55 protein-coding genes and 2 tRNA genes (2 of these 57 only partly in view) are annotated in these 57671 nt (G+C 65.1%); 45 read left to right on the top strand and 12 right to left on the bottom strand.

The window, feature by feature from the left end; translation table 11 throughout:
• Positions 1 to 1139, bottom strand: partial view of a bifunctional 3'-5' exonuclease/DNA polymerase gene (locus tag J1M81_RS08680; RefSeq protein WP_032387212.1) — the 5' portion only. It extends 433 nt beyond the left edge of the window; only the first 1139 of its 1572 coding nucleotides appear in the window; it begins with the start codon at positions 1137 to 1139; the stop codon falls past the left edge of the window.
• Positions 1140 to 1379: 240 nt separating this feature from the next.
• On the opposite strand from J1M81_RS08680, the gene J1M81_RS08675 reads away from it, so the two are divergent.
• Both J1M81_RS08675 and J1M81_RS08670 read left to right on the top strand, forming a co-directional pair.
• Positions 1380 to 1451 (top strand) — tRNA-Gln (locus tag J1M81_RS08675).
• A gap of 99 nt (positions 1452 to 1550) precedes the next feature.
• A tRNA-Glu gene (locus J1M81_RS08670) sits at positions 1551 to 1623 on the top strand.
• Positions 1624 to 1714: 91 nt separating this feature from the next.
• Here the strand turns inward: J1M81_RS08670 and J1M81_RS08665 are convergent.
• A complete protein-coding gene (locus tag J1M81_RS08665) occupies positions 1715 to 1882 on the bottom strand; it encodes a DUF5302 domain-containing protein (RefSeq protein WP_157889886.1) in 168 nt (55 codons plus the stop codon).
• A gap of 121 nt (positions 1883 to 2003) precedes the next feature.
• Positions 2004 to 2732 (bottom strand): IclR family transcriptional regulator, encoded by a 729-nt coding sequence (locus J1M81_RS08660; RefSeq protein WP_032366378.1) that lies wholly within the window; start codon positions 2730 to 2732, stop codon positions 2004 to 2006.
• Positions 2733 to 2877: 145 nt separating this feature from the next.
• Between J1M81_RS08660 and leuC the strand changes: the two genes are divergently transcribed.
• From leuC to J1M81_RS08645, 3 genes are all read left to right on the top strand, one after another.
• The gene (gene leuC / locus J1M81_RS08655) at positions 2878 to 4332 is read left to right on the top strand and encodes a 3-isopropylmalate dehydratase large subunit (protein WP_032366379.1); all 1455 of its coding nucleotides are present in this window, start codon (positions 2878 to 2880) and stop codon (positions 4330 to 4332) included.
• A 47-nt stretch (positions 4333 to 4379) separates the two neighbouring features.
• Positions 4380 to 4997 (top strand): 3-isopropylmalate dehydratase small subunit, encoded by a 618-nt coding sequence (gene leuD / locus J1M81_RS08650; protein ID WP_032366380.1) that lies wholly within the window; start codon positions 4380 to 4382, stop codon positions 4995 to 4997.
• Between the two features lie 149 nt (positions 4998 to 5146).
• Positions 5147 to 5842 (top strand): HU family DNA-binding protein, encoded by a 696-nt coding sequence (locus J1M81_RS08645; RefSeq protein WP_027496655.1) that lies wholly within the window; start codon positions 5147 to 5149, stop codon positions 5840 to 5842.
• 120 nt (positions 5843 to 5962) lie between these two features.
• Here the strand turns inward: J1M81_RS08645 and J1M81_RS08640 are convergent, their stop codons facing one another.
• The 3 genes from J1M81_RS08640 to cofC all read right to left on the bottom strand — a co-directional run bounded on the left by J1M81_RS08640 (position 5963) and on the right by cofC (position 10003).
• Complete coding sequence (locus J1M81_RS08640) at positions 5963 to 6898, bottom strand: NUDIX hydrolase (protein WP_206497935.1); 936 nt, start codon at positions 6896 to 6898, stop codon at positions 5963 to 5965.
• Positions 6898 to 9018: an RNA degradosome polyphosphate kinase gene (locus J1M81_RS08635; protein ID WP_228139401.1), complete on the bottom strand. Its 2121-nt coding sequence runs from the start codon at positions 9016 to 9018 to the stop codon at positions 6898 to 6900. The genes J1M81_RS08640 and J1M81_RS08635 overlap by 1 nt, the downstream gene beginning before the upstream one ends.
• A 187-nt stretch (positions 9019 to 9205) precedes the next feature.
• Positions 9206 to 10003 (bottom strand): 2-phospho-L-lactate guanylyltransferase, encoded by a 798-nt coding sequence (cofC, locus tag J1M81_RS08630; RefSeq protein ID WP_206498047.1) that lies wholly within the window; start codon positions 10001 to 10003, stop codon positions 9206 to 9208.
• Between the two features lie 101 nt (positions 10004 to 10104).
• Here cofC and J1M81_RS08625 point away from each other — a divergent pair, with 101 nt between their 5' ends.
• A complete protein-coding gene (locus J1M81_RS08625; protein WP_027496659.1) occupies positions 10105 to 11103 on the top strand; it encodes an NAD(P)H-dependent glycerol-3-phosphate dehydrogenase in 999 nt (332 codons plus the stop codon).
• A gap of 73 nt (positions 11104 to 11176) precedes the next feature.
• Positions 11177 to 12283: a D-alanine--D-alanine ligase family protein gene (locus tag J1M81_RS08620; protein WP_032366382.1), complete on the top strand. Its 1107-nt coding sequence runs from the start codon at positions 11177 to 11179 to the stop codon at positions 12281 to 12283.
• A 7-nt stretch (positions 12284 to 12290) separates the two neighbouring features.
• Here the strand turns inward: J1M81_RS08620 and J1M81_RS08615 are convergent, their stop codons facing one another.
• Positions 12291 to 12923 (bottom strand): DUF3515 domain-containing protein, encoded by a 633-nt coding sequence (locus J1M81_RS08615; RefSeq protein WP_206497932.1) that lies wholly within the window; start codon positions 12921 to 12923, stop codon positions 12291 to 12293.
• 3 nt (positions 12924 to 12926) lie between these two features.
• Positions 12927 to 13175, bottom strand: a complete 249-nt coding sequence (locus tag J1M81_RS08610) for an Lrp/AsnC ligand binding domain-containing protein (protein WP_032370776.1) — start codon at positions 13173 to 13175, stop codon at positions 12927 to 12929.
• 140 nt (positions 13176 to 13315) lie between these two features.
• Here J1M81_RS08610 and J1M81_RS08605 point away from each other — a divergent pair, with 140 nt between their 5' ends.
• The 3 genes from J1M81_RS08605 to J1M81_RS08595 are packed head-to-tail and all read left to right on the top strand — an operon-like array spanning position 13316 to position 15620.
• Complete coding sequence (locus J1M81_RS08605) at positions 13316 to 14368, top strand: thiamine-phosphate kinase (RefSeq protein WP_371828196.1); 1053 nt, start codon at positions 13316 to 13318, stop codon at positions 14366 to 14368.
• 38 nt (positions 14369 to 14406) lie between these two features.
• Positions 14407 to 14931, top strand: a complete 525-nt coding sequence (locus J1M81_RS08600; protein ID WP_032366386.1) for a gamma carbonic anhydrase family protein — start codon at positions 14407 to 14409, stop codon at positions 14929 to 14931.
• Positions 14928 to 15620 (top strand): uracil-DNA glycosylase, encoded by a 693-nt coding sequence (locus tag J1M81_RS08595; RefSeq protein WP_206497931.1) that lies wholly within the window; start codon positions 14928 to 14930, stop codon positions 15618 to 15620. The genes J1M81_RS08600 and J1M81_RS08595 overlap by 4 nt, the downstream gene beginning before the upstream one ends.
• Before the next feature lie 5 nt (positions 15621 to 15625).
• Here J1M81_RS08595 and J1M81_RS08590 read toward each other — a convergent pair whose 3' ends face one another.
• Complete coding sequence (locus tag J1M81_RS08590) at positions 15626 to 16420, bottom strand: enoyl-CoA hydratase/isomerase family protein (RefSeq protein ID WP_032366585.1); 795 nt, start codon at positions 16418 to 16420, stop codon at positions 15626 to 15628.
• A 145-nt stretch (positions 16421 to 16565) separates the two neighbouring features.
• Positions 16566 to 16757 carry a 50S ribosomal protein L28 gene (gene rpmB / locus J1M81_RS08585; protein ID WP_008717389.1) on the bottom strand — a complete coding sequence of 64 codons (192 nt, stop codon included), beginning with the start codon at positions 16755 to 16757 and terminating at the stop codon, positions 16566 to 16568.
• A gap of 283 nt (positions 16758 to 17040) precedes the next feature.
• Between rpmB and J1M81_RS08580 the strand changes: the two genes are divergently transcribed.
• The 14 genes from J1M81_RS08580 to smc all read left to right on the top strand — a co-directional run bounded on the left by J1M81_RS08580 (position 17041) and on the right by smc (position 34596).
• Positions 17041 to 18708, top strand: a complete 1668-nt coding sequence (locus tag J1M81_RS08580) for a DAK2 domain-containing protein (RefSeq protein ID WP_206497930.1) — start codon at positions 17041 to 17043, stop codon at positions 18706 to 18708.
• A gap of 14 nt (positions 18709 to 18722) precedes the next feature.
• Positions 18723 to 21002: an ATP-dependent DNA helicase RecG gene (recG, locus tag J1M81_RS08575; RefSeq protein WP_206497929.1), complete on the top strand. Its 2280-nt coding sequence runs from the start codon at positions 18723 to 18725 to the stop codon at positions 21000 to 21002.
• Positions 21003 to 21112: 110 nt separating this feature from the next.
• Positions 21113 to 24529 carry a pyruvate carboxylase gene (locus J1M81_RS08570; RefSeq protein ID WP_032383422.1) on the top strand — a complete coding sequence of 1139 codons (3417 nt, stop codon included), beginning with the start codon at positions 21113 to 21115 and terminating at the stop codon, positions 24527 to 24529.
• Entirely contained in the window at positions 24526 to 25098 is a 573-nt protein-coding gene (gene rsmD / locus J1M81_RS08565; RefSeq protein ID WP_027496669.1) for a 16S rRNA (guanine(966)-N(2))-methyltransferase RsmD, read from the top strand. Before J1M81_RS08570 ends, rsmD begins: the two co-directional genes overlap by 4 nt.
• A 94-nt stretch (positions 25099 to 25192) precedes the next feature.
• Positions 25193 to 25681 (top strand): pantetheine-phosphate adenylyltransferase, encoded by a 489-nt coding sequence (gene coaD / locus J1M81_RS08560; RefSeq protein ID WP_027496670.1) that lies wholly within the window; start codon positions 25193 to 25195, stop codon positions 25679 to 25681.
• 185 nt (positions 25682 to 25866) lie between these two features.
• Positions 25867 to 26658 carry a DivIVA domain-containing protein gene (locus tag J1M81_RS08555; protein ID WP_045841865.1) on the top strand — a complete coding sequence of 264 codons (792 nt, stop codon included), beginning with the start codon at positions 25867 to 25869 and terminating at the stop codon, positions 26656 to 26658.
• 91 nt (positions 26659 to 26749) lie between these two features.
• A complete protein-coding gene (locus J1M81_RS08550; RefSeq protein WP_027496671.1) occupies positions 26750 to 27358 on the top strand; it encodes a DUF177 domain-containing protein in 609 nt (202 codons plus the stop codon).
• On the top strand, positions 27359 to 27541 hold the full coding sequence (rpmF, locus tag J1M81_RS08545; RefSeq protein ID WP_032397784.1) for a 50S ribosomal protein L32: 183 nt from the start codon (positions 27359 to 27361) through the stop codon (positions 27539 to 27541).
• Positions 27542 to 27567: 26 nt separating this feature from the next.
• Positions 27568 to 28350 (top strand): ribonuclease III, encoded by a 783-nt coding sequence (gene rnc / locus J1M81_RS08540; protein ID WP_027496672.1) that lies wholly within the window; start codon positions 27568 to 27570, stop codon positions 28348 to 28350.
• Entirely contained in the window at positions 28350 to 29216 is an 867-nt protein-coding gene (gene mutM / locus J1M81_RS08535; protein ID WP_206497928.1) for a bifunctional DNA-formamidopyrimidine glycosylase/DNA-(apurinic or apyrimidinic site) lyase, read from the top strand. Before rnc ends, mutM begins: the two co-directional genes overlap by 1 nt.
• 49 nt (positions 29217 to 29265) lie before the next feature.
• A complete protein-coding gene (locus J1M81_RS08530) occupies positions 29266 to 29694 on the top strand; it encodes an OsmC family protein (RefSeq protein WP_027496674.1) in 429 nt (142 codons plus the stop codon).
• Entirely contained in the window at positions 29694 to 30590 is an 897-nt protein-coding gene (locus J1M81_RS08525) for an SMP-30/gluconolactonase/LRE family protein (RefSeq protein WP_057474107.1), read from the top strand. Before J1M81_RS08530 ends, J1M81_RS08525 begins: the two co-directional genes overlap by 1 nt.
• Complete coding sequence (locus J1M81_RS08520) at positions 30587 to 30862, top strand: acylphosphatase (protein WP_027496676.1); 276 nt, start codon at positions 30587 to 30589, stop codon at positions 30860 to 30862. The genes J1M81_RS08525 and J1M81_RS08520 overlap by 4 nt, the downstream gene beginning before the upstream one ends.
• A 59-nt stretch (positions 30863 to 30921) precedes the next feature.
• A complete protein-coding gene (smc, locus tag J1M81_RS08515) occupies positions 30922 to 34596 on the top strand; it encodes a chromosome segregation protein SMC (RefSeq protein WP_206497927.1) in 3675 nt (1224 codons plus the stop codon).
• A 7-nt stretch (positions 34597 to 34603) separates the two neighbouring features.
• On the opposite strand, the gene J1M81_RS08510 is transcribed toward smc, so the two are convergent.
• Positions 34604 to 35236, bottom strand: a complete 633-nt coding sequence (locus tag J1M81_RS08510) for an MSMEG_1061 family FMN-dependent PPOX-type flavoprotein (protein WP_032366587.1) — start codon at positions 35234 to 35236, stop codon at positions 34604 to 34606.
• 97 nt (positions 35237 to 35333) lie between these two features.
• Here J1M81_RS08510 and ftsY point away from each other — a divergent pair, with 97 nt between their 5' ends.
• From ftsY to trmD, 12 genes are all read left to right on the top strand, one after another.
• Complete coding sequence (ftsY, locus tag J1M81_RS08505) at positions 35334 to 36710, top strand: signal recognition particle-docking protein FtsY (RefSeq protein ID WP_027496679.1); 1377 nt, start codon at positions 35334 to 35336, stop codon at positions 36708 to 36710.
• A 186-nt stretch (positions 36711 to 36896) separates the two neighbouring features.
• Complete coding sequence (locus J1M81_RS08500) at positions 36897 to 38201, top strand: ammonium transporter (protein WP_370878683.1); 1305 nt, start codon at positions 36897 to 36899, stop codon at positions 38199 to 38201.
• Positions 38202 to 38273: 72 nt separating this feature from the next.
• A complete protein-coding gene (locus J1M81_RS08495) occupies positions 38274 to 38612 on the top strand; it encodes a P-II family nitrogen regulator (protein ID WP_019664269.1) in 339 nt (112 codons plus the stop codon).
• Positions 38602 to 41133 (top strand): [protein-PII] uridylyltransferase, encoded by a 2532-nt coding sequence (locus J1M81_RS08490; protein ID WP_206497926.1) that lies wholly within the window; start codon positions 38602 to 38604, stop codon positions 41131 to 41133. Before J1M81_RS08495 ends, J1M81_RS08490 begins: the two co-directional genes overlap by 11 nt.
• 202 nt (positions 41134 to 41335) lie before the next feature.
• A complete protein-coding gene (locus J1M81_RS08485) occupies positions 41336 to 42295 on the top strand; it encodes a M23 family metallopeptidase (protein WP_032387222.1) in 960 nt (319 codons plus the stop codon).
• 153 nt (positions 42296 to 42448) lie between these two features.
• Positions 42449 to 44008, top strand: a complete 1560-nt coding sequence (ffh, locus tag J1M81_RS08480; RefSeq protein ID WP_032366589.1) for a signal recognition particle protein — start codon at positions 42449 to 42451, stop codon at positions 44006 to 44008.
• An 11-nt stretch (positions 44009 to 44019) separates the two neighbouring features.
• Positions 44020 to 45138 (top strand): amidohydrolase family protein, encoded by a 1119-nt coding sequence (locus J1M81_RS08475; protein WP_027496684.1) that lies wholly within the window; start codon positions 44020 to 44022, stop codon positions 45136 to 45138.
• On the top strand, positions 45131 to 46006 hold the full coding sequence (locus tag J1M81_RS08470; RefSeq protein ID WP_080731228.1) for a CPBP family intramembrane glutamic endopeptidase: 876 nt from the start codon (positions 45131 to 45133) through the stop codon (positions 46004 to 46006). The genes J1M81_RS08475 and J1M81_RS08470 overlap by 8 nt, the downstream gene beginning before the upstream one ends.
• Before the next feature lie 171 nt (positions 46007 to 46177).
• A complete protein-coding gene (gene rpsP, locus J1M81_RS08465; RefSeq protein WP_027496686.1) occupies positions 46178 to 46657 on the top strand; it encodes a 30S ribosomal protein S16 in 480 nt (159 codons plus the stop codon).
• Complete coding sequence (locus tag J1M81_RS08460) at positions 46654 to 46896, top strand: RNA-binding protein (protein WP_027496687.1); 243 nt, start codon at positions 46654 to 46656, stop codon at positions 46894 to 46896. The genes rpsP and J1M81_RS08460 overlap by 4 nt, the downstream gene beginning before the upstream one ends.
• A gap of 15 nt (positions 46897 to 46911) precedes the next feature.
• Entirely contained in the window at positions 46912 to 47451 is a 540-nt protein-coding gene (rimM, locus tag J1M81_RS08455; protein WP_206497925.1) for a ribosome maturation factor RimM, read from the top strand.
• Between the two features lie 3 nt (positions 47452 to 47454).
• On the top strand, positions 47455 to 48135 hold the full coding sequence (trmD, locus tag J1M81_RS08450) for a tRNA (guanosine(37)-N1)-methyltransferase TrmD (protein WP_206497924.1): 681 nt from the start codon (positions 47455 to 47457) through the stop codon (positions 48133 to 48135).
• Between the two features lie 5 nt (positions 48136 to 48140).
• On the opposite strand, the gene J1M81_RS08445 is transcribed toward trmD, so the two are convergent.
• Complete coding sequence (locus tag J1M81_RS08445; RefSeq protein WP_052057248.1) at positions 48141 to 49097, bottom strand: serine hydrolase; 957 nt, start codon at positions 49095 to 49097, stop codon at positions 48141 to 48143.
• A 68-nt stretch (positions 49098 to 49165) separates the two neighbouring features.
• On the opposite strand from J1M81_RS08445, the gene J1M81_RS08440 reads away from it, so the two are divergent.
• The 9 genes from J1M81_RS08440 to J1M81_RS08400 form a co-directional block, all read left to right on the top strand.
• Positions 49166 to 51517: a Tex family protein gene (locus J1M81_RS08440; protein ID WP_032370789.1), complete on the top strand. Its 2352-nt coding sequence runs from the start codon at positions 49166 to 49168 to the stop codon at positions 51515 to 51517.
• Between the two features lie 107 nt (positions 51518 to 51624).
• A complete protein-coding gene (locus tag J1M81_RS08435; protein ID WP_370878684.1) occupies positions 51625 to 52488 on the top strand; it encodes a hypothetical protein in 864 nt (287 codons plus the stop codon).
• Between the two features lie 133 nt (positions 52489 to 52621).
• Positions 52622 to 52963, top strand: a complete 342-nt coding sequence (gene rplS, locus J1M81_RS08430) for a 50S ribosomal protein L19 (RefSeq protein WP_027496692.1) — start codon at positions 52622 to 52624, stop codon at positions 52961 to 52963.
• Between the two features lie 184 nt (positions 52964 to 53147).
• A complete protein-coding gene (gene lepB / locus J1M81_RS08425) occupies positions 53148 to 53939 on the top strand; it encodes a signal peptidase I (protein ID WP_027496693.1) in 792 nt (263 codons plus the stop codon).
• Positions 53936 to 54697 carry a ribonuclease HII gene (locus J1M81_RS08420; protein WP_080729283.1) on the top strand — a complete coding sequence of 254 codons (762 nt, stop codon included), beginning with the start codon at positions 53936 to 53938 and terminating at the stop codon, positions 54695 to 54697. The genes lepB and J1M81_RS08420 overlap by 4 nt, the downstream gene beginning before the upstream one ends.
• A gap of 37 nt (positions 54698 to 54734) precedes the next feature.
• Positions 54735 to 55040 (top strand): DUF2469 domain-containing protein, encoded by a 306-nt coding sequence (locus J1M81_RS08415; RefSeq protein WP_008717288.1) that lies wholly within the window; start codon positions 54735 to 54737, stop codon positions 55038 to 55040.
• Positions 55041 to 55437: 397 nt separating this feature from the next.
• Positions 55438 to 55782: an Lsr2 family protein gene (locus J1M81_RS08410; RefSeq protein WP_027496695.1), complete on the top strand. Its 345-nt coding sequence runs from the start codon at positions 55438 to 55440 to the stop codon at positions 55780 to 55782.
• 351 nt (positions 55783 to 56133) lie between these two features.
• Positions 56134 to 56490, top strand: coding sequence for a YraN family protein (locus J1M81_RS08405; protein ID WP_206497923.1), 357 nt, complete (start codon positions 56134 to 56136; stop codon positions 56488 to 56490).
• A protein-coding gene (locus tag J1M81_RS08400; protein WP_032391538.1) for a YifB family Mg chelatase-like AAA ATPase crosses the window boundary here: on the top strand, positions 56490 to 57671 show its 5' portion. 324 nt of this gene lie beyond the right edge of the window; only the first 1182 of its 1506 coding nucleotides appear in the window; its start codon is at positions 56490 to 56492; its stop codon lies beyond the right edge, outside the window. Before J1M81_RS08405 ends, J1M81_RS08400 begins: the two co-directional genes overlap by 1 nt.

Raw genomic sequence — 57671 nt, 5'->3', positions numbered from 1 at the left:
GCGTCGGGGAATCTGGCGCGTAGGCGGGTCAGCAACGCACGAGCCTCACCCGACGTCGCGCCGTACAGCACTCCGAGAACAGCGACCTTGGCGTGCGCACGATCACCGTCGAACGACTCGGCGGCGACGGGGGCGTAGAGATCCGCTGTTCCCGCAGCGGCGACCATGCGAGGGTCACCCGACATCGCGGCGAGAATGCGGGGCTCGAGCTGGCCGGCGTCGGCGGCGACGAAGGTGTACCCCGAGTCGGCGATCACGCTGGCGCGCAGCGGTTTCGGGATCTGCAGACCCCCACCGCCCCGGCTCGCCCAGCGGCCGGAGACGACGGCCCCCGGCACGTAGACCGGCCGGAAACGATCTCCGCGAACCCACGCGTCCAGCCACGTCCACCCGTTGGTGCTGTGCAGTTTCGACAGATCTCGGTGGCTAAGCAACAGCGGCACCGCAGGATGGTCGATGTCTCGGATCACGTGTGCTCGAGTGGATGTGAGCTCGATACCGGCGCGCGCGAACGCGGCGACCACCTCTGCGGGTGAACCGGGGTTCACGCGGCGCCCGAACACCGACGAGATCTCGTTCTCGAGCTTCACCAACGCAGGAGGAGTCGATCCGTCGACCGGCCTCGCACCGAGGGTCGCGTCGAGGTGCCGCCGATGCGCAGCGGCCGAGAACGGCAATCCGTCGAAGGTCATCTCCGCCGCGGCCAGACCTCCGGCCGACTCGGCGGCCGCCAACAGCTGCAGCCCCCGATCGTCACCGATCTCCTCGATCTGACGGCGGTAGTGGGCGAGCACTGCCACCGGATCGGCATGCGGGTCGGCGTCGAACAATCCGGGTCGCAGGTCTGCGGGTGTGGACGGTGTCGTGGTGCGCCCCGTTCGCATCGCCAGAATGGCACCGACGAGGGCGAGATCGTGGCAGCGCCGGACCCGCACCCCTGCGTCGAGCAGTCGCGGGTAGATGCGGCTCGTGTCCTCCCACACCCAGCGGGGAGCGTGCTCTCGCTCGACAGCGGCCACGGAGCCCACCAGATCGTCGGTCACCTCCTCGGCAGGGGAACTGCCGCCGGACGGGGAGCCGTCCTCCTCGAGGCGGATCAGCACGGCCCGGTTGCCCTGGGGAACGAGCAGCACCTTCATCGGCGTCTGCGAAGTTCGAGAACGCTCACGAAACAGGAGTCTGCTGCATGCTCTGCGGCCGACGATGCGCGGGTTCTGCGTTCACGCGATGGTGTCCGAGCGGGCCTCGCGGGCGGTCGAGGGCGGTTATCAGGGCTCTGAGCAGCCGATTTGGAGAATGGGTAGTGACCTTTGATAGTCTCTATCCCGGCTCGAAACGCAGTGCACATCGATCGGATGCGTACTTCGATTCAAGTCCATTGGGGTATGGTGTAATTGGCAACACAGCGGTTTCTGGTACCGCCATTCTAGGTTCGAGTCCTGGTACCCCAGCGAGCAGGTGAGTGGCGATTTTGCCGCCGATGCCGAGGCAGTTAAGCTACCTCAGCATCACGTGTTCGATACAGCGTCAACAATGCAGGTGAAGTTCCTGGCCCCGTCGTCTAGCGGCCTAGGACGCCGCCCTCTCAAGGCGGTAGCGCGGGTTCGAATCCCGTCGGGGCTACGAAGACAGAACCCCCTCGATCTCCGGATCGAGGGGGTTCTGTCGTTTCGGTGTGACCGTCGTTGCTGTCGTGCGGTGGTGTCGCTTCGCGTCAGACGCTCTTGCGGCGGAACATCTTTTGGTGATCGGCCGGACCGTGGACATTGTTCACCTTGGGGCCACCGTCCTTGTGGTCGACGGAATTGTGCGACTTGCTGTTCTTCTGTTCGAGAACCTCGCGGAACTTCTTCTTCAACTCTTCGCTGCCGGATTCTGACATGGGGCACTCCTTGCAGTCGGCGACCGGCCGGGTGGGCCGTTCGAGACGAACGTACTCCACTTCTGCGGCCTCTTCGGCCGGTTTTTGGTGGGGTGCCGCTCGATCGGCCTCGGTTCGGCGCTCAGAGGCGCTTGTGCAGCGCGTCGGCGGCGGCGAGCAGGTCTGCCGCCCAGCGTGCGCCCGGCTTGCGTCCGATGCGGTCGATCGGGCCGGACACCGAGATCGCCGCCACGACAGTGTCGTTGCTGTCGCGAACGGGAGCCGAGACGCTCGCGACCCCCGGCTCACGTTCACCTGCGCTCTGCGCCCACCCTCGCCTGCGGATCTCCAGCAGCACCCGTTCGCCGAATTCGGCGTCCGGCAGCACTGTGCGTTGAGTCTGCGAATCTGCCCACGCCAGAAGAACTTTCGCACCGGAGCCGGCTGTCATGGGTAGCCGGGCCCCGACGAGCACGGTATCTCGGAGACCGGTCGGGGGCTCCATGGATGCGACACAGACGCGAACGGTCCCCTCGCGGCGGTAGATCTGCACGCTCTCTCCGGTGATTTCGCGAAGCCGAGGCAGTACCGATGCTGCGGCGTCGAGCAGCGCATCCGACGCGCTCGCCGCCAATTCCCCCAGCCCCGGACCGGTGCGCCACAATCCGTCGGAATCGCGCACGAGGAGGCGGTGGGTTTCGAGTCCGACCGCGAGCCGATGCGCAGTGGCGCGGGGGAGCGCTGTGCGGGCACACAGGTCGTTGAGAGTGCAGGGTGTCTCGGCCACTGCATGCAACACGGCCATGGCCTTGTCGAGGACACCGATACCGCTCGATTTGTCGACGGCGCCGCTCAGGCTATGCTGTCTCATAGAACGATATTAGCCTCCCGAATGCTGAGATTGCACAACCGCGAGAAGTCCAGCGTGCCGCGGGGGACGATGTCGAGACGATCACGCGAGGTGGACCAGCCCGTCCGCCGGCGCGACGACAGGGAAGACGAGGTCTGCGACAGCGATGTCCGAAACGACGAAATCCGATGCGTCCGTAGCACAAGCGCCGAAGACGCTGGCGGAGAAGGTGTGGGACCAACATGTGGTCGTCCCCGGTGGGGGAGAAGGCGGTGCACGTGAGCCGGATCTGATCTACATCGATCTGCACCTCGTACACGAGGTCACCAGCCCCCAGGCATTCGACGGTCTGCGTTTGGCCGGCCGCGAGCTTCGTCGCCCGGACCTGACGATCGCAACGGAGGACCACAACGTCCCGACGGCCGACATCTTCGCGCCGATCGCCGATCTCGTCTCACGCACCCAGGTCGATACTCTGCGCCGCAACTGCGAGGAATTCGGAGTTCGGTTGTACCCGATGGGAGATCTCGATCAGGGCATCGTCCACATCATCGGCCCGCAGCTCGGTCTGACCCAGCCGGGTATGACCATCGTGTGCGGAGACAGCCACACCTCGACGCACGGTGCATTCGGTTCGATCGCAATGGGAATCGGCACCAGCGAGGTCGAGCATGTGATGGCCACCCAGACTCTGTCTCTGCGACCGTTCAAGACCATGGCCATCACCGTCGACGGAGAACTGGCTCCCGGTGTGACGAGCAAGGATCTGATTCTCGCGGTGATCGCCAAGATCGGCACCGGCGGCGGTCAGGGATACGTGCTCGAATATCGCGGTGAGGCCATCCGCAAGTTGTCGATGGAAGCCCGAATGACCATCTGCAACATGTCGATCGAGGCCGGGGCGCGCGCGGGCATGATCGCACCCGACGAGATCACGTACGAATACCTGAAGGGACGGCCGCATGCGCCCCAGGGGGCGGAGTGGGATGCGGCGGTGGCCGCCTGGAACGAACTGGCAACCGACCCGGATGCGGTGTTCGACAACGAGGTACACATCGATGCGAGCACTCTGACGCCGTTCGTCACCTGGGGAACGAACCCGGGTCAAGGTGCTCCGTTGGGAGATGCCGTGCCCGATCCCGAGGCAATGCTCGACGAAGGCGAGCGCGTATCGGCCCAGAAGGCCTTGCAGTACATGGGTCTCGAAGCCGGTACACCGATCCGCGAGATCTCCGTCGACACCGTGTTCGTCGGCTCCTGCACCAACGGCCGCATCGAGGATCTGCGTGCGGTGGCGTCCGTCCTCGAGGGCCGCCGCGTCGCAGACGGCGTGCGAATGCTGGTGGTACCCGGGTCGATGCGGGTGCGCGCGCAGGCCGAAGAGGAAGGACTCGGTGAGATCTTCACCGCAGCAGGGGCCGAGTGGCGGCAGGCCGGCTGCTCGATGTGTCTGGGAATGAACCCCGATCAGCTCACCTCGGGAGAGCGTTCGGCATCCACGTCCAACCGCAATTTCGAGGGGCGTCAGGGCAAGGGTGGTCGCACTCACCTCGTGTCGCCTCTGGTTGCGGCGGCCACTGCAGTTCGCGGAACCCTGTCCTCTCCGGCGGATCTCGCGTAGCAGCGAGCCCTCCGACCGGATCGATCGAACTCACAGGAGAAATTTCGATGGAAGCTTTCACTCGACACAAAGGCATCGGCGTTCCGCTCCGGCGGTCCAATGTCGACACCGACCAGATCATTCCGGCGGTCTATCTCAAGCGCGTGACTCGCACCGGATTCGAGGACGGATTGTTCGCCGGTTGGCGGTCCGATCCGAACTTCATCTTGAACCTCGCGCCCTACGACCGCGGATCGGTTCTCGTGGCCGGGCCGGACTTCGGCACGGGATCGTCACGCGAGCACGCTGTCTGGGCGCTGTCGGACTTCGGTTTCAGGGTCGTCATCGCATCCAGATTCGCCGATATCTTCCGCGGAAACATGGGCAAGGCCGGGTTGGTGGCGGCCGAGGTGGAGCAATCGGACGTCGAATTGCTGTGGAAAGCCTTAGAAGAACAGCCCGGTCTGGAGCTCGTCGTGGACCTCGTCGACAAGACGGTCACGGCTGGAACCTTGGTGGTGCGCTTCGCGATTGACGACTACACGCGGTGGCGTCTGCTGGAGGGTCTGGACGACATCGGACTGACATTACGCCAGGTAGAGGCCATTACGGAGTACGAAAAGTCAAGGCCTTCATACAAACCCCTCACCCTTCCGGCAAGGATCGAGGAGCCTTCGAAAAGCTGACGGACGGGGGGTCCGACACGCTTTGCGGCCGTGAAGCATTCCGCGACACCGAAATGAAAATTGGCGTGGCGCATAGACTCTTGACGACTTGGGGTTTACCGTTGTAGTAGTCGGTCCGACGATGGGCCACAATATAGCGGAGGAAATCCATGAACAAGGCAGAGCTGATTGACGCCCTGACCGAGAAGTTGGGGTCTGACAGGCGGAGCGCCACAGAGGCTGTCGAGAACATCGTCGACACCATCGTGCGCGCGGTCCACCGCGGCGAAAGTGTCACGATCACGGGCTTCGGCGTGTTCGAGCAGCGTCGTCGCGCGGCGCGTGTCGCCCGTAACCCCCGCACCGGTGAGACCGTTCGCGTCAAGCCGACCAACGTACCGGCATTCCGTCCGGGCGCGCAGTTCAAGGCCGTCATCGCCGGTGGACAGAAGCTGCCCGCAACCGGACCTGCCGTCAAGCGCGGTTCGGCAGCAGCTCCGGCCAAGAAGACTGCGGCAGCGAAGAAGACCGCCGCCAAGAAGGCAGCGGTGAAGACGACCGCCCGCAAGGCCACCACCGCGGCAGCCAAGAAGGCGGCTCCGGCGAAGACTGCCGCCAAGAAGGCAGCTCCCGCAAAGACCGCCGCCAAGAAGGCAGCTCCCGCAAAGACAACCGCACGCAAGACCACGACGGCTGCTGCCAAGAAGGCTCCGGCCAAGACGACCGCACGCAAGGCCGCAACCACTACGGCCCCTGCCAAGAAGGCTCCGGCCAAGACAGCGGCCAAGAAGACCGTCGCCAAGAAGGCCCCCGCCAAGAAGGCTCCGGCCAAGAAGGCACCCGCGAAGCGCGCTGCAAAGAAGTAGCGCTCGACCGGCACCGGTCATCCAGGACCGGGCCGTTCTCGCACTCCACAGAAGGCCCCGACCGAAATTTCGGTCGGGGCCTTCTGCCGTGTTCGTGATCCGAGGATCCTCGGATGCGACTCAGTCGTCGGCGACCAGGTTCGGTAGCGGGCTGGCGATGTGGTCGGCCGCGACGAGCCGACCGTCGTGGCGCGAGAGCACCCACACGCTCCCTTTTCGATTTCTGTTGGCAGGCAACGTGATGCCGTCCTTGTCGGCCCACCATCGCATGAGATCGGGGATCACCTTGCCTTGGCTGCAGATCACCGGTGTGCTCATGGACTCGGCGATGTCGCGAGCCCGGTGGCGGCCTTTTCGGGGGTCCTCGGCGTACCCCTCCTCGGACAGCAGATGCTCCGGTTCGACCTGCACGCCCAGTGATTCGGCAAACGGCGCGACCGTCTGTTCGCACCGGACGCGGTCGGCCGCATACACCGAGTCACCGCCGAACGCGCCCAGCAGTGAGACGAGTGCCTCGGCCTGACGTCTACCGGTCTTGTCGAGTGGGCGATCGGCGTCGTTGCCCTTGTATCGCGACCGCGAGCCGGCACTGCCGTGCCGGACCAGCAGCACGGTGGACGTAGCGGCCGGCTTGGCGACGAATCGTCGAAGAATCTTGTGGTCCATGGGATAGGAGAGTTCGCCGCCGATCTTGTCGGGTGCGATCCAACGGAGTTCGTCCACTTCGTCGTTCGGGACGAATTCTCCGCCGGTTGCCTCGGCAGCCCAGTAGAGCACCTTCTTCATGCGACGGTGGCCGGGAATCGGGTAGGTGACGTAGGACAGCGACCGTCCGAGAGTCGAGTCGAAGCCCGTCTCCTCCTTGACTTCTCGGACAGCCGCGTCGACCGCTGTCTCCCCGGGATCGAGCTTTCCCTTGGGAAAAGACCAGTCGTCGTACTTCGGCCTGTGTACCAGAGCTACTTCCACCACCGAGTCGTTCTCCGGCGATCGTCGCCACAGAACCGATCCGGCCGCGAAGATGTTGGCGCGGGGGGAGCCATTGGAAGTGCCCATCAGGACGCCTGATTCCTCCGGCTGCGCATCAATTCCACCTGGTGTTCTCGGACACTTTCGCCTTGCGCAGGCGACGCGACCCAGCCACCGTCTGGCCCCAGTTCCCAGCAGCGGGTGGTGGGGTCGAGAGCCGAGTCGAAGATGTCACCGAGTTGCTTGGTCAGCTTCGGATCCTTGACCTGGGCCATCACTTCCACTCGCCGGTCGAGGTTTCGGTGCATCATGTCGGCGCTGCCGATCCAGAATTCGTCGGCACCCTGGAAATGCAGAACCCGTGAGTGTTCGAGGAACCTGCCGAGAATGGACCGAACTTCGATGTTCTCCGACAGGCCCGGTACGCCCGGCTTGAGCGCGCAGATCCCGCGTACGACCACCTTGACGGGGACCCCGGCGACCGATGCGCGGTACAGCGCGTCGATCACCTGCTCGTCGACAAGAGCGTTGGCCTTGAGGCGAATTCCGGCTGCGCGGCCCGCCTTGAGGTGCTCGACTTCTGCTTCGATGCGCTCGACGATGCCGCGTCGCACGCCGTACGGGGCCACGAGGAGATTGCGGTACTTGGACTTTCGCGAGTATCCGGTGAGCGAGTTGAACAGGTCGGTGAGGTCCGCACCGATTTCGGGCGACGACGTGAGCAACCCGACGTCCTCGTAGATACGCGCCGTCTTCGGGTTGTAGTTGCCCGTGCCGATATGGCAGTACCGGCGGATGACCGATCCTTCTCGGCGGACGACGAGGCAGGTCTTGCAGTGAGTCTTCAACCCGACGAGGCCGTAGACCACGTGCACCCCGGCCTTTTCGAGCTTGCGTGCCCACTCGATGTTCGCCTGCTCGTCGAATCGTGCCTTGATCTCGACGAGGGCTACCACCTGCTTGCCGGCCCCGGCCGCGTCGACGAGTGCGTTGACGATCGGCGAGTCACCCGAGGTGCGGTACAGAGTTTGCTTGATCGCGAGGACCTGCGGATCGGCCGCAGCCTGTTCGATGAAGCGCTGCACGCTGGTGGAGAACGAGTCGTACGGGTGATGCACCAGAACGTCGCCGTCGCGAAGCGTCGAGAACACGCTCTTCGGGGTTTCGCGCTCACCGAACGCCGGATGTGTTGCCGGGACGAAGGGAGCGTCCTTGAGATTGGGGCGGTCGACGCTGTAGACCTGCCACAGGCACGACAGATCGAGCAGACCGGGAACCTGAATGACGTCGCCCGGATCGACGTCGAGTTCGCGTAGCAACAGTTCGAGCATGTGCTCGGTCATGTCGTCGGCGATCTCGAGGCGGACGGGAGAACCGAAACGCCTACGCGCCAGCTCTCGTTCGAGTGCCTGCAAAAGATCCTCGTCGCGGTCCTCTTCGACCTCGAAATCGGCGTTGCGAGTAATGCGGAACGCGTGGCTCTCGACCACCTCCATGCCGGGGAACAACACGTCGAGGTGCGCCGAGATCAATTCCTCCATCGACAGGAAGGCGTCGATGCGATGGCTCCCCTCACCGCGCTTGACGCGCACGAATCGGTCGACGTTGTCGGGTACCTTCACACGGGCGAAGTGCTCGCCGGTTGTGGAGTAATCCTTCACCGTCACAGCGAGATTCAGGCTCAGGCCGCTGATGTACGGGAAGGGATGCGCCGGGTCGACGGCCAGCGGGGTGAGGACCGGGAAGACCTGTTCGGTGAAATAGTCGGACAGACGCGCACGCTCGTCGCTGTCGAGATCGGACCACCGGATGATTGCGATGCCCTCGGCCGTGAGCTCGGGCAGGATCGAATCGAGCAGTACTCGGGCGTGTTTGAGAGCGAGCTCCTGAGTGCGCTGCCCGATGACCGCGAGCTGCTCGCGCGGGGTCATGCCATCGGCCGATCGAACCGACAGTCCGGTCTCGTCGCGGCGTTTGAGCCCTGCGACACGAACCATGTAGAACTCGTCCAGGTTGGACGCGTAGATGGCCAGGAACTTGGCACGCTCGAGTAGCGGCAGGGACGAGTCCTCTGCGAGCGCGAGAACGCGGGAGTTGAAATCCAGCCAGCTCAATTCCCGGTTCAGGTACCGATTTTCGGGAAGCACCATGGCAGCATCCACCGATTCCGGAGTGGCGGCAGGAAGGGCGGAGGGAATGCTCGGCATCGTTGCGGTCACCGGGGCACTCCACACCGGCTCCGCACCGTTGCTGTCCCCACCGTTGCTCTCCGCGGTCTCGATCGCCGGATCTTCGGTCGCTGGCTGCGCGTCGTCTGTGCTCACAGCACGATCATCCCCCATACCCGCCGTCGGTGAAACTCCGATGACCGAACTTGTTCGCACGTTCACCGAATCACGCGGTGGTTGCGGATTCCTCGTCGCTCCAACCGAGTGAGCGGAGTACGGCTGTCGTCTCCGGTCCGACCCCGAGTCGATGAGCCAGACGTACGTCGTCGACGGTGTCGACGTCGAGTCGAAGTCCCGGCCACGTGCCGTCCAGTGGTCGCGCTCCCGACAAGGTGTGGCGGCGAGCGGAATCCGATCCGAACAGCGGCGCGAGCTCGTCGGCAGAATTCTTCAGGATCAGCGCTGCGGTTCCGGTGCCGTGATGGTCGACCACGACCGACCTGCCGCCGGAGACTGCCGTCGCATACGCCTGCGCGAGTTCGGCGGGACGCAGCGCAGGCAGATCCGCTTGCAGCGCAACGATGTCGACCCGATCGGCCGGGGCCGCGCCGGGGTTCCCGTGGCGATCGCGTGGTGCGTGATCGACTCGCAGTGCGGCCGCAGCAGCGGAGAATGCGGCATTGAGACGGGCTTCGGGATCTCGAGCGCCGGAAGCCGACGGTTCGTCCAGCACCCGGGCACCGATTTGTCGCGCGGTGTCGGCGACGACCGGATCGGGTGTGACGACGGTGACCGAATCGACCACCGACACCGAACCGGCCGCGGTGACCGTGTCGACGAACATGGCGAGCACCAATCGGGTCCGGTCGGCCCCGGAGAACTCGGACGCCAGACGGGACTTCGCCGCTGTCAGGTCCTTGACCGCGATGACGACTCCGACCGCGCGGCGCAGCGCATCGGACGGCCGACCCTCGCGGTCGTCGTCGCTGCTTCGAATTGCGCCCATGGTGTTCGATCCTGCCAGCGTCACCGATGTCTGCCGACTCCGACCGCCCGGGCAGGTCTGCGCGTTAGGGTGATGCGCGCGTAGGCAGGGCATCGGCGAGCAGGTGAGAGGTTGGCGGCATGAGCAGAGCAGCGGTACTGGGGTCCGGGTCGTGGGGTACCGCATTCGCCAAAGTGTTGGCCGATGCCGGAACCGATGTCACCATGTGGGCGCGCCGAGAGGAACTCGCTGCCTCGATCAGCGAACGGCACGAGAACGCGGACTACCTCCCCGGAATCGAACTGCCGTCGTCGATCCGCGCCACGAGCGATCCGGCGACGGCCCTCGACGGTGCGGACATCGTGGTGCTCGCGGTGCCGTCGCAGAGTCTGCGCGCGAACCTGGGGGAGTGGACGGATGCGATCGCACCGCACGCGACACTGCTGTCTCTGGCCAAGGGCATAGAGACCGGAACGCTCATGCGCATGAGCCAGGTGATTTCACAGGTGACCGGGGCCGATCCCAGCCGGGTGGCCTGCCTGTCCGGGCCGAATCTGGCGCGCCCGATCGCCGAGGGGCAGCCGGCCGCGACGGTCATCGCGTGTTCCGACTCGCAACGAGCGCTCGAGATTCAAAAAGCTTGTGCCACAGGATATTTCAGGCCGTATACCAACTCCGACGTCATCGGTGCCGAGATCGGTGGCGCGTGCAAGAACGTCATCGCCCTCGCCTGTGGAATGGCCAGCGGAGTCGGCTACGGCGAGAACACCCTCGCGTCGATCATGACCCGAGGCCTGGCCGAGATCATTCGGCTCGGTGTCGCGCTCGGGGCCACACCGTCGACGCTGTCCGGGCTCGCCGGTGTAGGAGATCTGGTCGCGACCTGCTCGTCGCCGCTCTCGCGCAACCGTACGTTCGGTGAGCGGCTCGGTTCGGGCGGCTCCCTCGAGAGCGCGCAGGAAGCAGCGCACGGGCAGGTGGCCGAGGGCGTGAAGTCCTGTACGTCGGTACGCGCGCTCGCCGAGAGCTACGACGTCGAGATGCCGTTGACCGATGCCGTGCACCGTGTGTGTCACGGGGGAATGTCGGTTCCGGACGCGGTGGGCCACCTGCTGGGGCGTCGAATCAAGCCCGAGTGAGGTCACGTTCGCGACGTGTGCACGAACAGGGCGAATCCGCGTTCGCGGGGAGACGGCGGTACGGTTTGTCACCGTGAGTACTCCCCGAATCAAAGTTGCCGTCGTCTTCGGTGGCCGCAGCAGTGAGCACGCGGTGTCCTGTGTCTCGGCGGGTAGCGTGCTCGCGAATCTGGACCCCGATACCTACGAGGTGGTCCCGGTGGGGATCACCCCCGACGGTGCCTGGGTGCTCGGCTCCAGTGATCCGGATGCGCTGACGATTCGTGATCGAGTACTTCCGACGGTGGACAAGTCCGGTGCCGCACTCGCGCTGAGCACCGATCCGGGACGCGCAGGCGCGCTGATCGCTCTCGGTGAGGGCGACGCCGGACAGGTCCTGGCTGCGGTCGACGTCGTGTTCCCGGTGCTGCACGGGCCGTACGGCGAGGACGGCACCCTGCAGGGAATGCTCGAACTCGCCGGTGTCCCGTACGTGGGTCCCGGAGTGTTGGCCAGTGCCGCAGGCATGGACAAGGAGTTCACCAAGAAGCTTCTGGGAGCCGACGGACTACCGATCGGCAGGCAGGTCGTGCTGCGACGCGGCACCGATGACCTGACCGAAGCCGAACGCGGCCACATCGGTCTCCCTGCCTTCGTCAAGCCCGCGCGAGGCGGATCGTCGATCGGAATCTCGCGCATCACCTCGTGGGATCACCTGCAGTCGGCGATCGGCGTTGCCCGCGAGCACGACCCCAAGGTGATCGTCGAAGGAATGATCCACGGCCGCGAGGTCGAATGCGGCGTGCTCGAATTCCCCGACGGCAGCGTGCGCGCCAGCGCGATCGCCGAGATCCGGCTCCCCGACGCGGACAGTGACGATCACGCCTTCTACGACTTCGACACCAAGTATCTCGACGATGTCAGCGAATTCGACATTCCTGCCGCACTCGACGACGACATCAGCGATCGTATTCGTGAACTCGCAGTCTCGGCCTTCCGCGCACTGGACTGCCAAGGACTGGCGCGGGTCGACTTCTTCGTCACCGAGGAAGGCCCGGTGATCAACGAGATCAACACGATGCCCGGATTCACGTCGATCTCGATGTACCCCAAGATGTGGGCCGAGAGCGGAATCGACTACTCGACCCTGATCAGCACCCTGATCGACACCGCTCTCGCACGCGGTACCGGCCTGCGCTGACCCGGCGCTACTGCAACGGTGCCGGGTCGAGGGGCTGCTGGGGTAGTGCTGCCGACACTGCTGACGAGGCATCCTGCAGAGGAGTCGGGCCGGAGTCGCCGGGAATGGTGAGAGCGATGTACGTGCCCCGATCTACGACGAACCACGTGCTGGCGTCGATGCCGTCGTTCTCGCCGGACACCTCGAACCACTGGACGCCGTCGATCACCTGAAGTGGTGCAGCCACATCGAATCCGATAGGGCGAGGCAGCCCGCAGCGAAGCACGACCGGCTCGGCGTTCTCCTCGGCCGATACCCAGGCTCGGACTCCGACAGGTGCCGGGTCGGCCAGGTCGGCGCGGCTGTAGTCGCCCAGCTCGTCGGGCAGCGCATCGAGGAGGGTCGAGCACTGTGCGCTCGCGGCGTCGGGTGCGTCGACCGGCCCCAGCGCTACCGGATCGTGGGCGGGGGAGCTGTTCACCGCTATCGCGGCCACGAGAACTCCCACCACCAACGCGACCGGCAGGGCGATCGCGGTGGCTATGACCGCAGGGTGGCGCTGCTCGCGGGCCTCGTCGGCCGCTGCTGCATTCTCGGACGGGGTGCCGGCGTCGTCGCCGTTGTCTTTGTCGTGGTCGTTGTCGTGGTCGGCAGAGTTCATGCGCTACCGAACCGCCGAGGTCGACTGTGGGGCGACGGGACAGGTGAGGGTGCGTGTGATGGCGTCGACCTTCTGAATTCGGGAGACGATGTCCGCGATCTCGGTGTCGGATGCGCCGTCGGCCCTGACGATGACGTCGTAGGGTCCGACCACAGCTTCTGCGGATACGACGCCGTCGACCGACTCGATCTGCCGCGCAACGGTCGTGGCACGGCCGACTTCGGTCTGAACGAGAACGAAGGCTTGCACCATCGGTGGTCCCTTTCCTTGCTGGGACGATCGACTGTAAGTTGAGTCGACTGTACGTTGAGTCGGTTGCGTACTCACAGCACGAAACCGGCTGCGCCGGACCGGGCCCGGGCACCGCTAAAGGTACCGCAGGCGCGGTGCCGATTTCGCGGGAGACCGACGTCCGAATTGCGCTCTCAGGGAGGAACATCATCGACGACACCGGCCCTTCGGGGACCACCGCCGCCGAACCGACGGTGGCCCAGATCGGCGAGTTCGACGTCATCGCCCGGGCCGTCGCCGATCGAGTGCAACCGACGTCGACCATCGTCGGCCCCGGCGACGACGCTGCCGTCGTCAGTGCATCCGACGGCAGGGTGGCCGCCACGACCGATATGTTGGTGCACGGCAGGCACTTTCGGCTCGATTGGTCGACTCCGGTGGAGATCGGTCGGAAGGCGATCGCGCAGAACGGGGCAGACATCGCCGCGATGGGTGGGCAGTGTTCGGCATTCCTGGTGGCTCTCGGCTGCCCGGCGGACACACCGGTGAGCGTGACGGACGGTCTGAACGAGGGCATGTGGCGCGAGGCGTCGGCTGCGGGCTCGGCCATCGTCGGCGGTGATGTGGTGCAATCGGATCAGCTGGTGATCTCGATCACTGCGCTCGGTGACCTACAGGGCAGGGCTCCCGTACTGCGATCGGGTGCGCAGGTCGGTGATGTGATCGCGTTCGCGGGGCGGCTCGGGTGGTCCGCGGCCGGACTCGCTCTGTTGCTCGCGGGCGGCGATCGCTCCGGGCACGACGCGGTTCTCGATGCACACCGCGTGCCCTCCCCGCCGTACCGTGCCGGAATCGAGGCCGCCGAAGCAGGCGCGACATCACTCACCGATGTGTCCGACGGGTTGTCGGCCGACCTGGGTCATATCGCCGACGCATCCGGCGTATCGATGGTTCTGGAACCCGAGCGTCTTCCGATCGCCGACGAAGTCCGTTCGGCTGCAGAGCTGTTGGGGGTAGACCCCCTCGAGTGGGTACTCACCGGCGGCGAGGATCATGCTCTCGTCGGCACGTTCCCCGGCCTCGCTACCGTTCCGACGGGGTGGATCGTGATCGGCCGCGTCGAGCCGGCGTCGAATGCAACCGACGGTGGCGTCACTGTCGCCGGGCACCACCGCGTGGGCAGATCCGGTTGGTCGAGCTTCGACGGAGAGTGAGCTCCGACCGGGTCCATGGAGTCGGCTAAGTTGCAAGGATGGCTATCTACGCGCTCGGCGACCGCGAACCCGATATTCACCCGGACGCCTATGTCCATCCCGATGCAGTCGTCATCGGAGCGGTGACCTTGGCGGCGGGATCGTCGGTGTGGCCGACGGCCGTGCTCCGAGCCGATTACGGCACGATCTCCGTCGGTGCGGGCACCAACATCCAGGACGGGACCGTCATCCACTGCACCCCCATCGACGCGACCGTGATCGGTGCCGGATGCGTTCTCGGTCACAACGCGCATGTCGAGGGTGCGACCATCGGCGACAACTGCCTCATTGCATCGGGTTCCGTGGTGCTCAACGGCTCGAGGATCGGGGCCGGTTCCATCGTGGGTGCGGGTGCGGTGGTGCCGTTCAAGTTCGTCGTTCCCGAACGCAGCATGGCGCTCGGTGTTCCCGCGAAAATCCGTGAAGGCTTCGAGGTCCCGGAGGGGCACGTCGACATCAACGTGCAGATGTACTCCGCGAACGCCGCGTACTACCGCGACGCGCTGCGCCGGATCGACCGGTGACGGCCCGCCCGCTCGCCGAGAGCGTAGATCCGGGTTGGGCCCGTGCCTTGGCTCCGGTCGAGACGAATGTTGCTGCGATGGGCGACTTTCTGCGAGCCGAGCTCGCCGCCGGAAAGCACTACCTCCCTGCCGGCGAGAACGTTCTGCGTGCTTTTCGGTACCCGTTCGACCGGGTTCGGGTGCTGATCGTCGGCCAGGACCCGTACCCGACCCCGGGTCATGCAGTGGGGCTGAGCTTTTCGGTCGCCCCCGACGTGCGTCCCGTTCCGCGCAGTCTGGCCAACATCTTCAAGGAATATTCGGACGATCTCGGTCTGCCGACGCCCAGCAACGGTGATCTCACGCCGTGGGCGGAGCAGGGTGTGATGCTGCTCAACCGAGTGCTCACGGTCGAACCGTCCGCAGCGGCGTCGCACCGCAAGAAGGGCTGGGAAGCGGTGACGGAGCAGGCAATTCGTGCTCTTGTTGACAGAGCCGAGGATCCCCGGGCTCCTGGCCTGGTGGCGATTCTCTGGGGCCGTGACGCGGCGACGCTCAAACCCATGCTGGGATCGGTGCCGTGCATCGAGTCGGCCCATCCGTCACCGCTGTCCGCATCACGGGGATTCTTCGGATCCAAGCCCTTCAGTCGCGCCAACGAATTGTTGGTCGAGGGCGGGGACGAACCGATCGACTGGACGTTGCCGTGACCGGCTCAGGAAAAATCGGGGCGACGCTTCTCGACGAATGCGTCGACGCCTTCCACTCCTGCAGGTGAGACTGCGGCCGCCGAGATCGAGGCGGCCTCGGCATCCAATTGCTCTGCCAGAGTTGCGGTGTCGGACGCCGCGAGCAGCTTCTTGATTCCCTGATACGCCGAGGTGGGGCCGACGGCGAGGGTTCGGGCCAGTCGTTCGGCCTCGCTGTCGACGAAGTCGTCGCCCACGAGGCGGCTGAGGATTCCGAGACGCACCGCATCCTCACCGTTGAGAATCGAATCGTTCAACAGGATGTCCATTGCGTGGCCGGATCCGACGATGCGGGGCAGGGTCCAGGACATGCCACCGTCCGGCGTGAACCCGATGGCGGGGTAGGCCGGTCGAAGCTTGGTCGACGGTCCGCCGATGGCGATATCGGTGAGACACACCAGGCTCATGCCGGCGCCGGCCGCCCAGCCGTGTACACCAGCGACGATGGGAACCGTCACTGCTGCCAGTTCGCGAACGAAGGCGTGGAACGCATCGGCAACCGAGCCGACGAAGGCACCGCGATCGTCGGCACCGGCGAAGTCCCGTACGTTGCCGCCGGCGCAGAAGTTCGGCCCGCGGCCGATGAGCAGGACGCTTCCTACAGATGTGGCACCGGTGTTCACCTCGTGCAGTGCCTGCGTTCCCGAGGTGATGCCGTCCAGGTCGAGAGAGGAACCGCCCGCCTCGGTGGCGACGACGATGTGCAGCACTCCGTCTTCGATGCTGACCTTGCTCGAGCTTTCGCTGTCCGAATGAGTCACGTTCGGCACTCTATCGGACGTCCAACTGTTTGCCCGAATGCGCAGGAACATCGACAGACAACTGTGCCCCGCATCCGAGTGGATGCGGGGCACAGTTCTCGCACGCGGTCGAGGCCGTGGAGGAAATCGAAGAGCGGGGCCGAAATCAGCCCCGAACCACCTTGCCTGCCTTCAAGCAGGAGGTGCACACGTTCATGCGCTTGGAGTTGCCAGGCGCAACCTGAGCGTGAACGGTCTGAATGTTCGGGTTCCAACGACGGTTGGTCCGTCGGTGCGAGTGCGAGACCGACTTACCGAAGCCGGGCCCCTTGGCGCATACGTCGCAGACGGCAGCCATAGTCGCGAACTCCTTGTTAGATGTTGAGCGTTACATGTGGTCGAAGACATCGAAACGAACTACGAGCAGATGCAAGGATTGCAATGCGTGAAGATCGCCTCGAGGCAACCCTGCAAGAATAGCGGCGTCCCACCCAATCACCAAACCGCCACCGCAGACGAGGTGTACCGGCTCACGCGCGCCGCGCTGACGATTCTGCCCGACTAAGCTTCGGGCACTGTCCGCGGCCGACATCGTCGGGCCCGGGCGCAGGTACGGACGGAACGCAGGGGAGGCGCTCGAGGTGGTCGACGTACTCGAATCCATCGATGCCTCGGGCCTGCGCCGGTGGGCCTATCACTGTGTGGATTCCCTCACTGCTCGGTGCGACGAGATCGACGCACTGAACGTCTTCCCGATTCCGGACTCCGATACCGGCACCAACCTGATGTTCACGTTCCGCGCTGCGGTCGAGTCCATGCGCAGTGCCGGGCCGGCCGCGGGCGCGGGTGCGATCGGACGGGCTCTGGCGGTGGGAGCCGTATCGGGCGCGCGAGGAAATTCCGGGGTCATCGTCTCGCAACTCCTGCGCGCCGTGGGTGAGGCCGCAGCCGACGGTCCGCTGGACACCGTGTCGATCCAGGCCATGTTGCGGCGTGCACGAGTTCTGGTGGCGGGCGCGGTCAGTGTCCCCGCCGAGGGCACCATGCTCACGGTGCTCGAGGCTGCTGCCCACGAGGCCGCTGCCCACGACGCGAACGTCGATCTGGCCACGCTGGTGGTCGATATCGCCGAGGCCACCGCTCGCGCTCTCGATCGCACGACGGACCAACTCGCACCGTTGCGAGAGGCGGGCGTCGTGGATGCGGGGGCGCTGGGGTTGTCGGTGATCTTCGACGCGTTTGTCGAGGTCGTGACCGGCCGCACCCCGCCGAGGCGACGCTATCGCCGTCCTCAGGACCACGAACGGGTGATCGAAGTCGGTGTTTCGAACGCACACGGAGCCTCCGACGGGGCAGCGACTCGCTCGCAGTCCCGGCCGCTCGGCTACGAGGTTCTCTACGTCGTCCCCGGCATCGACGACACCCGCGCGGCAGCGCTGCGTGCAGCGCTGTCGGACCTCGGCGATTCGGTCGTGGTTGCCGGAGACGGCTCCGGGGCGTACTCCGCTCATGTGCACACCACCGACCCGGGCGGTGCCGTCGAGTGCGGGATCGCGGCGGGAAGTATTCGAGGAGTGCGCATCTCGTGTTTCGGACTGGCCGAGTACGCCGTCGACGCGAACGTCGGTGAGCACGAGCCCGAGGCTATGTCGGTGGGTCGCGATATTTTGGCCCTGGTCGCCGGTGACGGTGCCGCGGCTCTCTACGTACAGGAAGGTGCGACGGTGGTGCGATGCGACGAGCCCATCGCTTCGTCGGTGTTGCATCGCGCCATCGTGGGCATGAAGCACCGCGAGGTTCTGGTGCTGCCGAACGGGGCGCTGTCCGCTCAGGAGCTCGTTGCCGTCGGTGCTGCGGCCAGGGCCGACGGTAAGGACGTGTCGATGTTGCCGTGCTCGGCGATGGTGCAGGGGTTGGCTGCGCTCGCAGTGCACGACGCGGCCAGAGCAGCCGTCGACGACGCGTTCGCGATGTCCGATGCTGCAGCGGGGACGCGGTGGGGTTCGTTGCGCATCGCCGAGCAACGCTCGCTGACCTGGGTCGGCATGTGCGAGCCGGGTGACTGTCTCGGTCTGGCCGGGCAGGAAGTGGTGATCGTTGCCGAGCATCCGCTCGATGCCGGATGCAGACTGCTGGACCAGCTGTTGGCCACCGGCGGTGAGATGGTGACGGTGTTGCTCGGGGCGCTGGCTCCTGTGGATCTCGGAGGCCGGCTCGCCGACTATGTGGCGGGTGCGCATCCCGGCGTCGACGTGGTGGTCTACCCGGGCGGGCAGCCCGGGGATCTCGTGCAATTCGGAGTGGAATAGGGAATCTCGGAACTATGGCAACGCTGGTGGATCGGCTCGACGATGTCCTCGGAGCGGCGGCTGCGGCACCGCTGGCCGAGGTGTTCGGCATCCATACCGTCGAAGACCTGCTGCGGCACTACCCGCATCGCTACATGACGCACGGTTCCGAGCTCGGCGAGAAGGAACCCCCCGAGGGGGAACACATCACCATCGTCGCCACCGTGGAATCGGCGACCCTGCGTTCGATGAAGAACCGCAACGGTCAATTCCTTGCCGTCACCCTTGCGGCCGACGGGCAGCGGATCGAAGCCACGTTCTTCAGCCCGCACAAGCTCAAACACGTGGTCGTGCCCGGGCGGCGGGGCATGTTCTCGGGCAAGGTCAAGTATTTCGGTCGGCGGTGGAACCTCACCCACCCCAGTTACGTGATCCTCGGGGGTGACGACAACGACGGGGCCATCGTCCCCGCGGGTCGCATCGTCGGCGGTGGCACGCTGGCCGGCCTGGCGCGTGGCTCGGTCGATTCGTCCGGAGCCGTCGACATGTCGGTGTTCGACCGCGCCTTCGTACCTATCTATCCCGCGGCGAAAGATGTCGAGAGCTGGACATTCATGCGTTGTGTCCGGCAGGTACTCGACCAGCTGGACGACGTGGTCGATCCGCTCCCGGAATCGGTGCGCCGCGAGCGTGGCCTCATCGACATCGACGCCGCGCTGCGTTCGGTCCACTTTCCCGATACTGCGGCGGACAAGGACGCCGCCCGGGAACGATTGAAGTTCGACGAGGCATTGGCTGTTCAATTGGTACTCGCGGACCGACGACGCGACGCGTCCGACCGGGTAGCTGCGCGGTGCCCACCGATCACCGACGGCATCGCGGCGGAGTTCGACCGCCGGCTGCCGTTCGAGTTGACGGTCGGTCAGCACCAGGTTGCTGCGGAGATCGCCAACGACCTGTCGGGCCCGCATCCGATGTCGCGTCTGTTGCAGGGCGAGGTCGGCTCGGGTAAGACCATCGTCGCGTTGCGTGCCATGCTGCAGGTGATCGACGCCGGACACCAGTGCGCACTGTTGGCACCGACGGAAGTGCTTGCCTCCCAACATGCGCGATCGATCCGATCGATGCTCGGCACGCTGGCCGCCGGTGGCGAGCTGGGATCGCACGAGCTGGCCACCAAGGTGGCTCTGCTGACGGGGTCGATGTCCACTGCGGCAAAGCGATCGGCCCTGCTCGATGCCGTGACAGGTGATGCCGGGATCGTCATCGGCACCCACGCTCTCATCGAGGATCGGGTCGAGTTTCTCGACCTCGCGATGGTCGTCGTGGACGAGCAGCACAGATTCGGTGTGGAGCAGCGAGATGCCCTGCGCGCGAAGGCTCGTGGAAACACCAGCCCGCATCTCCTCGTGATGACGGCGACACCGATTCCGCGCACGATCGCGATGTCGACGCTGGGGGACCTGGAGACGTCGGTACTGACTGAGCTTCCGCGCGGCAGGTCGCCGATCGTCAGCAACGTCGTCCCGGCCAGATCCAAACCGGGGTGGGTGGATCGAGCCTGGCAACGGATTCACGAGGAGGTCGCGGCGGGCCGGCAGGCCTACGTGGTCTGTTCTCGTATCGGTGACGGCGAGGATGCGGACACGGGGAAGAAGAGCGGAGCGGCGAAGAAGGCCGCGCCGAAAGTGGAGGACGGGCCGGAGATCACGGCTGCCGTGGATCTCTACGAGACGCTCTCCGCCGGTCCGATGGCCGATCTTCGTGTGGGGCTTCTGCACGGGCGACTGTCCGGTGATGACAAGGACATCACCATGTCGGAATTCAACGCGGGTGAGATCGACGTGCTCGTCTGCACGACGGTGGTCGAGGTGGGCGTGGATGTACCCAATGCCACGGTCATGGTGATCATGGATGCCGACCGCTTCGGCGTCAGCCAGCTCCACCAGTTGCGCGGCCGAATCGGCCGCGGCGGGCATCAGGGGCTGTGCATCATGATCAGCTGGCTCAGCCCGGGCGGTGGGTCGTTCGCTCGGCTCGAGGCTGTGGCCGCCACCAACGACGGGTTCGAGCTCGCCAAACTGGACCTGGCGACCCGCCGAGAAGGTGACGTGTTGGGAGCCGCACAGTCGGGCACGGTGACCGGACTTCGGTTGCTCTCGTTCATCGACGACGAGGACATCATTTCCGACGCCCAGGATTGTGCCCGGTCGTTGTTCGCGCGGGACCCGTCTCTGGCCGACAATCCCGGCATCGCGTCGATGATGCGTTCGGCGTGGCGATCCGACAGAATCGACTACCTCGACAAGTCCTGACCCCATCGCAGTCCGCACTGCACCGTTTCAGTAGCCGAAATTGAACAAAAGTTCCCGCATCGTGGGATCAGTACGCCTCCGGGGCTCTGTCTGCCGGGTAAGTTGAGCCAATGTTCTCCAAAGTTTTGGTTGCCAACCGCGGCGAGATCGCTATCCGCGCCTTCCGTGCGTCCTACGAACTCGGTGCCTCGACGGTGGCGGTGTTCCCGTTCGAGGATCGAAACTCGGTGCACCGAACGAAGGCCGACGAGGCTTATCAGATCGGGGAGAAGGGCCATCCCGTTCGGGCGTATCTCTCGGTCGACGAGATCGTCGCCGCCGCCAAGCGCAGCGGTGCCGATGCTGTGTACCCCGGCTACGGATTCCTTTCCGAGAACCCGGATCTCGCCGCCGCGTGTGTGGAGGCGGGCATCACGTTCGTCGGGCCCTCCGCCGATGTCCTCGAGCTGACCGGTAACAAGGCGCGTGCGATCGCCGCTGCGAAGGCCGCGGGACTACCGGTGTTGGCGTCGTCGGAACCGTCGTCCGATATCGACGAATTGGTCGCGGCATCGGAATCGATGACTTTCCCGCTGTTCGTCAAGGCCGTGGCAGGTGGCGGTGGTCGCGGAATGCGCCGCGTGGCCGAGCCCGAGCAACTACGCGAGTCCATCGAAGCTGCTGCGCGCGAAGCGGAGTCGGCGTTCGGCGATGCGACCGTGTTCCTCGAGCAGGCAGTGATCGACCCCCGTCATATCGAGGTACAGATCCTTGCCGACGGCCAAGGCAACGTCGTCCATCTCTTCGAGCGCGATTGCAGTGTGCAGCGTCGACACCAGAAGGTGATCGAGCTGGCCCCGGCACCCAACCTTCCTCAGGAATTACGCGAGAAGATCTGCGCCGACGCCGTGGCGTTCGCCAAGCAGATCGGCTATTCCTGCGCCGGTACCGTCGAGTTCCTTCTCGATACCCGCGGCAATCACGTCTTCATCGAGATGAATCCGCGAATTCAGGTGGAGCACACAGTCACCGAAGAAGTGACCGATGTGGACCTGGTGCAGTCGCAGTTGCGTATCGCCTCCGGCGAGACGTTGGCGGACCTGGGATTGCAGCAGGAGAACATCGTGCTGCGCGGTGCAGCGTTGCAATGCCGCATCACCACCGAGGATCCCGCCAACGGATTCCGGCCCGACGTCGGCCGCATCACTGCCTACCGCACCCCGGGCGGTGCCGGCGTGCGCCTCGACGGTGGCACGACGCTGGGTGCCGAGGTCGGTGCCTACTTCGACTCGATGCTCGTCAAGCTCACCTGTCGCGGCCGTGATTTCGACACTGCCGTGGCGCGTGCCCGACGTGCGGTGGCGGAGTTCAGAATTCGCGGTGTCGCGACGAACATCCCGTTCCTGCAAGCGGTTCTGGTCGACCCCGATTTCACCGCAGGACGCGTCACCACCTCCTTCATCGAGGAACGTCCGGAACTGCTGACGTCGCGTTCCTCGGGTGACCGTGGCACCAAAATTCTGACCTACCTGGCCGACGTGACGGTCAACAAGCCGCACGGGGAACGTCCCTCACCGGTGTACCCGCACGACAAGCTGCCCGAGGTCGACTTCTCGGCTCCCATTCCCGACGGCTCCCGGCAACGGCTGCTGGCCCTCGGGCCGGAGGGGTTCGCCCGCGATCTGCGCAATCAGAAGGCGCTCGGTGTCACCGACACCACGTTCCGTGATGCCCATCAGTCGTTGTTGGCAACGCGTGTGCGCACCAGTGGTCTGCTCGGCGTAGCGCCGTACGTGGCGCGAACGACGCCGCAGTTGCTCTCGATCGAGGCCTGGGGAGGGGCGACGTACGACGTGGCGTTGCGCTTCCTGCACGAGGATCCGTGGGAGCGGTTGGCGAGCCTGCGAGAAGCCGTGCCCAACATCGCGATTCAGATGTTGCTGCGCGGCAGGAACACCGTCGGATACACCCCGTACCCGGAGAAGGTCACCCGTAGCTTCGTCGCCGAGGCCACCGACACCGGAATCGACATCTTCCGTATCTTCGATGCGCTCAACAACGTCGATCAGATGCGTCCGGCGATCGATGCAGTGCGCGAAACCGGTACGGCCATCGCAGAAGTGGCACTGAGTTACACCGGCGACCTGTCGAATCCGAACGAGAACCTGTACACGCTCGACTACTACCTGAAGTTGGCCGAGCAGATCGTCGATGCCGGCGCGCACGTGCTGGCCATCAAGGACATGGCGGGTCTGTTGCGTGCCCCCGCGGCCAAGACGCTGGTGACGGCGTTGCGGTCCAACTTCGATCTGCCGGTGCACGTGCACACCCACGACACTCCCGGCGGACAGCTCGCTACCTATCTCGCGGCCTGGGAAGCCGGAGCCGACGCGGTCGACGGTGCCTGTGCTGCGATGGCAGGAACCACCAGTCAGCCCGCGCTGTCGGCGATCGTCGCCGCGGCTGCGCACACCGAGCGCGACACCGGCCTCGATCTGCAGGCCGTCTGCGATCTCGAGCCGTACTGGGAGGCCGTGCGAAAGGTGTACGCGCCCTTCGAGTCCGGGCTGCCTGCACCGACCGGTCGCGTGTACACCCACGAGATTCCGGGCGGCCAGCTGTCGAACCTACGCCAACAGGCCATTTCGCTCGGTCTCGGTGATCGCTTCGAGACGGTCGAAGCCAATTACGCTGCGGCCGACCGCATGTTGGGTCGATTGACCAAGGTGACGCCGAGCTCGAAGGTCGTCGGCGATCTGGCTCTTGCGCTCGTGGGTGCCAATGCGTCCGCCGAGGAATTCGCCGAGGACCCCAGCCGGTACGACATTCCCGATTCCGTTGTCGGGTTCCTACGCGGCGATCTCGGAACACCCGCCGGCGGCTGGCCCGAGCCGCTGCGCACCAAGGCGCTCGAAGGCCGTGGTGCGGGCAAGCCGGTGACGCCGCTGACCGACGAGGACGAGAAGAACCTCGACGGGACGTCGGCACAACGCCGTACCACTCTGAATCGGTTGCTCTTCCCCGGCCCCACAGCGGAACTCGAAGCTCATCGAGAGAAGTACGGCGACACCACCCGACTGTCTGCCAACCAGTTCTTCTACGGTCTGCGTCAGGGCGAGGAGCATCGAGTCACGCTCGAGAAGGGCGTCGAACTGCTCATCGGACTCGAAGCGATCTCCGACCCGGACGAACGCGGTATGCGCACCGTCATGTGCATCCTGAACGGGCAGCTACGTCCGGTGTCGGTGCGCGATCGGTCCATCGCGAGCGAAGCACCCACGGTCGAGAAGGCAGACCGCTCCAATTCCGGACACATTCCGGCTCCGTTCGCCGGGGTGGTCACGCTGGCGGTCGAGGAGGGCCAGAAGATCTCGGCCGGCGACACCATTGCCACGATCGAAGCGATGAAGATGGAGGCAGCGATCACCGCACCGCGGGGCGGCTCGGTCACTCGTCTGGCGATCTCGGGCGTACAGCAGGTGGAGGGCGGCGATCTGCTCGTCGTCATCGGTGGGGGGTCGACGGGCGAAGAGGCCGGGAGCGAATGACCCGGATCGTCGCGGGCGTTGCCGGGGGTCGCCGATTGGCGGTCCCCGGCCAAGGCACCCGGCCCACGTCGGAGCGGGTTCGAGAGGCACTGTTCAGTGCGCTCGAAAGTCGGATGGAGCTCGACGGGGCCGCGGTGTTGGATCTGTTCGCAGGGTCGGGTGCGCTCGGACTCGAAGCACTCTCACGTGGGGCCGCGTCGGCGGTGCTGGTCGAATCCGACGCACGGGCGGCCGCGGTAGTGCGCAAGAACATCGAATCGGTCGGCCTGACCGGAGCTTCGGTCAAATGCGCGCCGGTGGCCTCGGTCCTGGCCGGCACCGCCGACGCGGCGTACGACCTGGTGTTGGCAGATCCGCCGTACGCCGTCACGGATACCGCCGTGGCAGGCCTCCTCGAGCGGCTCGTGAGCGGGGGATGGCTCTCGGTCGACGCGGTGGTCGTGCTCGAACGGTCGTCGCGTTCGCCGGAGACCGTATGGCCGACTGGGCTCGTGCCGGAGAAGTCCAAGAAGTACGGCGAGAGCCGAATCGAGATCGCAATCCGGTCAGGAGTGGAGCCTGCGGAATGACCGGGTTGGGTCAGGAGTGGAGCCTGCGGAATGACCGAAGTGGTCAGGAGTGGAGCCAGCGGAATGAGCTGGCTGAGCTGATAGGTTCGCGGGCATGACTGGCGCACTGTGTCCTGGATCCTTCGACCCGGTGACCATCGGTCACCTGGATATCTTCGAGCGCGCGGCGGCCGCCTTCGACGAGGTGGTGGTGACGGTGATGGTGAACAAGAGCAAGAAGGGCATGTTCAGCGTCGAGGAGCGGATCGAGATGCTCGAGGTCGCGACCGAGCATCTGCCTAACGTTCGGGTCGGTTCGTGGTATGGCCTGCTGGTCGATTACGCACGGCAGGAGGGCTTTTCGGCGATCGTGAAGGGTCTTCGGAGTGCTGTCGACTTCGATTACGAGTTGCAGATGGCGCAGATGAACCGGACGCTGACCGGAGTGGACACGGTGTTCCTCCCTGCGAATCCGGCGCACAGTTTTCTGTCGAGCTCGTTGGTCAAGGAGGTGGCCACGTTCGGGGGAGACGTCACCGGTATGTTGCCGCCGTTCGTGCAGGACCGGTTGATGTCGCGTATCGCCGAGCGTGCCGCCCAGTAATTCGATGGCGCAGTAGTTCGATGGCCCAGTAGTTCGAAAGGGCGCAGTAGTTCGAAAGGGCGACACACCGGGTGGGTATAGCGCAGACCGGCGTATCGGCGGGCAGACTGAACAGCGAAGAACTGTGGGTGTCGTCTGCGGAGCAGATGCGTTCGCGGTGGCAGATTCGACGATTGGGGTAACCGGTGTACCGCGTATTCGAGGCGCTCGACGAGCTCGTCGCCATTGTCGAGGAGGCGCGCGGCGTTCCGATGACTGCCGGGTGCGTCGTCCCTCGCGGCGATGTCCTGGAACTGCTCGACGACGTCCGTGACGCCATCCCCGGCGAGCTCGACGATGCGCAGGACGTGTTGGATCATCGCGACAAGCTGGTGGGTGATGCGCGGGCGACGGCGGAGAAGACCGTCACCAGTGCGAACGCCGAAGCTCAGGACACGGTGGAGAACGCACGCGACTCGGCGGACCGCATTCTCGCCGACGCCAAAGCACAGGCCGATCGCATGGTGTCCGAAGCGTCGGCGCATGCCGATCAGCTCGTGGCCGATGCCGAAGCCGAGGCCGAGCGAACGGTTCTCGAAGGCCAGCGTGAGTACGAGGCGCTGACCGTTCGCGCTCGCACCGAGGCCGATCGGATGATCGAGTCCGGTACGGCATCGTACGAGCGGTCGGTCGCAGACGGCACCGCCGAACAGAACCGGCTCGTCTCGGAGACGGAGGTCGTTCAGGCGGCCCACGCCGAGTCGGCTCGGGTGATCGACAGCGCACACGCCGAATCCGATCGGATGCGCAGCGAGTGCGACGTCTACGTCGACACCAAGCTTGCAGAGTTCGAGGAGTTCCTCAGCGGCACCATTCGGTCGGTGGGTCGCGGTCGGCAGCAGTTGCGCACCGGCTCGGGCGTCCCGGACTACGGCAACGAACCGTACGGTGACACCTCCTACGGAAGTGCAGACCAGGGACGTCGTAGTCGGCACTGACCCGTCACGATTTGCTCACGTATGCGCAGATGCGTATCGTTGTGTGGTTGCTTACCGACAGTAGGCACACCGACAGTAAGGAAGATCAGCCGTGCCCCCGCCCAAGAGAACGACGCGTCCCGAACTGGACGCAGGATTCGTTCTGGACATTCTCAACCTCGGTCGTCGACCCGGGTCGACGAAAACCATCGAGCGGACGGTTCCGGCTCCTTCCCGAATCGGCCTCGATGCCATCGCCATCGAAGCCGGTGTACCGGTTTCGCTCGATCTGCAGTTGCAGGCGGTATCCGAGGGCGTTCTCGTCACCGGTTCCGTGCGAGCTGCCACGGCCGGTGAGTGCACGCGCTGCCTCGACCCGGTCACTGGCAATGTCGACGTCTACCTCACCGAGCTGTTCGCTTACCCGAACAGCATCACCGAGGAGACGACGGATGCGGACGAGATTCACCGCATCGTCGACGACCTGATAGACCTCGAACCCGTCATCGTCGACGCGGTCGGTCTGGAGCTTCCACTCCACCCCGTCTGCAGTGACGAGTGCGAGGGATTGTGCCCAGAATGCGGCGTTCGCCTGGCGATTGCTGAATCCGGCCACAGTCACGATACAATTGATCCTCGCTGGGCTGGACTTGCAGCCAAATTTGGCGTGGATCCAGAACCGAGCACAGAACTTGTGAACAACGAAGCCGAGGAGAAGTAAGTGGCTGTCCCGAAGCGCAAAATGTCGCGTTCCAACACGAGGTCGCGTCGTGCACAGTGGAAAACCACTGCGCCCACCCTCGTGACGTGCCCCAACCGTGGTTGCGGCGAGAAGACGCTGCCCCACATCGCGTGCCCTTCGTGCGGTACCTACAAGGGCCGCCAGGTCGTCGCAGCGGTCTGATTCCCGCTCAGGTGACAAACGAAGTAGTGGACCGACACAACGGCGGGCCACAGAACAATAGCTCCACTGCCGTCAGCGGCGGGGACGACCGAGAGTCGCTCCTCGCCGCTATCGGTGTTTCTCTGTCCGAACCCTTGTTGACGCTTGCTCTGACGCACCGGTCGTTCGCCTATGAGCACGGTGGTCTGCCGACCAACGAACGGCTCGAGTTCTTGGGCGATTCCGTGCTCGGCTTGGCGGTCACCGAGCACCTGTACGCGGTGCACCCCACCAAGTCCGAAGGTCAGCTGGCCAAGATCAGAGCCAGTGTGGTCAACATGCATGCGCTCGCCGAGGTGGCTCGTGATCTCGGTGACGGCGGCCTCGGTCGTCATCTGTTGTTGGGGAAGGGCGAAGAGCAGACCGGCGGGCGCGACAAGCCCAGCATCTTGGCCGACGGTATGGAGTCCTTGCTCGGTGCCATCCACCTGCAACACGGAATCGATGTTGCCCGCACCGTGGTTCTGACACTGTTCGCCGGCTTGCTCGATCGGGCTCCCAAGCTCGGTGCGGGTCTGGATTGGAAGACCAGCCTGCAGGAGTTGACTGCGGAACGTGCACTGGGTGTCCCCGCGTACGAGATCTCGTCCACCGGACCCGACCACGACAAGGAATTCACGGCCACTGTGCTCGTCGGCGGATTCCCGCGCGGCGTCGGGGTGGGCCGGTCGAAGAAGGAAGCCGAGCAGAAGGCTGCCAGCACGGCGTGGAACTCGTTGTCGGACAACGAGACTCCTGTCGTTGCCGACTCCGCATCCGACTCTTCCTGATGCCCGAACTGCCTGAGGTCGAGGTGGTCCGGCTCGGCCTGGAATCTCACGTGGTCGGCAAGACGGTGCGCTCGGTGGAGGTACTGCACCCTCGCGCCGTACGGCGACACGACCTCGGCGGCCTCGATCTGATCGGCCAATTGCAGGGTCAGCGCATCGCCTCGGCCCAGCGGCGTGGCAAGTATCTGTGGCTGGTGATGGAACCCGGAGATTTCGCGACCGTCGTCCACCTGGGTATGAGCGGGCAAATGCTCGTGCAGCCTCCCACTGTCCCGGACGAGAAGCACCTGAGAATTCGAGCTCGCCTGGACGACGGCAGCGACCTCCGCTTCGTCGACCAACGGACCTTCGGCGGTTGGGCACTCGCTCCGATCGTGACGGTGAACGGAACCCAGGTACCCGAACCGGTCGCGCACATCGCCCGCGATCCTATCGACCCACTGTTCGATACCGAATCGGTGGTGAACGTGTTGCGCGGCAAGCACACCGAGATCAAGCGGGCACTGCTCGACCAGACCGTGCTGTCCGGTGTCGGCAACATATACGCAGACGAAGCGTTGTGGCGCGCGAAGATTCACGGCAATCGAATCGCAGAAACACTGACGCGTCCCGCGCTGCGGCGTCTGCTGACCGGGGTCCACGCGGTGATGGGGGAGGCCCTCGCTCAAGGCGGAACCTCCTTCGATGCGCTGTACGTCAACGTCAACGGGCAGTCCGGCTACTTCGACAGGTCGCTCGATGCCTACGGGCAGGAAGGACTGCCCTGTTCGAGGTGCGGCGCACCGATCCGGCGCGAAAAATTCATGAACCGCTCCTCGTTCAGCTGCCCCACCTGCCAGCCGCGGCCGCGACACCTCCGGACCTGACCTCATTCCGCAGGCTCCACTCCTGAACCGCCCGCCTAGTATTTCGGTCATGGCAGAACAGAGCACGCCGACCAACCTCTGGGTCGAGCGCACAGGCACACGTCGATACACCGGTCGCAGTTCGCGGGGAGCCGAGGTGCTCATCGGGTCCGAATCGGTCGAGGGTGTTTTCACTCCGGGGGAGCTGCTCAAGATCGCCCTCGCGGCGTGCACGGGCATGAGCTCCGACGTACCGCTCTCTCGTCGACTCGGTGACGACTACTCCGCCACCGTCGAGGTGTCCGGGGCCGCCGACCGCGAGAACGAGCTCTATCCCGAGTTGAACGAGATCCTTCGAGTCGACCTCAGCGCGATGGACCCCGAGGCGCAGCAACGCCTGCTGACCGTCGTCGAGCGTGCCATCGACAAGGTGTGCACGGTCGGGCGGACCTTGAAGGCCGGAACGACGATCAACCTGGACATCGACGTGGACGCCTGATGAAGTCTCGGGCGATCCTCACCGCGGCGTTGCTCTGCGGCGCGTCGATCGCCGCGGCCCCGGCCGCACAGGCGTCGAGTGCGTGTACTCCGTGGTCGGTGAGCACAGTGGCGTCGGGATTCGGGATGCTCGAGAATCTGGAGTTCGACGGCCGCGGCTCGATGATCGTTTCCGAGACGTCGCCGATCGGACCGGGTGCTCTACGTAGCGTCGCGCCGAACGGAGACCGGGGCACTCTGGTGTCGGGCGTCGAGTCACCCGGCGGCTTGGTGCGGGACGGAGACACCCTGTACTTCACCACCGGAAACAGTGCGGCCGCAGGACTTTTCGATTCCTCGACCGGAACGATCGACGCGCTCGATCTCGATACCGGTGGTCGCTCGACGTACGCGTCGGGCCTGGCGATGCCCAACGGACTGGCGAGATCGGAGACGGGTGATCTCTTCACCACCCGTAATCTGGGTGTCGCTGCAGGCCTGAGCCGGATCGCGACCGATCGCACCGTGTCGACGGTACGTACGGATCTGGGGTCTGCCAACGGGATTGCGATTGCGCGCGGAAAGATCTACGTGGGCAACACGTTCGATGTCGAGCCCGTCGTGTACGTCCTCGACGAGCAGGATCCGTCCGGTTCGGTCTCGCGTGTTCGCGTCGACGGATTCGGACCACTCACCATGTCGGACGACCTGACCGTGGGTGTCGACGGAATGATCTATCTCGCACAGAATCTCGCGGGACGAGTTATTCGCATCGACCCGACGTCGGGGTCGTCGTGTGCCGTGGCGACAGGTGTGCCGCTGACATCCGCGGTCGCGTTCGGCGGGGTGGGATTCGACCCGACGTCGTTGTACGCAACGAGTTTCGACGGATCCGTCCGAGAGTTGAGCCCGGCATGAACGACGAGCGTCTGACGGCGTGGGTGCACGGCCTGGTGCAGGGCGTCGGGTTTCGGTGGTGGACTCGATCGCGTGCTCTCGAACTCGGTCTCGTCGGTCATGCGACCAACCACGCCGACGGACGGGTGCTGGTGATCGCCGAGGGACCGCGCGATCGTCTCGACGCGCTTCTCGAACTGCTACGCGGCGGTGGAACCCCCGGCACGGTGACGCTCGTCGTCGAGAGTTGGGGGTCGGCCCGCGGTGATCTGAGCGGTTTCGTCGAGCGCTGACCTGCACTACCGGAGGCTGGGCGCGCGGGTGGGCACCTGGCCGGTAAAGTACGGACGCTATGTATCTGAAGAGTCTGACGCTCAAGGGCTTCAAGTCCTTCGCTTCGGCGACGACTCTTCGATTCGAGCCCGGTATCACCTGCGTGGTCGGACCGAACGGCTCCGGTAAATCGAATGTCGTGGACGCTCTGACCTGGGTGATGGGCGAGCAGGGTGCCAAAGCCCTGCGCGGCGGCAAGATGGAAGACGTCATCTTCGCGGGAACCTCGGGTCGAGCGCCGCTGGGTCGGGCCGAGGTGACGCTGACGATCGACAACTCCGACGGAGCGCTGCCGATCGACTACTCCGAGGTATCGATCACCCGCCGCATGTTTCGCGATGGTGCGGGCGAGTACGAAATCAACGGAAGCTCCTGCCGTTTGATGGACGTCCAGGAGCTGCTGAGCGACTCCGGTATCGGGCGCGAGATGCACGTGATCGTCGGGCAGGGCCGGCTGGCGGCGATTCTCGAATCCCGCCCAGAGGACCGGCGAGCATTCATCGAGGAAGCTGCCGGCGTTCTCAAGCACCGCAAACGCAAGGAAAAGGCGGTCCGCAAACTCGACGCGATGCAGGCCAATCTCGCGCGACTGACCGATCTGACGACCGAACTGCGTCGGCAACTCAAGCCGTTGGGTCGGCAGGCCGAGGTCGCACGTCGAGCGCAGACGGTGCAGGCAGACCTGCGCGACGCCCGCCTCCGGCTGGCGGCAGACGATTTGGTGGCCAGGCGAGAAGAATTCGCCAACCAGACGCAGGACGAGGAAGCGGCTCGCGAGCAGTATGCGATGGTGCAGGACGCCCTCGAGGCGGGGACCGTAGCCCTCGCCGAACACGAGCAAGCCGTGGCTCGCCTGACGCCCAGCGCCGAAGCCGCCGGGCAGACGTGGTTTCGACTTTCCGCGCTGGCCGAACGAGTCAACGCGACTGTTCGCATCGCGCACGAGCGGGCCCGGCACCTCGACTCCGTGCAGAGCGCCGGTCGAGGGCAGGACCCAGACGAGCTGGAGGCACAAGCCGAGCGGGTTGCCGAAGAAGAGATGGAACTCGTCGAAGCCGTGGAGATGGCGCGGGAAACCCTCGAAGCGGCCCGCGAACAGTTGGCCGAACGAGAGTCGGCGGCTGCGGCTGCGGAACGGGCGCACCTGGCGGCCGTGCGTGCGGTGGCCGATCGCAGGGAGGGCTTTGCACGCTTGTCCGGGCGGGTCGATACTTTCCGTACCAAGGTCGAATCGATCGACGCCGAGGTGGCACGCCTGTCGGTGGCCATCGACGAGGCCCGTGAACGGGGCGAGGCGGCCCAGCGCGAGTTCGAGAGCGTGCAGGACCAGGTCGGTACCCTCGACGCCAGCGAACTGAGCTTGGACACCCACTACGAGCGCGCAGTGGCTGCGCTACGTCATGCCGATGCGCGTGTCTCGGAATTGCAGGCAGAGGAACGCACCGCGGGTAAGCGGGTGGCGTCCTTCGAAGCGAGGATCGAGGCGCTGACGATGGGCCTCGAACGAAAAGACGGTGCCGGCTGGTTGGTGGAGAACGAACAGGACGGACTGTCGGGACTGCTGGCCGGGCACCTGACGGTCGAGCCGGGATACGAGATCGCGGTCGCAGTCGCGATGGGACCGGCGGCCGACGCTGCCCATGCAGAGTCCTTCGCCGCTGCCCGCGATGCAGTCCTGGCGCTCCGCGCCGCGGACGGTGGTCGCGCAGCCATAGTGCACAGCAGTTCCGTTGCAGTGCAACCACTCTCGCGACCGGAACTTCCTGATGGCGCGCGGTGGGTGCTCGATCTCATCGACTATCCGGACCGCCTGGCCGGTGCCATGACGGCATTGCTCGACGGCGTGGTCGCCGTCGACTCGCTCGACACCGCGCACCGACTCGTCTCCGACAACGGCCGACTGCGCGCGGTGACCAAGGACGGCGACGTCGTAGAACCCGGGTGGGTGACCGGAGGATCGGATAGACGGCCCAGCACGCTCGAAGTGCAATCCGCCATCGACACCTCGACCGTCGAGCTGGCTGCGGCCGTGCGCCGGGCCGAGGAACTCGATGCAGCGCTCTCCGGTGCACTCGCGGAACAGCGCGACCGACGTGAATCGGCGGAGCAGGCCCTGGCTGCCCTCAACGAATCCGATGCCGCAATGGCAGCTGTGTACGAGCAGCTGGGCAGGCTCGGTCAATTGGCCCGATCGGCTCATGCCGAATCGGCACGGTTGACGACGCAGCGTGATTCGGCCGAGACGAGTCGCGAGGAAGCGGTCGCTCGGCTGGCCGAGCTCGAAGACAGCCTGCGATCTGCCGAGGACGAACAATCCGGGTTCGTGGGAGACGGTGAGAGCGGCGACGCGGCCACCACGATGGAGCGTGAAATGGCGGCGGCCGCACTCACCGAGGTTCGCGCCGTGGAAGTCGAAGCTCGGCTGAACGTGCGCACCGCGGAGGAGCGTGCGCAGTCGGTCCGGGGACGGGCAGATTCGCTGCGCCGGGCGGCGCGAGCCGAGCGGGAGGCCAGAGCCAGGGCCGAGAGGGAGAGCGCGGCTCGGCGTCATGCGGCCGCAGTCGCTGCCGCGGTGGCGGAGTCGGGTGAAGAGCTCGCGTCTCGTCTCGGGGCGGTCGTCTCTGCCGCCGCGCGACGGCGCGACGAGCTCTCGGCCGAACGGACATCGCGCACAGCCGAACTCGACACGGTGAAGGAGCAGGTACGGGCACTGCAGGGACAGCTGGCCTCGATCACCGACGCGGTGCACCGCGACGAGGTGGCGCGCGCGCAGGCCGCCCTGCGCATCGAGCAACTCGAGACGACCATTCTCGAACAGCACGGTATCGGTCTCGACGACTTGGTAGCGGAATACGGCCCCGACGTCCCGCTGCCTCCGACCGAACTCGAAATGGCCGAGTACGAGGCGGCCAAGGAACGCGGTGAGCAGGTGGTGGCACCCGCCCCGATGCCGTTCGACCGCGCCACTCAGCAGGCGCGTGTCAAACGCGCCGAACGGGATCTGGCCACGCTCGGCAAGGTGAACCCGCTGGCTCTGGAAGAGTTCGCGGCACTGGAAGAGCGATACAACTTTCTGTCCACCCAGCTCGAGGACGTCAAGTCCGCGCGCAAGGACCTGCTCGGGGTCGTCGCCGACGTGGACGACCGCATCCTGCAGGTGTTCACCGAGGCCTGGCTGGACGTCGAGCGTGAATTCACCGGTGTCTTCGCCAAACTGTTCCCCGGGGGCGAGGGACGGCTGATTCTGACCGACCCGTCGGACATGCTCACCACCGGAATCGAAGTGGAAGCACGGCCGCCCGGCAAGAAGGTCAAGCGGCTGTCGCTGCTGTCCGGCGGCGAGAAGTCGCTGACGGCCGTTGCGATGCTCGTGGCGATCTTCCGTGCTCGACCGTCGCCGTTCTACGTGATGGACGAGGTCGAAGCAGCGCTGGACGACACCAACCTGCGGCGACTCATCGGTTTGTTCGAGCAACTCCGCGAGAAGTCGCAACTGATCGTCATCACGCACCAGAAGCCGACGATGGAAGTGGCCGACGCCCTCTACGGCGTCAGTATGCGCGGTGACGGCATCACCACCGTCATCTCGCAGCGGCTCAATCGCGAGCGCGTCGCCGTCGATGCAGTCGAACCTGCCGTCGAGGCCGCCGAACCGGACGTGTCGGTGCCCAGCGACACCGATTCCGCGACGTGAGGCTGCGCTACTTCTCGGGGTAGAGCTGCTCGGCGTAGGAGGGCCCGTAGTACTCGCGGAGTTCTTCCACCGTTTCGGGTGCCTGCGGAATCAACGCTTTCGTCAAGGACGCGACATCGGGAATGGAGTCCGCATCCCACGTGTCCGGCTGCCACAACTTGGACCGCATGAATGCCTTGGCGCAGTGGTGGAACACCTGCTCGATGTCGACGACGAGGCACATGATGGGTCGGTGGCCCTTGACCTGCAGTTCGTCGAAGAACGGTGCGTCGGTCACCAGCGACGCGCGACCGTTGATGCGCAGGGTGTCGCCGCGCCCCGGCACGAAGAAGTTCAGGCCGACGAACGGATTCTCGAGAATGTTGCGGTAGCCGTCCATTCGACGATTACCGGGCCGTTCGGCCAGTGCGATCGTGGCCTCGTCGATGACGTGGACCAGGCTGCCGGGCGGATCACCCTTGGGGGAGACGTCGCACCGCCCGCTCGCGTCCGAGGTTCCCATCAGGCAGAAAGGCGAGGCCGCGAGCCAGTGCACGTCGAGTGGATGCAGGGTCCGGCGATCCTTGTTGGCCGCCCGGAAGCTGGGTTCGCCGAACATGGCGGTCAGTTGGTCGGCGTCGCGCACCGCGGTCCACGTCATGGCGACGATGCTATCGACACGACCCGGACGGCGGACAGTCCATTTCGGCGATGCACCACCGATGCGTTCGGACGTGACCACCTGAGAGGATGGTCACGTGAGTAATCAAGCGTGGATCATCGTCGCGGCGATCGCTGCCGTCCTGCTCGTCGTCCTCGTCGTCGGGTTCGTTCTGTCCCGTCGCCGGAGAGTGTCCCTCAAGTCGGACGAGGCCGCCCGAATCGAGGACGCGGCCACCAAGGACAGATCCGGTGGCTACACCGCGGGCAGCGGTTTCTCGTTCAGTCAGGGCACTGCGACCGCCGAGCCCGTCCCGCCTGCCCCGAAGCCCGTCCCGCCTGCCCCGAAGCCTGTCGAGACCTTCCCGGTCGAGCCGACGCCGGTGCCACCCACCCACACTCGGGACGAGCCGGAGGTCCTCGACCCCGAGGTTCCGGTCGTCGAGCCTCAGGTGCCGGTTGTCGAGCCCGCCGAGCCGGCCGAGCCCACCGCGCCTGCGGTGCCGGAACCCGCCCCGGACGCCGAGGCACCTGCTCCTCGACTGGACACCATCGATCCGACCGAAGGTCGGTTGGACCGTCTTCGTGGACGTCTGGCTCGTTCCCAGTCCGCGGTGGGCAAGTCCCTGCTCGGATTGCTCGGCGGCGGAGACCTGGACGAGGACTCGTGGGAAGAGGTCGAGGACACGCTGCTGATCGCCGACATCGGCTCGGCCACGACGACGGAGATCATGCGTACGCTGCGCGAGCAGATGGCAGCTCGCAGTATTCGTACCGAAGCCGATGCGCGAGCGCTGCTGCGGGAAATTCTGGTGGCGCAACTGCATCCGGAGTTCGATCGTTCGATTCGCGCGCTTCCGCACGACGGCGCGCCTGCGGTGTTGTTGGTCGTCGGAGTCAACGGCACCGGCAAGACCACCACTACCGGAAAGCTTGCCCGTGTCCTGGTCGCGGACGGCCGGCGGGTACTCCTCGGTGCGGCCGACACGTTCCGTGCCGCTGCCGCAGATCAGCTGCAGACCTGGGCGGAGCGAGTCGGTGCCGAGGTAGTGCGCGGCAAGGAGGCCGCTGATCCGGCCGCCGTTGCCTTCGACGCGGTGAGCAAGGGGATCGAGAACGGAGTCGATGTGGTCCTGGTCGACACCGCAGGTCGCCTGCACACGAAGTCCGGTCTGATGGACGAGCTGAGCAAGGTCAAGCGTGTGATCGAGAAGCGCGCCCACGTCGACGACGTGCTGCTCGTTCTGGACGCGACGGTCGGCCAGAACGGACTGACTCAGGCGCGCGTCTTCGCCGAGATCGTGGACATCACCGGTGTCGTGCTGACCAAGCTCGACGGAACCGCGAAGGGCGGCATCGTTTTTCAGGTACAGCGGGAACTCGGGGTACCCGTCAAGCTCGTCGGTCTCGGCGAAGGTGCCGACGATCTGGCTCCGTTCGAGCCGGGGGCGTTCGTCGACGCACTGCTCGGTTGATCGACCTCGCCGGGCTCTCGCGAACCGGGTGAAAAGCACAAACGCCAGCACGAAACCTTTTAGCAACAGAATTCGGTCATGCGTTCACATGCCCGAAACACCCGAGTGTCACGGATGAAACTTCGTGAAACCACTCTTCTTGCGTAACGGCGCGCCAACCGGTGTGCAGGAGAATGGAGGGTGTACGTGAGTCCCGAGGATATGTTGGCCAACTCCGGCAACGCCGCGTGGATGCTGATGGCAGCATCGCTGGTACTGCTGATGACGCCGGGCTTGGCGTTCTTCTACGGCGGTATGTCGCAGTCGAAGTCCGTGTTGAACATGATGATGATGTCGTTCGGAGCTATGGCCGTCGTCTCGATCATCTACTTCCTGTGGGGATGGTCGATGTCCTACGGCACCCAGGACATCGGCGGTGTCTTCGCCAACCCGTTCGAGTTCTTCGGACTCAAGGATTCGATCACCGACGCGGACGGCAACTACATCGCCGGCGCATGGGGTTACGCCAACGTCATCGACGTAGCGTTCCAGGTCACGTTCGCCATCATCACGGTCGCCCTGATCAGCGGCTCGATCGCCGGTCGAGTCAAGTACGGCACCTGGCTCGCCTTCGCAGGAATCTGGGTCACCCTCGCGTACTTCCCGCTGGCACACATGGTCTGGGGCGGCGGACTGCTGTCGGGCTCCGAGAAGGGCTTGGCCGCAAAGATTTTCGGAACGATGGTCAACGACGATGGTGACACCGTCGCCAACGTCGCACCGATCGACTTCGCCGGTGGAACCGTCGTGCACATCAACGCCGGTATCGCAGGCCTGATCCTGGCGATCATCATCGGCAAGCGAGCCGGATTCGGCAAGGTCGCCTACCGTCCGCACAACCTCCCGTTCGTCATGCTCGGCGCAGCGCTGCTGTGGTTCGGCTGGTTCGGATTCAACGCCGGTTCGGCATTCGCCGCCGACGGCATCGCAGGCGTGGCCTGGGTCAACACCACCGCGGCCACCGCAGCGGCCATCGCAGGCTGGCTCATCACCGAGCGCATCCGCGACGGACACGCAACCAGCCTCGGTGCCGCATCGGGCATTGTCGCAGGTCTGGTCGCCATCACCCCGGCCGCCGGTGCGCTCACCCCGGTCGGAGCCATGATCCTCGGCGTCATCGCCGGCGTGCTGTCGGCTCTCGCCGTCGGACTGAAGTTCAAGTTCGGCTACGACGACTCGCTCGACGTCGTCGGCGTCCACCTGGTCGCAGGCCTGTGGGGCACCATCGGAATCGGCTTCCTCGGATCCGAGACCGGCCTGTTCTACGGTGGTGACTACAAGCAGCTCGTCGTGCAGATCGTCATCGCGTTGTTCGCATTGGTCTTCACCGCAATCGTGACCGCGGTCATCGCCTTCGCTCTGAAGCCGCTGGGCTGGCGCGTGACGGACGAGGAAGAGGCGAACGGCATCGACGAGGCCGAGCACGCCGAGACTGCATATGATTTCGCCTGACAAGGTAGAGATAGAGATGAACGCTGCACCGTACGACAACGGGCACTCGAGGTCTTGTGAAGGGAAGCAAAAATGAAGCTGATCACGGCAATCGTCAAACCGTTCACCCTGGAGGACGTCAAGACGGGGCTGGAACAGGCCGGCGTGCTCGGAATGACCGTCAGTGAGGTTCAGGGCTACGGCCGCCAGAAGGGCCACACCGAGGTCTACCGAGGTGCGGAGTACTCGGTCGATTTCGTTCCTAAGGTGCGTGTCGAGGTAGTCGTCGACGACGCCGCAGTGGAGAAGGTCGTCGAGGTCATCGTCGAAGCAGCCCGCACCGGCAAGATCGGTGACGGCAAAGTGTGGGTTTCCCCGGTGGATTCGGTCATCCGAGTCCGTACCGGAGAACGTGGCGCCGATGCGCTCTGACCCCACAGGGTCTCGGTCCGGGGGCCCCGGTTCTGGCGCACGCGCGCCAGAACCGGGGCCTTCGGTCTCTACGGGCTCCGCATCGAAGGGCACGAGCGATGCAGCTGCGGATCTCGCTCGGGCCAGAAAGCAACTGCTCGACGGCGGCACCCGCAACCGCCGCCTCGATGCGCCCTCGCTCAGGCAGGCGCTCGTCGATCTTCACGAGTTCTGGCTGACCACCAAGGGCGCAGAACTGGGCGTGAAGCCGGATTCCGGTTTCGCGATAGTCGCAGTAGGAGGTCTGGCGCGTCGCGAACTGCTGCCGTACTCCGACCTGGACTTGATTCTGTTGCACGACGATCTCGACCCCCGCATCGTGGCCGACGTCGCCGACAAGCTCTGGTATCCGTTGTGGGACGCCCACATCAAGCTCGATCACAGTGTGCGTACCGTGCCGCAGGCCCTGCAGGTTGCCGCGGCGGACATGACCGCAGCACTCGGCATGCTCGAAGCACGCCACATCGCCGGTGACGTGGAACTGAGCAACCTGTTGATCGGTGGCATACGTCGGCAGTGGCGCACCGGAATTCGCGGTCGCTTCGACGAGCTGATCGGCCAGACTCAGGGGCGCTGGGCACGAAGCGGCGAGATCGCACACCGTGCCGAACCCGACCTCAAGAGCGGCCGTGGCGGTCTGCGCGACGTGCAACTGCTCGACGCCCTGTCGATTGCTCAATTGACCGATGGCATGCCCGGGTTGGGACCCGAATCACCCGGCGGCGGTTTGGCATTCGCGCACGGGCGACTTCTCGACGTGCGTACCGAACTGCACCGGGTGGCCGGTCGTGCCCGAGATCAGCTGCGTGCGCAGGACGCCGACGAGATCGGTGCTGCGCTTCGCATCGGCGATCGGTTCGATCTCGCTCGTGTGCTCAGCGATTCGGCACGCACCATCAGCTACTCCGTCGATGTGGGTTTGCGTACCGCCGGCAATTCGCTTCCACGACGCGGTCTTTCGCGTCTACGTCGCGTACCCGTTCGCCGTCCGCTGGACGAGGGAGTCGTCGAGCACGCGGGTGAGGTGGTGCTGGCACGCGACGCACGACCGAACAAGGATCCGGGTCTGATCATGCGGGTTGCGGCAGCGTCGGCTCAGACCGGCATGCCGATGTCTGCCTCCACGCTCAACCGCCTGTCCGACAGCGCCCCCGAACTCCGTGAGCCGTGGCCCAAGGAAGCACTCAACGATCTGTTGGTGCTGCTGGGATCCGGCCGCAAGGCCATCGCGGCCATCGAGGCGCTCGATCGAACCGGATTGTGGGGCAGGCTGATTCCGGAATGGGGTGCGGTTCGAGATCTGCCGCCTCGAGATGCGGTGCACACCTGGACGGTGGATCGACACCTGGTCGAAACTGCCGCGTACGCAAGTGCATTGACCACACGTGTCGCTCGTCCCGATCTGCTGGTGCTCGGCGCGCTCGTCCACGACATCGGAAAGGGACGCGGCGGCGACCACAGCGTCGTCGGTGCCGATCTCGCCGTTCAGATCGGTAACCGGCTCGGCTTGTGGCCCTCCGACGTGGCCCTGCTGACGGCAATGGTCCGCTATCACCTCCTGCTGCCGGAGACTGCCACCCGGCGCGATCTGGACGACCCGGCAACCGTGCAGACCGTCGTGGATGCGCTCGGTGCGGACACCGTTCTGCTGGAGCTTCTGCATGCGCTCGCCGAGGCGGACTCTCTCGCGACCGGACCCGGCGTGTGGGGGGACTGGAAGGCGTCGCTGATCCGTGAACTCGTTCGTCGTTGTCGGCTGGTGATGGCGGGAGAGACTCTGCCGTCGCCGGATCCGCTCGACCCGGCGCACATCGAGTTGGCCTCGCGCGGGGGAGTGCACGTCGACATCACGCCCACCGACGGTCTGCACACCTTCGTCGTGACCGTGGTTGCACCCGACACTCCAGGACTGCTGTCCGACGCGGCCGGAGTGCTGGCACTGCATTCCTTGCGGGTGCTGTCGGCCTCGCTCGGCAGTCACGACGGTTCGGCGATCAACTCGTTCGATGTCGCACCGTTGTTCGGTGCCCCGCCGCAGGCGGGGTTGATCCGGCAGGAGATCATCCGTGCGCAGGCGGGCGAGCTCGACCTGGTCGCCGTACTCGACGCGAAGGAACGAGACGCCCGCGTCGAGACCTCGGACGAGGACGGCGAGGATTCGGCTGTGCCGGTCCTGTACGCCCAGGCTCCGCCTCGGGTGCTGTGGTTCGACGACAACGAACCGGGTCAGGTCGTGCTCGAACTGCGAGCCGAGGACCGCCTCGGCCTGCTGTGTCGATTGGCGAGCGCAATCGAGCAGCAGGGATTCGATATTCGCTGGGCGCGGGTATCGACGCTGGGTAGTTCTGTGGTCGATTCCTTCTGCATCGACTTGGCCGGCGCGGACAGTCGGGCTGTGCGCGAGGATCTCGAAGGCGCGCTCCTCGCCGTCGTGCCATCGCCGGAACCGCCCAAACCCCCGGAAAAGCCCGAGGGCACTTGACCGTTGGTCGGAAGTTCGTCGGAAACCGACATGCCGTGGTGACATTTCACGAACTTCCGGCCGATGGGTTTACCCCCGAGACCGATTTGTTATGTTCGTCACCTGACGCAGCAGGCCCTTCGGGCCGAACTGCCGGCTCCGCTGCTCGAACGTCTCGTCGTTCCTGCAGGCTCCAATTCTGACATTTCGAGAGGCGCGCACTGTGGGATCACACCGACGGTCGAACATCTACGTACCGGCCGAGACGGCATCGGGTACGCCCGGTGGCAAGCATCGCGCCGCGGAGGAAGTTCAGGACACCGGCAGGCGTGCGGCCACCATCGTCGCCGCAACCGGCGCCATCGTCGTCGGCGCGACCACCATGGGCGCGGGCACCGCAGGCGCGGCACCCGTCCCGGAACCGCCCGCGGCCGGATTCCCCTTCGCCGTCCCGGAGGGTTTGCTGCCTGCCGGATTCGAGCTGCCCCAGTTCGTGCCACCGCAGTTCGTGCCACCACAGTTCGAGTTGCCGCAATTCGCGCCGCCTTTCGGTGCGCCGCCGCAGGCCGCACCGGACTTGGCTCCGGCCCCACAGACCGATCCTTCGGCAGTCCCGTCGGACGCCTCGACACAGGCACCGACTCCGGGACCGCTCGCCGCTCTCGGCCCCGAGGTGGACGCCGCGGCCCAGCAGTGGCTCGACGACGTCGGACTCGGTGGAACGGGTGCCGGGCCGGCGTCGCCGCTCGAGAGTTTGCGTTCGTTGAAGAAGGCGACGGTCCAGCCCGTCGCCGGAGTGTTGACGTCGAACTTCGGTTCGCGGTGGGGCACTCAGCACAGCGGGCTGGACATCGCCGCCCCGATCGGCACGCCCATCTACGCTGCAGCCGACGGCACGGTGTCCGATGCGGGACCGGCGTCCGGTTTCGGGCTCTGGGTCAAGGTTCTGCACGACGACGGCACCGAGACCATCTACGGACACGTCAACGACTTCTCGGTGCAGCCCGGTCAGCGGGTCACAGCCGGAGAACAGATCGCAACTGTGGGCAATCGCGGTCAGTCGACCGGCCCGCACCTGCATTTCGAGGTGCACGATCCCGCCGGCGTCAAAGTCGATCCCGCACAGTGGCTCTCCACCCGCGGCGTCGCTGTGACGTGGAGCGATTCGGCAAGCAAGGCCTGACCGGTCGCACCGCACCGAACGGACTCACTGCCCGACGCCCTGAGCGAGGATAAGGTGGGCTGGCGTTAGTCTGGTGACAACGCCGGACTCGGTCTGGTGACAGTGCCGGACTCGGCTCGTTTTCGGTGATCGGCTAGCTCAGGAGTGCAATCGGTGTTCGAATCCCTTTCCGACAGGTTGACCGGGACTCTCAAGGACCTGCGTGGCAAAGGTCGACTGTCCGGTGCGGATATCGACGCCACAGCCCGCGAGATCCGACTGGCCCTGCTCGAGGCGGACGTGGCGTTGCCCGTCGTGCGGGAGTTCATCAACCGCATCAAGGTCCGCGCCAAGGGTGCCGAAGTATCGGGCGCACTCAACCCGGCTCAGCAGGTCGTCAAGATCGTCAACGAGGAACTGGTCGGCATCCTCGGCGGCGAAACACGCAGACTGGTGTTCGCCAAGAACCCGCCCACCGTCATCATGCTGGCCGGCCTGCAGGGTTCCGGTAAGACGACCTTGGCGGGCAAGCTCGCCAAGTGGCTGAAGGGTCAGGGTCACACCCCGCTTCTCGTCGCCTGTGACCTGCAACGTCCCGGTGCCGTCAGCCAGCTCCAGATCGTCGGCGAACGGGCAGGCGCGGCAGTCTTCGCCCCGCACCCGGGCACGTCCATCGGCGGTGGCGAGAACGCGCTCGGCGTGTCGGCCGCGGACCCGGTCGAGGTGGCCCGCGCCGGAGTGGCCGAGGCTCGCAGCAAGCAGTACGACGTGGTCATCGTCGACACCGCAGGCCGTCTCGGTATCGACACCGAGCTGATGAGCCAGGCCGCCGGGATTCGCGACGCGGTCGAGCCGGACGAAACCTTGTTCGTTCTCGACGCCATGGTCGGCCAGGACGCCGTCAGCACCGCCGAGGCGTTCCGCGACGGAGTCGGCTTCACCGGTGTCGTGCTGACCAAGCTCGACGGCGATGCCCGCGGCGGCGCAGCACTGAGCGTGCGCGAGGTGACCGGGCAGCCCATCATGTTCGCGTCGACCGGCGAGAAGCTCGAAGATTTCGACGTCTTCCACCCCGACCGCATGGCCAGTCGCATCCTCGGCATGGGCGACGTGCTCAGCCTCATCGAGCAGGCCGAGCAGCACTTCGACGCCGAGCAGGCCGAGGCCACCGCCAACAAGATCGGCTCCGGCCAGCTCACGCTCGACGACTTCCTCGAGCAGATGATGGCCGTCCGCAAGATGGGGCCCATCGGAAATCTGTTGGGAATGTTGCCCGGCGCGGGCCAGATGAAAGAACTGGCCAATGTCGACGAGAAGCAGCTCGACCGGGTGCAGGCGATCATTCGCGGCATGACGCCGCAGGAGCGCACCGACCCGAAGATCATCAATGCCTCCCGACGACTGCGGATCGCGAACGGCTCGGGCGTGAAGGTCTCCGACGTCAACCAATTGGTCGATCGGTTCTTCGAGGCACGCAAGATGATGTCGGCGATGGCCGGTCGGATGGGCATGCCGGGTGCGCGAAAGCAGGTGCGCAACAACAAGAAGGGCAAGAAAGGCAAGAAGGGTGCTCGCGGGCCCACACAGCCGAAGATCCGCGGCGGGTTCCCCGGAATGCCGGGTGGAATGCCTGCCGGAATGCCCGACCTGTCGTCGATGCCCAAGGGCCTCGATCAATTGCCGCCGGGACTCGAGGGAATCGATCTCTCGCAGCTGAAGCTGCCGAAGAAGTAAGCGGGCCTGCGGTGTCGGCATTGCGGGTGCGGGGACGCGGGCTGCCGGACGAGTCCCCGATCGACCTGTGGATCGACGGCGGCGTCCTGTCCACGGAGCCCATCGCCGATGCCGACTTCATCCACGACGGCGGGTGGATACTGCCCGGGCTCGTCGACGCGCACTGTCATGTCGGCATCGAGTACGGCGGAGGACACACCGACCTGGCCGGGTCGATCGCGCAGGCCGAGACCGAACGAGGCGTCGGGGCTCTGCTGCTGCGTGACGCGGGATCTCCGGTCGACACGCGGGCGTTGGACGACCACGACGATCTGCCACGCATCATCAGGGCGGGGCGGCACATCGCCTCCCCGAAGCGATACATCCCTGGCCTGGCGATCGACATCGAGGACGAATCACAACTTCCCGAGGCGGTGGCGCAACAAGCGCGATTCGGCGACGGGTGGGTCAAGCTCGTCGGTGACTGGATCGACCGCTCGGTGGGAGACCTCCGGCCCCTCTGGAACGACGCGATCCTCGTCGACGCCATTGCCGCGGCCCATGCGGAAGGGGCACGCGTCACCGCGCACGTCTTCGGGGAAGACGCGCTCCCCGGACTGATCGCGGCAGGCATCGACTGCATCGAACACGGCACCGGCCTGACCGACGAGACCATCGAGATGATGGTCGAGCACGGGACAGCGTTGGTGCCGACGTTGATCAACATCGAGACCTTTCCCGGCATCGCGGACTCGGCCACCCGCTACCCGGTCTACGCCCGGCACATGCGCGCGTTGCATGCGCGAGTCGGCGATACCGTCGGCCGTGCCCACGACGCAGGTATCCCGATCTTCGCCGGAACCGACGCCGGCGGATCCATCGCGCACGGCCGCATCGCCGACGAGGTGGACGCTCTGGGACGCGTCGGATTGTCACCGACCGACGCGCTCGGTGCTGCTTGCTGGGACGCCCGGTCGTGGCTGGGGCGAGGCGGGCTCGAGCACGGTGCGCCCGCCGATCTCGTCGTGTACTCCGACGACCCGCGCGGGGGAGCGGACGTGTTGTCCAACCCCGAGCTGGTGATTCTGCGCGGCCGCGTGACCGATCGTCGTGGACGCGCCGCGAGTGGATCGGGATACGTCGATGGTTGATCCGCGGCAAGGCCCGGACCGATTCGATGCCGACCAGTTCGGCCGCACACCAGGAGGCGCGGGGGAATTCGACGTGAACCGGCCCAGCTGGGCGGGAATGGCACCGATGAATCACGTGCAACAGCAGGGCTCGGGACTGTCCGAGACCTACTGGCGTGCCGAAGCAGCGGCCGAGGAGCGCAGACCCGGCCAACGGTGGGGACTGCCGGCGGCCGCCCTCGTGCTCGGCCTCAATCTTGCCGGGTTCCTGCTCCTCGGCCTGGTCGTGTCCTCGGAGTCCTCGCCGCTGTTCGTCGTGGGGATCATGATCCCGAGCCTGCTCGCCGCAGGACTGGCGGTGGCGGTGACGATGTCGAGGGGCAACGGCCCCGTCGTCGACTTCGGGCTACCGAGATCCGTTCACGAACTCGTCGGTCATATCCGATCGGGTCTGGCCTGGGGCGGAGTCGCCCTCGTCGGTGGAGTGCTGCTCGCACTCGTGCTGCTCTCGCGTATCGATTTTCAGGATCAGGCACCGCTGGGCGGTATGGCAGACATCGCCGTGGGGTGGAAAGTCGTTTTCGCCGTGTGGATTTGGATCGGCGCACCGATCTGCGAAGAAACGATGTTCCGCGGCATGTTGTGGGGAGCTCTCGAAAAGCGCACTCGACCCATGCCGATGGCGTGGCTGGGCAACCGCTGGGTGGTCCTGGTGATCACGGCGGTGATGTTCGCGATCTGGCACCGAGAATGGTGGCGCTTCGTCGTCCTGCTGTGGGGAGGACTCGCCATCGGCATCGCGAGAATGAGAAGTGGCTCGATCGTCGCGTCGACCACGGCTCACTCCGTCAACAACACCTTTCCGGCTTTGGTGATTCTGCTGGCCTGACCGGGCGATTGAGGGTATCGGGTGGTCGTCTGGCAGAATGGACCGCTGTTCGCCCGTCTCCGGTTACGTACCGCGCGGCGGTCACGACAACTCCAACGCAAAACCGGGTTCGCATGCCGTGCGAACCGCTGAATTGCGCAGTGACCACTCCTCGAAAGGCTTCACCAGAACATGGCCGTCAAGATCAAGCTCATGCGTATCGGCAAGATCCGCACCCCGCATTACCGCGTCGTCATTTCCGACGCCCGCACCCGCCGTAACGGCCGTGCAATCGAGACCATCGGGACGTACGAGCCCAAGCAGGACCCCAGCGTCATCGAGATCAACTCCGAGCGTGCGCAGTACTGGCTGGGCGTCGGCGCGCAGCCGACCGAGCCCGTCGAGGCACTGCTGAAGATCACCGGCGACTGGCAGAAGTTCAAGGGCCTACCCGGCACCGAGGGCACCCTCCGCGTCGCCGAGCCCAAGCCGTCCAAGCTCGACCTCTTCAACGCTGCGCTGGCGCAGGCGGATTCCGAGCCCCAGGGCGAGGCCACCACCGCCAAGAAGAAGAAGGCACCGAAGTCGGACGATTCCGCTGCCGCGGACACCACCGACGCTGCAGCAACCGAGACGGCAGACGCGCCGGCCGCCGAGGCTGCTGAGAAGTGAGTGCCGTTGTCGCCGATGCCGTCGAACATCTCGTTCGCGGCATCGTCGCCAATCCCGATGACGTTCGCGTCGAGATGATCACCGGCCGTCGTGGACGCACCGTGGAAGTTCACGTGCACCCCGACGACCTGGGCAAGGTCATCGGACGCGGTGGTCGCACCGCTACGGCGCTGCGCACTCTCGTCTCCGGAATCGGTGGTCGCGGCATCCGAGTCGACGTCGTCGACACGGACCAATAGGTCACGTAACCCATCATGGAGCTGGTCATCGGTCGTGTCGCCAAGTCGCACGGCATCAAAGGTGAAGTGGTTGTCGAGGTTCGCACCGACGACCCCGACGACAGATTCGCCGTCGGCACTGTTCTGCGTGGCCGCAAGCCACGATCGAATGCACAGCCCGTGATACACACGGTGGACGCCGTCCGGGAACACTCCGGGCGGCTTCTGCTGCGTCTGAACGGCATCGACGACAAGACCGCAGCGGACGAACTGCGCGGGATTCTCTTCGTCGTCGAATCCACCGATCTCCCGCCGTCCGACGATCCGGACGAGTTCTACGATCACGAACTCGAAGGCCTCACCGTGGTACTCACCGACGGTTCGGTCGTCGGTACCGTCCGCGAGGTCCTGCACTCGGCAGCAGGCGAACTGCTGTCCATCACGCCGAGTGCTGACGAGGAATCCGGTCGTTCCGAGATACTCGTACCCTTCGTCTCGGCCATCGTGACCTCTGTGTCGTTGGCAGACAAGACAATCGAGATCGATCCGCCCGAGGGCTTGCTGGATCCGGAGTAGTTCGTGCGCCTCGACGTCGTCACCATCTTCCCGGAATACCTCACCCCACTGCGTACTGCTCTGCTCGGTAAGGCGATCGATCGCGGGCTGGTATCGGTGGACGTTCACGACCTGCGCTCCTGGACCCACGACGTGCACAAGGCCGTCGACGATTCCCCGTACGGCGGCGGGCCGGGAATGGTCATGAAGCCGACCGTCTGGGGTGACGCACTCGACCACGTGCTGACCGAGGAGTCGCTCCTCGTCGTCCCCACTCCCGCAGGGGTGCCGTTCACACAACGTACGGCCGAAAGATGGTCCACCGAACAGCATCTCGTGTTCGCGTGCGGTCGCTACGAAGGCATCGATCAACGCGTGTTCGACGACGCCGCACGCCGCGTTCGGGTCGAGGAAGTCAGCATCGGAGACTACGTTCTCATCGGCGGCGAGGCGGCAGTACTGGTCATGGCCGAGGCCGTCGTCAGATTGATGCCGGGCGTACTCGGCAATCAGCAGTCGCACCGAGAGGATTCGTTCTCCGATGGGCTGCTGGAAGGTCCGAGTTACACCCGGCCGGCCCGATGGCGAGAACTCGACGTCCCCGAGATTCTGTTGTCCGGCGACCACGCGAAGATCGCCGCCTGGCGTCGAGAACAATCTCTGCGCAGAACAGCGGACCGACGCCCGGATCTACTGACGGACTGACGTTTTCAGCTGATTCTGCCGTCGGGGAACAACATCGACACGAAGCCGGTCAGGGTGTCCCGTGCGTGCAGTGCGCTGGCGTCGTCGCTCACGTCGACGACGGCCGTGTCCGGGTAACTTTCCATGTCGTCGGCGTAGAAGATGTCTTCACGGGACGACAGGGCCAGTACGTAGCGATTGTCCGCGCCGATGGTTCCCGTCGACAGATGGACCCACCGATCGGACACGCAGCACATCCAGCCCTGCTTGACTGCATGCACGGTCTCGCCAGGTAAGCCGTCGACGATCCCGAAGTGTTGCTTGTAGCCGTCGGCAGCTACGGGGGCCGAGCGTCGCAGCATTCCGATGATGATGTCGGTCGACGCGGTGGTCAGGCCGCCGCTGCCGTTCAGCAGCCCGGCGTAGTAGCCGACCAGGTCACTGGGAGTCGTTTCCGTGTTGTACCACTGGTCGTCGCCGGGAGCGTCGGTGTTCCTCAGGGCATATCGCGCCGCGACTGCGCGGACGATCTCGGACGAACCGTATCGATACCAGAGCGTGTATGCGGCATTGTCGTCGGAGAACTCGAGCATGCTGGTCATCGTGGCCAGCTCGTCGGCGGAGACGGGGCGGTTCTGCGACTGCGCCTCGAACATCACCTCGTCGGCAATGAAGAGCTTGGAGACCGACGCCGTTTCGATCGGCTCGTCGGCATCGCTGCTGTAGTAGGAACCGGTCTCTCGATCCAGCAACGCGAAGTTCACATCGGCACCTCGGGCTTGCGCCGATTCCACCGCCATCGGAATACGCGCTTCCAAGGCCACGCCGTCGACCTTCTGGATATCCGGGAACGGTGATGCCGATGTCTCGGCCGAATCCCTGCCACCGGGATCGCCGGCCTGATCATCGGGCGGTACGGAGCACGCGCTCAGGACCAACAGTGCGGCGCAGGTGGCGGTCAGTAACCGAGCCCCCCTGACCATCTACAGAACTCTCCCGCACATAGAACCGCTGACCGACCTGTCCCACACTAGCGGTAGGGTCCATCGCCGTGACCACTGCTCTGAAATCTGTGAACAAGCGCATAGCCGAAGAACTCGATGTTCGCGAAGAACAGGTTCGTGCCGCTGTAGAACTCCTCGACGGCGGGTCCACGGTCCCGTTCATCGCGCGCTACCGCAAGGAGGTCACCGGCACACTCGACGACGCGCAATTGCGCCAACTCGACGAGCGACTTCGATACCTCCGAGAACTCGACGAGCGTCGAGATGCCGTCATCGAATCGATTCGTTCGCAGGGCAAACTCGACGACGCGCTCGAACAGTCGCTGATGCTGGCCGAGACCAAGGCCCGCGTCGAGGACATCTACCTGCCGTTCAAGCCCAAGCGCCGGACGAAGGCACAGATTGCGCGGGAGGCCGGCCACGAACCCGTCGCAGACGCCCTGTTCACCGATCCGTCCACCGACCCGGCGCAGTTCGATCAGGAGCAGCTCGACGGGGCACGAGCAATTCTCGTCGAGCGTTTCGCCGAGGATGCCGACCTGGTGGGTGAGCTGCGTGAACTGATGTGGACCTCCGGCAAGCTGGTCGCCACCGTGCGCAAGGGAAAAGAGGAGGAAGGCGCGAAATTCTCGGACTACTTCGAGTTCTCCGAACCGTTCACGAGCCTGCCCTCGCATCGAATCCTCGCGACGCTACGCGGTGAGAAGGAAGAGATTCTGTCCCTCGGGTTCGAACCCGAGCGGGACGAGCCGACTCCCGGTGTGCCCAGTGTCTACGAGGGGCGTATCGCCACCAAGTTCGGAATCGCAGATCGCGGCCGCCCGGCCGACAAGTGGCTGCTCGATACCGTTCGCTGGGCATGGCGCACCAAGATGCTGGTCACCGTCTCACTCGATACGCGCATGAGACTGCGCCAGTCGGCCGAGAAGGACGCCGTGGACGTGTTCGCGAGCAACCTCAAAGACCTCCTGTTGGCTGCACCCGCCGGAAACCGCACCACGATGGGACTCGACCCCGGCTTTCGCACCGGAACCAAGGTGGCGATCGTCGACGCCACCGGCAAGGTCGTCGACTACGACACGATCTATCCCCACAAGCCGCAGGGCAAGTGGGACCAGGCCGTGGCCACACTCGCCGGGCTCGCGGCCAAGCACAAGGTGGAGCTCATCGCCATCGGAAACGGTACGGCGTCACGCGAAACCGATTCTCTGGCAGCAGAATTGATTGCAAAATTCCCGGCGGCGAATTTGACCAAGGTGGTGGTGTCCGAGGCGGGTGCCTCGGTCTACTCGGCGTCGGCGTACGCCTCGAGTGAGCTGCCCGAACTCGACGTCTCCATCCGCGGCGCGGTCTCGATCGCTCGCAGGCTGCAGGATCCGTTGGCCGAGCTGGTCAAGATCGACCCCAAGTCCATCGGTGTCGGCCAGTACCAGCACGACATCTCCGAAACTCTGCTCGCCCGTTCTCTCGGGGCTGTGGTCGAGGATGCGGTGAACGCGGTGGGTGTCGACGTCAACACAGCGTCGGTGCCCTTGCTGTCGAGGGTCTCCGGTATCGCCGGTTCGCTCGCCGAGAGCATCGTGGCGCACCGCGACCAGAACGGTCCGTTCGCCAGCCGTAGCACCCTCAAGGACGTACCGCGGTTGGGTCCCAAGGCTTTCGAGCAGTGCGCCGGGTTCCTGCGTATCTCCGGGGGAGAGGATCCACTCGACCGCTCCAGCGTGCATCCGGAGGCCTATCCCGTCGTGCGCCGCATCGTCGGCAAGGCAGGCGTGGGCGTGCGCGAGGTGGTGGGCAACACCGCACTCCTGCGCCGCCTCGATCCCGCCGAATTCGTCGACGAACGATTCGGGTTGCCCACCGTCACCGACATCATCTCCGAGCTGGAGAAGCCTGGACGCGACCCGCGTCCGGAGTTCAAGACCGCTACCTTCGCAGCCGGTATCGAGAAGGTCGCCGACCTGAAGCCGGGGATGACGCTCGAAGGTGTCGTGACGAACGTGGCGGCGTTCGGTGCTTTCGTCGACGTCGGCGTGCATCAGGACGGACTCGTTCACGTCTCTGCGATGTCGCACAACTTCGTCAAGGACCCGCGTGAGGTCGTCAAATCCGGCGATGTGGTGCGGGTCAAGGTGATGGAGGTCGACATCCCACGTCAGCGCATCGGCCTGAGTCTGCGGTTGGACGACGAGCCCGGTGCGAGCGGTGGCAAGGACGCACCTCGTGGGCAGCAGGGTGACCGCTCGCGCGGTACGTCCTCGAGCAAGGGCAACGGCCGTCAGAGCAATGGCGGCCAGGGCAACCGCCCGCAACGCGACCGACGCGGCGGTGGCCCCGCAGCGACACCTGCGGCAGGTTCCATGGCCGACGCGTTGCGCAAAGCGGGCTTCGGGAAGTAGCGCTCGGACTTTCCCGGTCGATGCCGACCCCGGCGGCGACGAACGAGAATAGGCTGATTCGGCGATATCCGTTGTTTCGGGCGTGCGGCGGGAAGGACGTGGAGCGCGTGAGGTGGTTGGAGCACGGTGTCGTCGAGCACGGCCGCCTTCCGTTGCTCTGCTTCCTGCTCGGCCTACTCGTGGGATTTTTGCTGATTCGCCTGAGCGTCAGAATGATTCGCGCGGATGTGAAGTGGTGGCCGGGCAACATCACCCCTGGCGGTCAGCACATTCACCATGTCGTGTTCGGAATCGTGCTGATGCTGTTGGCGGGGATCGGCCTCATCGCGGTGTACGTGGACGGGTCGCAGACGATCGGTGCCGTGCTGGCGGCGATCTTCGGCAGCGGTGCTGCCCTCGTGCTCGACGAATTCGCACTCATCTTCTATCTCCGCGACGTCTACTGGTCCGAGCAGGGCCGAACATCCGTCGATGCGGTATTCGCAGCCGTCGCCTTCACCGGGTTCCTGCTACTGGGACTTCACCCGTTGGAGCTGCTCAGCCCCGCCGATTTCCGGGCCGATCCCGATCCCTGGGTTCGCGGAACACTCGGTGTGCTGGCACTGCTCAACCTGAGTCTGTGCGTCGTCGTGCTGCTCAAGGGCAAGATCTGGACCGGGCTGATCGGGCTGTTCGTTCTGCCCATCCTCATTCTGGCCGCGGTCCGACTCAGCAGGCCGAGTGCACCCTGGGCGAGGTGGCGCTACACGAGCAGACCGAAGAAGATGGAGCGTGCGCTGCGGCGAGAGAAGAAGTGGCGCAGGCCGTTGATACGGGCCAAGATCTACCTGCAGGATGCGATCGCGGGCAAGCCCAGCATTGTTCACGCGGTCGAGGCCACCGAGGACGAGCTCGCGCGGACCGTCGTGCCTGCACCCCAGGCCGGAACCGTGGCCCAGTCCTCGGTCGGGGCGATTTCCTCGAACGCCTGACGGTCTGGCACAATAGGCGGGTTGCCTCTCGCGAGGCACACACCTCACTCGGAGTACGAACCAGTTGTGCCGCCCCGGTGGCGAGCCGCTCGGTTCCTCTGCTCAAGCGCAGAACGCAAGGATGGCACAACCGATGAACACCCTGGACTTTCTCGACAATCAGTCGCTGCGTAGCGACATCCCCGATTTCCGCCCCGGCGACACGCTGAACGTGCACGTCAAGGTTATCGAAGGCTCGAAAGAGCGTATTCAGATCTTCAAGGGCGTCGTGATTCGACGTCAGGGCGGTGGCGTCCGCGAGACGTTCACCGTTCGTAAGGTGTCGTTCGGCGTCGGCGTGGAGCGCACTTTCCCGGTGCACAGCCCCAACATCGCGCAGTTCGAGGTCCTCACTCGCGGCGACGTTCGTCGCGCGAAGCTGTACTACCTCCGCGATCTGCGTGGCAAGGCCGCCAAGATCAAAGAAAAGCGCTGACCCGGTCGTATCGACCGCTTCGAGCAGCAACCATGCCGCGTCACCGAACATCGGTGACGCGGCATGGTGCGTTGGAGCCACCGCCCTGACATTTCGGACGTACCGGTACGAGCGATGCTCGGTGAAAACGCCGCAGGCGCGGACCGACCGGCCCGCGGGCGACGGTTCCGGCTAACCTGTCCAGGTGACGCAGTCCCCACAGGATCCGACCCCACAGGGTTCGACGAACGAGCCCGACGACGAGTCTCCCCGGAACAAGCGTGCGGATCGCAAGCAGCGGTCCTTCTGGCGTGAACTTCCCATCCTCATTCTGGTAGCTCTCGTGCTGAGTTTTCTGCTTCAGACGTTCGTCGCCCGGGTCTATCTCATCCCATCCGAATCGATGGAACCGACACTGCACGGCTGCGCCGGCTGCACCGGGGACCGCATCGTCGTGGAGAAGATCGGCTATCGATTCGGCGATCCGAAGCCCGGCGATATCGTCGTGTTCCGCGGCCCCGATTCCTGGAACGACGAATTCGTCTCGCAGCGCTCCGACAATTCGGTCATCCGCGGGGCCCAGGAAGTGGGCTCTTTGATCGGAGTCGTCGCTCCGGACGAGAACGATCTGGTCAAACGCGTCATTGCCACCGGCGGTCAGACGGTCGAGTGCTGTGACGCTCAGGGACGGGTGCTCGTGGACGGGAAGCCGTTGGACGAGCCGTACATACAGATGGATTTCCCGTTCGTTCCGGACACGATGACGTGCGAGACCGAATTGAAGTCGGGCCGGTGCTTCGACCCTGTAACGGTGCCCGAGGGCAACATCTGGGTCATGGGCGACAATCGCAGCAATTCGCGAGACTCGCGGTATCACGTCACCGACGAGTTCACCGGCACCGTTCCGCTGGACAACGTGATAGGTAAGGCCGTGGCCACCGCGTTGCCGCCATCGCGAACCGGCCTCCTGGACTCGCCGGACATTCAGGGTCGATGACGGCCCGTCCTCGTCCCGCGCCTCGTGCGCGCGCATCTCTGAGCCGCTCGTCGTGGCCGCCTCGTCCCATCATCAGGAGGGCGGCGGGGCTGCGGACCATGGAATCGGCACTCGAACGCAACGGGCTCGGTCCGGTTGCGGGTGTCGACGAAGCAGGCAGGGGAGCCTGCGCGGGGCCGTTGACGGTCGCGGCGTGCATCCTGGGCTCTCGGTCGCACACTGCCCTCGCGGACCTCGACGATTCCAAGAAGCTGACCGAGCGTCGCCGGGAGGAGCTCTTTCCCCGGATCAAGAAATTGGCACTTGCGTGGAGTGTGGTGTTCGTCGACGCGGCCGAGGTCGACCGCATCGGGGTACACGTGGCGAACATCGAGGGAATGCGCCGCGCGGTGGCGGGCCTGGGCCTCACTCCCGGGTATGTCCTCACCGACGGCTTTCGGGTTCCCGGACTTCCGGTGCCGTCTCTACCCGTCATCGGAGGGGATGCCACAGCTGCCTGCATCGCTGCGGCCAGTGTGCTGGCCAAGGTGTCCAGAGACCGGTTGATGGTGCAGATGGACACCGACATTCCCGGTTACGGATTCGCCGTGCACAAGGGGTACAGCACACGTGCGCATTCGACCGCGATGACCACGCTCGGCCCGAGCCGGGAGCATCGAATGTCCTATGCCAACGTGGCTGCCGCGGCAGCCGGTCGCTCGCGTAGCGAGGTCGACGCACTGGGGCGAATGGACTGCACCGACGACGGTGCGCCATGATTGAATTTCACGCCCGACTGGAGGATGAAAGAGACCGATGAGTGCCGAAGATCTCGAAAAGTACGAAACCGAGATGGAGCTCTCGCTGTACCGCGAGTATCGGGACATCGTCGGACAGTTCAACTATGTCGTCGAAACCGAGCGTCGTTTCTATCTCGCGAACTCCGTCGAACTCATTCCGCACAATGCCGATGGTGAGATCTACTTCGAATTGCGGATGTCGGACTCGTGGGTATGGGACATGTACCGACCGGCTCGTTTCGTCAAGCACGTGCGGGTGATCACGTTCAAGGACGTCAACATCGAAGAGCTGGACAAACCTGATCTGCGTCTCCCCGAATAGTCGGTTCCGGGTCGGATCGGCAGGTGTGCCCGGTGCCTGACGGGTGCACCTGGACGGTTCCGCTCGGCGGATTCCCCGTGTGAAGTGTTCCGAAGCGCACCGATCAGCGAAAAGCTGGACAACCGACCGAATAATTCCGCGTGTGCTGTTTCGGGCTGAGGCCCGTTGCCGTGTTACGTCGAGCGCGGGAGAATCGTCGAAATGTGAACGCCGAATTCTGTTGTCTCCCATAGTGTTTCGATTTAATGATGCAAATAGCTTCCGGTATTCACACGTTTTCGTACCGAATGTTTTCGACCCTACGCCGATGTGAACATCGTTGGGTCTTTGCCTCGGTCCGATAATCGGTGGTAGAACTTGAATTACCACATTCTCCCAGACGCGTAAGAGGTACGACATGGCACGCAAGACGCTTGTCCAGATGATCGACGATGTCGACGGTTCGGTAATCAAAGAAGGCCAGGGGGAGTCGATCGAATTCGGTATCGGTGGAAACCAGTACCGCATCGACTTGAATCTCAAGCATGCGAACGAACTGCACGAGCAGCTGGCTTTCTGGATCGAGCACGCCGAGAAGATTTCCGGTCGCCGCCCCCGTAAGACCGGTGCCGCGCCTGCACCGGCTCGAGGAAAGGTCGATCTGCAGGACATCAGAGCGTGGGCTCGCGAGAACGGCCACGAGGTCAGCGCCCGAGGTCGGATCAGCCAGGAAGTTCAGGCCGCCTACGAGGCTGCGCACTGACCGCCTCCCAGCCTTGATATGCCCGCTGTCTTCGGTCAGCGGTAGTTCGGTCATCGAATTCGATTACCGATTCCGTGCTTCAGCTCCGTCCGTGCGGTAATCCGGACGGAGCTTTTGCATGTTCGAACCATTTGTCGGGCGATCGACAGGGCGTGAACGCCGGTAAGCACACAGGTACGACAAAACAGGTGTTTCGGCCCTGCGATTCGACGGTTCTCTCCACAGGATTGCGCGTGTCCACAGGGCAATGCGGCACCTGCACTTTCTCGGAATCACCTCCTTTCGGTCGTGTCACCGTCATGACGACCGGATCCGGCCGTGCTGTGCGGCCGCAGAGTGGAGGAATTCGACATGCCGACCAATCAAGAACTCGGGGCACGCGGTGAGGAACTTGCAGCGCGCCATCTCGAGCACATCGGCCTGGAGGTGATCGAGCGGAACTGGCGGCATCGTTCGGGGGAGCTCGACATCATTGCGCGCGAAGGCGAGACGATGGTGTTCGTCGAAGTCAAAACGCGTTCGGGAATCGGTTACGGAACGCCGGCGGAAGCGGTGACGTACACCAAGCAGACTCGGATCAGAGGATTGGCGTTGCAGTGGCTTTCGCTTCGCGGAGGGCCGTGGGTGCACATCCGATTCGACGTGATCGCCATCGTGATCGGTCGCGGTGACGACCCCGTTCTCACTCACGTCAGGGCGGCGTTCTGATGCCCCTGGGGCGAGCCCATTCGGTGGCGGTCAACGGCGTCGACGGAGTGTTGGTGGAGATCGAAGCCGATATCGGTCAGGGTCTTCCGGGGACCCATCTGGTGGGACTGCCCGATACCGCGCTGAACGAATCGCGTGATCGGGTCAAGGCCGCGGTGAAGAATTCGGGTGGTACCTGGCCGGACAGTCGAGTGATTCTCGCGTTGTCTCCGGCGACGTTGCCCAAGGGTGGCTCGGTGTACGACCTCGCGTTGGCATTGTCGGTCCTCGACGCCGCCAAGGCCATTCCGCGGGGAAGCCTGTCGGAGACAGTGTTTCTGGGTGAGTTGGCTCTGGACGGCAGGTTGCGTGCGGTCCGCGGGGTACTGCCCGGAGTGCTCGCGGTGAAGGCGGCGGGGTGGCAGCGGGTGGTGGTGCCGAGTCGGTGTCTGCCAGAAGCGGGTCTGGTTGACGGTATCGAGGTGTTGGGTGCCGATTGCCTGGCGGATGTCGTTGCGTGGCTTCGTGGTGAGCAGGCGCTGGAATCGCCCACCCCGACCGACTGGCATCAGGAGAGCTATCCGGATCTCAGTGACGTTGCCGGTCAGGCGGATGCCCGATGGGCGTTGGAGGTCGCTGCGGCCGGTGCGCATCACATCATGTTGACCGGGCCACCGGGCATCGGGAAAACGATGCTGGCGCAACGTCTTCCGGGGATACTCCCGCCGCTCACCGAATCCGAGGCGCTGGAGGTGACCGCGATCCATTCGGTGGCGGGGCTGCTGACGAGTGCGCGGCCGCTGATCACATCGCCGCCGTTCATCGCCCCACACCATTCGACGTCGGTGAGTGCGTTGGTCGGAGGAGGCACCGGAATGGCCAAGCCCGGCGCAGTCAGTCGCGCGCATCGCGGAGTCCTGTTTCTCGACGAATGCGCCGAGATGAGCATCCGGGTACTCGAAGCGTTGCGAACCCCACTCGAAGACGGTGAAATTCGGATTGCGCGTCGAGACGGGGTGGCCCGGTACCCGGCGAGGTTCCAACTCGTCCTGGCGGCCAATCCGTGTCCGTGCGCGCCGGCGCGGCAGGCCGACTGCGTGTGCGCGCCCACTGCTCGCCGCAAGTACTTGGGAAAACTGTCCGGACCGCTCCTCGACCGGGTCGATCTCCGAATTCAGATGATGGGAGTCGCGACCGGGGCG

Source organism: Rhodococcus sp. KRD175, assembly GCF_017168275.1.
GTDB classification, from domain to species: Bacteria; Actinomycetota; Actinomycetes; order Mycobacteriales; family Mycobacteriaceae; genus Rhodococcoides; species Rhodococcoides fascians.
This window is presented reverse-complemented; position numbering and strand designations above follow the sequence as displayed.

Bases quoted from the DNA above. Each gene is read 5' to 3' on its own strand.
- J1M81_RS08665 (WP_157889886.1), bottom strand. From the start codon at position 1,882: ATGTCAGAATCCGGCAGCGAAGAGTTGAAGAAGAAGTTCCGCGAGGTT.
- J1M81_RS08660 (WP_032366378.1), bottom strand. From the start codon at position 2,732: ATGAGACAGCATAGCCTGAGCGGCGCCGTCGACAAATCGAGCGGTATC.
- leuC (WP_032366379.1), top strand. From the start codon at position 2,878: ATGTCCGAAACGACGAAATCCGATGCGTCCGTAGCACAAGCGCCGAAG.
- leuD (WP_032366380.1), top strand. From the start codon at position 4,380: ATGGAAGCTTTCACTCGACACAAAGGCATCGGCGTTCCGCTCCGGCGG.
- J1M81_RS08645 (WP_027496655.1), top strand. From the start codon at position 5,147: ATGAACAAGGCAGAGCTGATTGACGCCCTGACCGAGAAGTTGGGGTCT.
- J1M81_RS08640 (WP_206497935.1), bottom strand. From the start codon at position 6,898: ATGGGCACTTCCAATGGCTCCCCCCGCGCCAACATCTTCGCGGCCGGA.
- J1M81_RS08635 (WP_228139401.1), bottom strand. From the start codon at position 9,018: ATGCCGAGCATTCCCTCCGCCCTTCCTGCCGCCACTCCGGAATCGGTG.
- J1M81_RS08625 (WP_027496659.1), top strand. From the start codon at position 10,105: ATGAGCAGAGCAGCGGTACTGGGGTCCGGGTCGTGGGGTACCGCATTC.
- J1M81_RS08615 (WP_206497932.1), bottom strand. From the start codon at position 12,923: ATGAACTCTGCCGACCACGACAACGACCACGACAAAGACAACGGCGAC.
- J1M81_RS08610 (WP_032370776.1), bottom strand. From the start codon at position 13,175: ATGGTGCAAGCCTTCGTTCTCGTTCAGACCGAAGTCGGCCGTGCCACG.
- J1M81_RS08600 (WP_032366386.1), top strand. From the start codon at position 14,407: ATGGCTATCTACGCGCTCGGCGACCGCGAACCCGATATTCACCCGGAC.
- rpmB (WP_008717389.1), bottom strand. From the start codon at position 16,757: ATGGCTGCCGTCTGCGACGTATGCGCCAAGGGGCCCGGCTTCGGTAAG.
- recG (WP_206497929.1), top strand. From the start codon at position 18,723: ATGGCAACGCTGGTGGATCGGCTCGACGATGTCCTCGGAGCGGCGGCT.
- J1M81_RS08570 (WP_032383422.1), top strand. From the start codon at position 21,113: ATGTTCTCCAAAGTTTTGGTTGCCAACCGCGGCGAGATCGCTATCCGC.
- rsmD (WP_027496669.1), top strand. From the start codon at position 24,526: ATGACCCGGATCGTCGCGGGCGTTGCCGGGGGTCGCCGATTGGCGGTC.
- coaD (WP_027496670.1), top strand. From the start codon at position 25,193: ATGACTGGCGCACTGTGTCCTGGATCCTTCGACCCGGTGACCATCGGT.
- mutM (WP_206497928.1), top strand. From the start codon at position 28,350: ATGCCCGAACTGCCTGAGGTCGAGGTGGTCCGGCTCGGCCTGGAATCT.
- J1M81_RS08530 (WP_027496674.1), top strand. From the start codon at position 29,266: ATGGCAGAACAGAGCACGCCGACCAACCTCTGGGTCGAGCGCACAGGC.
- J1M81_RS08525 (WP_057474107.1), top strand. From the start codon at position 29,694: ATGAAGTCTCGGGCGATCCTCACCGCGGCGTTGCTCTGCGGCGCGTCG.
- J1M81_RS08520 (WP_027496676.1), top strand. From the start codon at position 30,587: ATGAACGACGAGCGTCTGACGGCGTGGGTGCACGGCCTGGTGCAGGGC.
- smc (WP_206497927.1), top strand. From the start codon at position 30,922: ATGTATCTGAAGAGTCTGACGCTCAAGGGCTTCAAGTCCTTCGCTTCG.
- J1M81_RS08510 (WP_032366587.1), bottom strand. From the start codon at position 35,236: ATGACGTGGACCGCGGTGCGCGACGCCGACCAACTGACCGCCATGTTC.
- J1M81_RS08495 (WP_019664269.1), top strand. From the start codon at position 38,274: ATGAAGCTGATCACGGCAATCGTCAAACCGTTCACCCTGGAGGACGTC.
- J1M81_RS08490 (WP_206497926.1), top strand. From the start codon at position 38,602: ATGCGCTCTGACCCCACAGGGTCTCGGTCCGGGGGCCCCGGTTCTGGC.
- J1M81_RS08470 (WP_080731228.1), top strand. From the start codon at position 45,131: ATGGTTGATCCGCGGCAAGGCCCGGACCGATTCGATGCCGACCAGTTC.
- rpsP (WP_027496686.1), top strand. From the start codon at position 46,178: ATGGCCGTCAAGATCAAGCTCATGCGTATCGGCAAGATCCGCACCCCG.
- rimM (WP_206497925.1), top strand. From the start codon at position 46,912: ATGGAGCTGGTCATCGGTCGTGTCGCCAAGTCGCACGGCATCAAAGGT.
- J1M81_RS08445 (WP_052057248.1), bottom strand. From the start codon at position 49,097: ATGGTCAGGGGGGCTCGGTTACTGACCGCCACCTGCGCCGCACTGTTG.
- rplS (WP_027496692.1), top strand. From the start codon at position 52,622: ATGAACACCCTGGACTTTCTCGACAATCAGTCGCTGCGTAGCGACATC.
- J1M81_RS08420 (WP_080729283.1), top strand. From the start codon at position 53,936: ATGACGGCCCGTCCTCGTCCCGCGCCTCGTGCGCGCGCATCTCTGAGC.
- J1M81_RS08415 (WP_008717288.1), top strand. From the start codon at position 54,735: ATGAGTGCCGAAGATCTCGAAAAGTACGAAACCGAGATGGAGCTCTCG.
- J1M81_RS08410 (WP_027496695.1), top strand. From the start codon at position 55,438: ATGGCACGCAAGACGCTTGTCCAGATGATCGACGATGTCGACGGTTCG.
- J1M81_RS08405 (WP_206497923.1), top strand. From the start codon at position 56,134: ATGCCGACCAATCAAGAACTCGGGGCACGCGGTGAGGAACTTGCAGCG.